Origin of the sequence: Neisseria sp. P0024.S006, assembly GCF_051956595.1 — a bacterium.
Taxonomy (GTDB): domain Bacteria; phylum Pseudomonadota; class Gammaproteobacteria; order Burkholderiales; family Neisseriaceae; genus Neisseria.
The window spans coordinates 172,710-230,380 of record NZ_JBQCXH010000004.1 but is presented as its reverse complement, the minus strand read 5'-3'; the positions used below and the strand labels follow the sequence as shown (position 1 = coordinate 230,380).

Here is a 57,671-nt window from a genome sequence, read left to right as displayed (position 1 = left end):
AGCCTTAAAATTCGAAACCAAAACTTCCTTCTGACATAAAACTACATTCTAAAATCATAACCCAAATGAATACAATTCTGATAACAAATTTTCATTCACCTATTACACCAAACCCTCTTTAAAAATCCTTCCTTCCAAATTTTCTCCTTATCCGTATTCAAACAAAATACGCATACAAAATAAAACATATAAAAAACAAAAAAATAAAATCACAAAATATTAAACTCACCGATTAATCCATAAAAATACCGCCCATCTAAATAAATTAACATATTATTAAACAAAGCTTAATTTCTGACAAAAAACGTCACATAACCAAACTCGCACACATCCCCTGTCACAAAAAACACAAAACTGACAAAAAACGTCAACCCCCTAATTTCCCTAAAATCCTGAAACTTTCAAACAAAACCTCACAAATTTTAAAAATTAAAAAATAATCTCAATAAAAACAACAAACAAAAAATAAAAAATAAATTTTTTAATCAGTTTTGCGTACTTGGCACACCGACTGCTTGAAACAACACGTCCGATAAGGCCCAAGCCTCAAAGCAGCAAGCCCGACGGAAGCTGTATATTCCTTCTTACTTTATGGTTTACTCATAATACATAGTGCCAAGCACATTACGGACTTTTTACTTAAACACAATTATTCACACTTTCAAACTGGAGTTTTAAACAATGAAAGCAATCCAAAAAGGTTTTACCTTGATCGAATTGATGATCGTCATCGCGATTATCGGCATCTTGGCAGTTATCGCCCTGCCTGCATACCAAGACTACACTGCACGTGCCCAAGTTTCTGAAGCTATCTCTTTGATGGAAGGTCAAAAGTCCGCTGTTGTTGAATACTATGCAGATAAAGGTACATGGCCTAAAAATAATACAGAGGCTGGTATCGCAGCACCTACCGATATTAAAGGTAAATACGTTGCTCAAGTTTCTGTAGGCGCAAATGGTGTTCTGACTGCAACAATGAAAAATAAAGACGTTAATAATGACATTAAAGGTAAAACAGTTATGTTATCGCCTGATGTAACTGGTAATGCTGCCTCTTCTAAAGGTTCTTTCACTTGGACCTGTAAGAAAGGTACTGTTGATAGCAAATTCTTGCCTTCTTCTTGCCGTTAATAATTTGTTACCAACAAATTTAAAAGCTTAAAGAGTAAATCCCATAATATGATTATGGGATTTACTTTATAAAATAAAAATAAGAAAACGACATACTCAAAAATGAAAAAACTACGCAAAACCCAAACCGGCTTTAGCCTGATTGAGTTGATGATTGTTATCGGTATTATCGGCATCTTGGCAGTAGCAGCTCTTCCTGCATACCAAAACTATGTTGCCAGAGCACAAGTAGCAGAAGGCATTATGCTTGCTGGCAGTATGAAAAGCTACGTTGAAGAAGCCTATGCGGATAAAGGCAGCTTGCCGCTTGACCTCAATATCAAACAACTCGCATCAGACGACAATAAAGTCGGTAACTATGTAAAGATTGTCCGTATTGAGGATAACGGCACCATTGTTGCCGCCATCGGTAATCAAGCCGCTGTACCTGTGAAGAATACCGAAATCCACCTGACACCAAGTTTTGCACAAACAGGTAGTACTAAAGGTATAACAATTTGGTCTTGCGGTGGCACCATGGATACACACTTCCTTCCAGTATCCTGCAAACAGAGCCTGTAAGCTTATTTCCCAAAATATAAAAATACATTGCGAAGAAAACACCCCAAACAAAGCCAAATACAAACGCGGAAAACGAATCAAAGCAAAAGAACAAAACTCTCCAAAACAAGGTCATTAAGAGCCTGAATCATCACATTACGAAAATAAATGCCGTCTGAAATCATTTTCAGACGGCCTCTTTATATCCAATCCTAATATGACATAAAACTTTAATCTTGATTAGTTTCAGATGGTCTTCATCTTTTCACCACTACATAAAACAAATTCGCAACACTCCTTATAAGACAATTTGTCGCCTATCTGAACTCAATATATAATTTAACCATACAAGTCTTTATTTTTAAGCATTTTTCATTTTTAAAACATACATTGTCTACATTGGGAGAACCATCATGCCTCATCTAAACTTGGATAAAACGGATTTAAAGATTCTGCAGGTTTTGCAGGAAAACGGGCGGTTGAGCAATGTTGAGCTTTCTGAAAAAGTGGCGCTCTCCCCTTCTCCCTGCCTGCGCCGTCTCAAACAGCTTGAAGATGCGGGCATTATTCAAAAATACGCGGCCCAGCTTTCTCCCGTATCTTTGGGCTTGGGCTTGCAGGCTTTTATCCGTGTATCGATTAGCAAAGCAAAAGATGCGCGTGAGGATTTTTCCGAATCTGTCCGCGCTTGGCCTGAAGTATTGAGCTGCTTTGCGTTAACGGGTGAAACCGACTACCTGCTCCATGCCTTTTTTACCGATATGAACGCGTTTTCCCATTTTGTTTTGGACACGCTGCTTTCACACCACGGCGTGCAAGATGCGCAATCGAGTTTTGTGTTGAAAGAAATTAAAAACACGACCGCTCTGCCTTTGGTTCATTTGGTTCAGGATTAATGATTTGAAACTGATAAAGGCCGTCTGTTGTTCAGACGGCCTTTTAAATTCCAATGGTTTGCTTTCACGCCCATACACTTGTATACTTTTTAAGAATAATTCACATAAGCTTTTACTATGACAGACACCACCCATCTCGATACCAATACTGTTTCAGAACATACCAAACAATGGCTGGAAAAAGCCGTTATCGGGCTGAATCTTTGCCCGTTTGCCAAAGCGCCGCACGTTAAAAACCTGGTTCGCATCGTTGTCAGCGAAGCCCGTCATTTGGACGGTTTTCTTGAAGACTTGGATCGTGAATTGCAGCTTCTGGGCAATACACCCGCTTCGGAATTGGAAACCACTTTACTGGTTCATCCGACGCTGTTCCCTGATTTTGAAACCTTCAACCAAATGCTGGAAATTGCCGACGATGCCGTTGTAGAAAACAAATTGGAAGGGATTATCCAAATTGCGCCGTTCCATCCCGATTTTCAATTTGAAGGCACGGAAGCCGACGACATCAGCAACTACACCAACCGCTCACCCTACCCGACCTTGCATCTGATTCGTGAAGACAGTATTGCCAAAGCGGCTGAAGCATTTCCCGACGCCTCGGCAATTTTTGACCGCAATATCGCGCTGTTGGAAAAAATGGGGCATGATGACTGGGATAAGTTGGACATTCCGCGTTGTCCATTTCCGCATCACAAGCCGTCTGAAAACAAATAATTGGTGATGGGAAGATGGTTCGCTATTTGTTGATTTTTTGCGGCGCATTGTCGCTCGTCTTGGGCATTATCGGCATTTTCCTGCCATTACTGCCGACTACGCCTTTCATTTTATTGACCGCCGCCTGCTGGGCAAAGGCTTCGCCGCACTTTCACAATTGGCTCTATCATCACCGCTATTTCGGCCCGATCATACAAAACTGGGAAAACAACGGCGCCGTGCCGCGCAAGGCAAAGTTCTTCGCTATCGGCATGATGGCCCTTTCTTGCCTGTTTATGTTTTGGCAATTTCCGGAACGCTGGTGGATTGGTGCCGTATCATCAGTCTTCTGTAGTTGCGTGGCAGTGTGGATGTGGTTACGGCCGGAGGCATAAAATAAAACAGGTGGGCATTTTCGCTTACCTGTTTTTTATTTTCACACCCAATTTATCCATTAAAACAATCAGTAAGAACTAAAACACCCTATTTCATCCTCATTTTTCAGACGGCCTCCATTTATTCAATCAAATGTAAATTTTAGCTAAAATTAATTCAAAGTATTTTTTCGATAGCATTATTTTCAATATTTCAAACTCCTGTTTCAAAACCATTTTTTTACTACTTTCGACTACTTCCCTCCCTTTTATTTCTTTATTTGTATCAACATTTCTTTTGATTCCAACACCCTAAACCGTCCCTTAACACTTGCTTTGCGTTATACTTTCCCCTGACACAACCGCGCAGTTCGTCTGGATATTTTCAGACGGCCTGAATATTTCACCGCCGTGCTTTCTCAATGAAGTTCCTAACGGCGCAACAGAATAAAAAGGAAATACTATGCGCTCTCTCTCATTTTTACTGCTTCTTGCCGCCTTTCCTGCTGCGGCATCCGATTTTGACGGCTCATCCGCAAGCCTGCTTTGGGGTCTGCCGTTTGCCCTGATTCTCTTGTCTATCGCACTCGGACCTCTGCTTTTCTCCCGTATTTGGCACCACCATTTCGGCAAAATTACCGCGTTTTGGACGCTGCTGTTTTTAACGCCGTTTATCGTAACCTTTGGTTTCAGCGCCGGCGTACATACCGTTGCCCATGCGTTGGTCGAAGAATACATTCCGTTTATCCTGCTGCTTTTGGCACTCTATACCATTTCGGGCGGTATTTTTGTCAGCGGCGACTTGCATGGCTCGCCGAAATTAAACACCACCCTGTTGGCAGTCGGTACAGCTTTATCATCCGTCATGGGCACGACAGGCGCGGCGATGTTGATGATTCGCCCGCTTTTAAAAGCCAACCATAATCGCTACTATCGTGTTCACATCGTGATTTTCTTCATTTTCTTGGTAGCGAATATCGGCGGCGGCTTGACGCCGTTGGGCGATCCTCCATTGTTTTTGGGTTTCCTGAAAGGCGTAGATTTCATGTGGACCGTCAAACACATGCTGATGCCTGTGTTGATCAGTTCCGTGGTTTTGCTGACTGTTTTCTACATCATCGACAGCAGACATTTTCATCGTGAACAACGCGAACACCTTGTCCCTGCTTCTACCAAAACCGAAGAGAAAGTCAAAATTTACGGCAAATGGAATTTCCTGTTGCTGGCAGGCGTGGTCGGCGCAGTTTTGCTCTCCGGCTTGTGGCAGCCGAATCATCCGGGTTTCGAGATTTTGGGCAGCCACTATGCACTGCAAAACTTGGCACGCGATGGCATTTTGCTGGCTCTGACCGCCGTATCTTGGATTATTACGCCCAAACAAGTACGCGCAGGCAATGAGTTCAACTTCGAGCCGATTGCCGAAGTGGGCAAACTGTTTTTGGGTATCTTCATTACCATTTCGCCCGTCTTGGCGATTTTGAAAGCCGGTGAAACAGGCGCACTGGGCGCTGTCGTGTCTCTGGTTCACGACGCGGCAGGCAATCCGATTAATGTGATGTATTTCTGGATGAGCGGTTTGTTGTCGGCATTCTTGGATAACGCGCCGACTTATTTGGTGTTCTTCAATATGGCAGGGGGCGATGCCCAAGCTTTGATGACAGGCCATCTGTTCCATTCGCTGCTGGCCGTATCCATGGGCTCCGTATTCATGGGCGCGCTCACTTATATCGGTAATGCGCCGAACTTCATGGTCAAAGCCATTGCCGAGCAGCGCGGCGTACCGATGCCCTCTTTCTTCGGCTATATGGCATGGTCGGTGATTGTATTGATACCGCTGTTTGCCCTGCATACGATGATTTTCTTCGTTTGGCAGCTCTTTTAAACTTAAGGCCGTCTGAAATTCAGACGGCCTTTTATTTTCTAACAAACCAACAAACATAATTCTTAAATATCAATCAGTTAAAATTTTTTCGCTTTAACATTTCATTACATATCCCTACTTTTTTCCCACTTTTCCCGTAAAAATAAGCGTAAAACTGACATAAAACGGCCCATACCTGATAGAATCTAAAGCTTTGCTGTTTGCGTTTATTCGTTGTTTTTATAGCAAACCTCTGCTTTTTTCAGACGGCCCGTCCTTTGTTTCAAAGCATTACATGCCGTCTGAAAAAATAATCCGACATCCGAATATCAACCCACCAAAAAGTAACGCATCCTTATGATTAAGATAAAAAAAGGCTTAGACCTGCCCATCGCAGGCAGACCGGAGCAAGTCATTTATGACGGCCCGGCCATCACCGAAGTCGCGTTGCTTGGCGAAGAATATGTCGGCATGCGCCCCTCGATGAAAATCAAGGAAGGCGAAGCCGTCAAAAAAGGCCAAGTGCTGTTTGAAGACAAAAAGAATCCGGGCGTAGTATTTACCGCGCCGGCTTCAGGCAAAATCGCCGTGATTCACCGTGGCGAAAAGCGCGTACTTCAGTCAGTCGTGATTGCCGTCGAAGGCAACGACGAAATCGAGTTCGAACGCTACGCACCTGAAGCGTTGGCAAAATTGAGCAACGAAGAAGTGCGCCGCAACCTGATTCAATCCGGTTTGTGGACTGCGCTGCGTACCCGTCCGTTCAGCAAAATCCCTGCTGTCGATGCCGAGCCGTTCGCCATCTTCGTCAATGCGATGGACACCAATCCCCTGGCTGCCGATCCTACGGTCATCATCAAAGAAGCCGCCGAAGACTTCAAACACGGCCTGTTGGTATTGAGCCGCCTGACCGAGCGTAAAATCCATGTGTGCAAAGCAGCCGGTGCGGATATGCCGTCTGCAAACGCTGCCAACATCGAAACACATGAATTCGGCGGCCCTCATCCTGCCGGTTTGAGCGGTACGCACATTCATTTCATCGAGCCAGTCGGCGCGAATAAAACCGTTTGGACCATCAATTATCAAGATGTGATTGCCATCGGACGTTTGTTTACTACAGGCCGTCTGAACACCGATCGTGTGATTGCCTTGGGTGGCTCTCAAGTCAACAAACCGCGCCTTTTGCGTACCGTTTTGGGTGCAAAAGTATCGCAAATTACCGCCGGCGAATTGGTTGACGCAGACAACCGCGTGATTTCCGGCTCGGTATTGAACGGCGCGATTGCACAAGGCGCGCACGATTACCTCGGCCGCTACCACAATCAGATTTCCGTTATCGAAGAAGGCCGCAACAAAGAGCTGTTCGGCTGGGTTGCGCCGCAGCCGAACAAATACTCCATCACGCGCACAACCCTCGGTCATTTCCTGAAAAACAAACTCTTCAAGTTCAACACAGCCGTCAACGGCGGCGACCGCGCCATGGTTCCTATCGGTACTTACGAGCGCGTGATGCCGCTGGACATCCTGCCTACCCTGCTCTTGCGCGATTTAATCGTCGGCGATACCGACAGCGCGCAGGCATTGGGTTGCTTGGAATTGGACGAAGAAGACCTCGCTTTGTGCAGCTTCGTCTGCCCGGGCAAATACGAATACGGCCCGCTGTTGCGCAAGGTGCTGGAAACCATTGAGAAGGAAGGCTGATTATGGGCTTGAAACATTTTCTTGAAAAAATCGAACCGCACTTCCTGCCGGGCGGCAAACATGAAAAATGGTATGCCCTCTACGAAGCTGCGGCGACGATTTTCTATACATCCGGCGCAGTAACGCGCAAAGCGGCCCACGTCCGCGACGCGCTCGACTCCAAGCGCATGATGATTTTGGTGTGGCTGGCTTTGTTCCCTGCCATGTTCTACGGTATGTACAACGTCGGCGTACAGGCATTCGGTGCGTTAACGCCTGATTTGTTACAACAAAATATCGCCAACGACTGGCATTACGCCCTTGCTAACGCTTTGGGCATCAATATGTCGTCTGAAGCGGACGTATTGGGCAAAATGCTGTTCGGCGCAATTTACTTCCTGCCGATTTACGCGACCGTATTTATTGTCGGCGGTTTCTGGGAAGTCTTGTTCGCCACCGTGCGTAAACACGAAATCAACGAAGGTTTCTTCGTGACTTCGATTCTGTTTGCCTTAATCGTTCCGCCTACGCTGCCGCTGTGGCAGGCCGCCTTGGGTATTACCTTCGGCGTGGTGGTTGCGAAAGAGGTATTCGGCGGTACGGGTAAAAACTTTATGAACCCTGCGCTGGCAGGCCGTGCCTTCTTGTTCTTCGCCTACCCTGCCAATATTACCGGCGACACCGTTTGGACGGCGGTTGACGGCTATTCCGGCGCAACCGCGCTGGCTCAATGGGCGGCACACGGTGCAGACGGCCTGCAAAATGCCGTTACCGGTAAATCCATCACTTGGATGGATGCGTTTATTGGTAATCTGCCCGGCTCTATCGGCGAAGTATCCACTTTAGCGCTTTTAATCGGCGGCGCGTTTATCGTTTTTGCCCGCATCGCTTCTTGGCGCATTATTGCCGGCGTGATGATCGGTATGATTGCCATGTCTTCGCTGTTTAACTTCATCGGTTCGGACACCAATCCGATGTTCAGCATGCCTTGGTATTGGCATCTGGTTGTCGGCGGCTTTGCCATCGGTATGCTGTTTATGGCGACCGACCCTGTTTCCGCTTCCTTTACCAATGTCGGCAAATGGTGGTACGGCGCGCTGATTGGTGTGATGTGCGTATTGATCCGCGTGGTCAACCCTGCTTACCCCGAAGGCATGATGTTGGCGATTCTGTTTGCCAACCTGTTTGCCCCGATTTTCGACTATTTCGTCGCACAAGCGAACATCAAACGCAGAAAGGCGCGCAGCAATGGCTAAGAAATTCGATAAAGACAGCTTCAGCGGCACGCTGATTGTGGTATTGGTTGTCAGCCTGATTTGTTCCATCATCGTTGCCGGTGCGGTCGTCGGCTTGAAACCCATCCAAGAGAAACAAAAACTCCAAGACAAACAAGGCTATATCTTGAGCGTAGCCGGTTTGATGGATAAAAACACCGACATCAGCAAAACCTTTGCCGAGCGTATCGAGCAACGCGTTGTCGATTTGGCAACCGGCGAATACGTGAAAGATGCGCCGAAAGACTTCAGCGCGCGCATCGCAGGCAAAGACCCTGCCCAAAGCATCCAAATCAAACCCGAAGACGATTTGGCCGGCATCAAAAGCCGTGCCAAATACACCGAGGTTTACTTGGTAAAAGGCGATGACGGCAAAGTCAGCCAAATTATCCTGCCTATGCACGGTAACGGTTTGTGGTCTGTTATGTACGGCTTTGTCGCCATCCAACCCGACGGCAACACCATCAACGGCATCACCTACTACGACCAAGGCGAAACCCCGGGCTTGGGCGGCGAAATCGGCAATCCGTTGTGGCAACAAAAATTCGTCGGCAAAAAACTGTTTGACGAACAAGGCAAACTCGCCCTGCATGTCGGCAAAGGCGCAAGTTCGGACAAAGAACACGGCGTAGATGCCCTTTCCGGCGCATCGCTGACATCTAAAGGCGTGCAAGGTTCGTTCGCCTACTGGTTCGGCGAAAACGGCTATATCCCCTACCTGAACAAATTGAAATCAGCAGGAGCACAATAATGGCTGACATGAAACGCTTGAAATATTTGATGTTTTCACCCTTTATCGACAACAACCCGATTGCCTTGCAGGTTTTGGGTATTTGTTCGGCTTTGGCGGTTACCACCAAGCTTCAGACGGCCATCGTGATGGGTATTTCCGTGAGTTTGGTAACCGGTTTTTCCAGCTTTTTCATCTCATTGGTACGCAACTACATCCCCAACAGCATCCGTATTATTGTGCAAATGGCGATTGTTGCCTCTTTGGTAACGCTGGTTGACCAACTGCTTCAGGCCTTTGCTTATGAGCTGTCCAAACAGCTCTCCGTATTTGTCGGCCTGATTATTACCAACTGTATCGTGATGGGCCGCGCCGAAGCATTCGCCATGAAAGAGCCGCCACTGGAAAGCTTGGTTGACGGTATCGGCAACGGCGCAGGTTACGGCATGATGTTGATCATCATCGCAACCATCCGCGAACTGATCGGCTCAGGCAAGCTCTTTGGCTACACCATTTTCCAAACCGTACAAGATGGCGGCTGGTATCAAACCAACGGCTTGTTCCTGCTCGCTCCCAGCGCGTTCTTCATCATCGGCTTCTTGGTATGGGGGCTGCGCACTTGGAAACCTGAACAGGCGGAGAAATAACACATGGAACATTACTTAAGCCTCTTTGTAAAATCCGTCTTTCTGGAAAACATGGCACTGTCCTTCTTCTTGGGGATGTGTACGTTTTTGGCGGTATCTAAAAAAGTATCCACCGCATTCGGTTTGGGCGTTGCCGTTACTTTCGTACTCGGCCTGTCCGTCCCAGCCAACCAACTTGTTTACTCGCTGTTGAAAGACGGCGCGCTGGTTGAAGGCGTGGACCTGACCTTCCTGAAATTCATCACCTTCATCGGCGTGATTGCCGCTTTGGTGCAGATTCTGGAAATGTTCTTGGACAAATTCGTCCCTGCCCTCTACAACGCATTGGGTATCTACCTGCCTCTGATTACCGTAAACTGCGCGATTTTCGGTGCCGTATCGTTTATGGCGCAACGCGAATACAACTTCGGCGAGTCCGTTGTATACGGTTTCGGCGCAGGTTTGGGCTGGCTTTTGGCTATTGTCGCTTTGGCGGGCATCACCGAAAAAATGAAATATTCGGATGTCCCTAAAGGCCTCAAAGGCTTGGGCATTACCTTTATCGCCGCCGGCCTGATGGCAATGGCGTTTATGTCGTTCTCCGGCATCCAGTTATAAGAAAGGAATCGGCATGGAGATTATTTTAGGTATCGTGATGTTTACCGTCATCGTCTTGGTTTTGGCACTGATGATTCTGTTTGCCAAATCCAAGTTGGTGAGCGAAGGCGACATCACCATCAAAGTCAATAACGAAAAAGAGCTGACGATGCCTGCCGGCGGCAAACTGCTGGGTGCGCTTGCCAGCCAAGGTATTTTCGTTCCCTCCGCCTGCGGTGGCGGCGGCTCATGCGGTCAATGCCGCGTTGTCGTGAAAAGCGGCGGCGGCGACATTCTGCCGACCGAGTTGTCCCACATCAGCAAACGCGAAGCGCGCGAAGGCTGCCGTCTGTCTTGTCAGGTCAACGTCAAAACCGACATGGACATCGAAGTACCGGAAGAAGTGTTCGGTGTGAAAAAATGGGAATGTACTGTCATCTCCAATGACAACAAAGCCACGTTCATTAAAGAACTCAAGCTTGCCATTCCTGAAGGCGAAGAAGTTCCTTTCCGTGCCGGCGGCTACATTCAAATTGAAGCTCCGCCGCACACCGTTGCCTACAAAGACTTCGATATTCCTAAGGAATACCACGAAGACTGGGACAAATACAATCTGTGGCAATACGTTTCCAAAGTGGACGAGCCGATTTTGCGCGCTTACTCTATGGCTTCATATCCAGAAGAGAAAGGCATCATCATGCTGAACGTGCGTATCGCTACGCCGCCTCCGCGCGTACCTGATGCGCCTCCGGGACAAATGTCGTCCTACATCTGGTCGCTCAAACCCGGCGACAAAGTAACCATCTCCGGTCCGTTCGGCGAATTCTTCGCCAAAGATACCGATGCTGAAATGGTATTCATCGGCGGCGGTGCAGGTATGGCGCCGATGCGTTCCCACATTTTTGACCAGCTGAAACGTTTGAACTCCAAACGTAAGATTACCTTCTGGTATGGTGCCCGTTCTAAACGCGAGATGTTCTATGTCGAAGACTTCGACCAACTCGCGGCAGAGTACCCGAACTTCACATGGCACGTCGCCCTGTCCGACCCATTGCCTGAAGACAACTGGGACGGCTACACAGGCTTCATCCACAACGTGGTTTACGAAAACCACCTAAAAAACCATGAAGCACCGGAAGACTGCGAATTCTACATGTGCGGCCCTCCAATCATGAACCAGTCCGTGATCAAAATGCTCAAAGACTTGGGCGTGGAAGACGAAAACATCCTCTTGGACGATTTCGGCGGCTAACCAACAAAAAGGAAGAAACTTCGGTTTCTTCCTTTTTTATTGCCAGGCCGTCTGAAAATCATACTTTCAGACGGCCTGAACCTTTCTTTTACGATACAATAAAGGCTTCAAAAAATAATCCGCAAATCCCTTATGCCGTTTCTTTCCAATTCGTTTTACCGTCCGATAATCGGTTGTACCGTTGCCATCTTTTCCGCATTCACACTCTCTGCCTGTCAACCTGAAAAACAACAACAAACCATCACCCTGCAAGGCGAGACCATGGGCACGACCTATACCGTCAAATACCTTTCAGACGGCCAAGACAAACTCCCCTCCCCTGCCGAAATACAAAAACGCATTGATGACGCGCTTAAAGAAGTCAATCGGCAAATGTCTACCTACCAGACCGATTCCGAAATCAGCCAATTCAACCAGCTGCGCACCGTCAATCAGGCCATGCCCATTTCCCAAGACTTTGCCTATGTAACCGGCGAAGCTTTACGTTTAAACAAACTGACGCACGGCGCACTCGACGTAACCGTCGGCCCTTTGGTCAACCTTTGGGGATTCGGCCCGCAAAAAGAAATCACGCACGAACCGACTGCACAAGAAATCCAACATGCTTCAGAAATGGTCGGTACGGACAAACTCAAACTTTCCCAAGACGGACAACAGCCTACACTTGCCAAAACCCACCCCGAAGTCTATTTAGACCTATCCTCCATCGCCAAAGGATTCGGCGTGGATAAAACCGCCGCCGAACTTGAAAAACTCAATATCGGTAATTATTTGGTAGAAATCGGCGGCGAGTTGCATGGCAAAGGCCGCAATGCGCAAGGCAATCCTTGGCGTATCGGCATCGAGCAACCCAATATCGTTCAAGGCGGCGCAACCCAAATCACCATTCCATTGGATAATAAATCACTGGCCACATCCGGCGACTACCGCATTTTCCATGTCGATAAGTCAGGCCGTCGCCTTTCCCATATTATCAACCCTAAAACCAAACAACCCATCAGCCACAACCTTGCTTCCATCAGCGTAGTAGCAGAAAACGCCACACTTGCAGACGGCCTTTCCACTGGATTGTTCGTTCTCGGAGAAACCGAAGCGCTTAAACTTGCCGAGCAAGAAAATCTCGCCGTTTTCCTTATCATCCGAACCCCGCAAGGCGGCTACCATACTAAAATGTCCAGCGCATTCAAGAAATTATTAAATTAACCTTCAGGAATACACACATGAAAACCCTCCTTCTGACTTTCGGCATCTTTATCATCGTCATCCTCGGCATGGCAGTCGGCTATATCTTCTCCAAACGCACCATCAAAGGCAGCTGCGGCGGCATTTCCTCTCTCGGCATGAAGAAAATGTGCGATTGCGACACGCCATGCGATACTTTGCAAAAAGAGCTGGATAAAAAACAACATTCCGACAATCAAGGCATCAAAGTCGATCATTAAGTCTTTGTTGAATGTTTATTCATAACTCAAGGCTGTTTATCCCCCCATCAGGCCGTCTGAAAAACAAAAGAGCGTGAACCCTATGGATACACGCTCTTTTGTTTTGCCTCTTCCAAAGCAATCCAAAAATATCTTGCACACCCGTTTAAATTAAGACCACTCCAAACCAATCATGAAACAAAAAGAAAAGCTCCTGCAAAACAGGAGCTTTTTCTTGGAAGAAACCGGATTATTTCAATTTAGTTTCTTTGTAAATAACGTGTTTACGGGCTACTGGGTCAAATTTTTTGATTTCCAGTTTGCCAGGCATAGTACGTTTGTTTTTAGTAGTTGTGTAGAAGTGACCAGTACCAGCGCTGGACTCCAGTTTGATTTTATCGCGCATTGCAGTAATCCTTAATTAATGGTGTTTAAATTAAGCTTCGCCGCGAGCACGCAAATCAGCCAATACGACATCAATGCCTACTTTATCGATGGTGCGCAATGCAGCGTTAGAAACGCGCAGGCGAACCCAGCGGTTTTCACTTTCTACCCAGAAACGACGTGATTGCAAGTTAGGCAAAAAACGACGTTTGGTTTTGTTGTTGGCGTGTGATACGTTATTGCCAGACATCGGGCGCTTACCGGTCACTTTGCAAACTCGTGCCATGGTTAGTCTCCAAACTTCTAAAATAGTAAAACGCGATTTATACCACGAAATCCGCCTTCAGTTCAAGTCGTTTACTGAAAAAACGGGATTTGTGGAAATAAACCTTCTCAATATGTTGCATCTGCGAAACGGTATCTCGCAAAGCCTTAACTTTTCAATTATAACGGATTTCTTCAAAAAAATCATCTGTCGTTTGCGCGGTCGGCGAAATAAACAGGCCGTCTGAACATTTCAGACGGCCTGTTTGTCATCATGCTTTTTTCTTCACGGCCGCATTCAAAATGCAGCCGAGTATAAAGCAGGCTAAAGAAGGAACAACCCACCCCAAACCGATATTGTAAAACGGCAATGCGCGCTCGATGGCGGCGGCGGTATCGGCATCCAATCCAAACGCAGCTTTATAGGCATCGAGCAGACCGACTACAAGTGCCGCCATCATGGTGCAGAAATAGACAATACGGCTGCCGCCAAACAGTTTATCCGTCAAAGCCAGCAGAATGATGACGATGGTCAGCGGATACAACAGCATCAACATAGGAATGGAAAACTGCAAAATCGCTGAAAGGCCTTTATTGGCCAACAGGATAGACACCACCGTATTCAGTATCACAAAGACTTTATAAGAAATACCCGGGCAAAGACGGTTGAAATATTCGGCGCATGAAGTAATCAAGCCAACCGCCGTACTCAGACAGGCAAGCAGCACCATGACGCCAAGCAACACAATACCGGCCGTACCGAAATAATGCTGTGCGGTTTTAGACAAAACCGACGCGCCGTTTTCCTGCAAGCCGATACCGGCTACACCTGTCGCGCCCATATAGCCGATAAACAGGTAAACCACTGCCAAACAAGAAGCCGCCAACACACCGGAAATCGTCGTGGTCTTCAGCAAATCAGCGCGGTTGTCCACGCCCATGGCGCGAACGGCATCAATGACGATAATGGCAAACACCAGCGAAGCCAGCGCATCCATGGTGCCATAACCTTCCAAAATACCTTTAACCAACGGATGAGTGGCAAAATCGCCTTGTGCCGCCTGTGGCACGCCCATCGGGTTAATAGCGGCATAGCCGACCAATATTGCAATTGCCAGCAACAAAACGGGCGTAAGGATTTTACCGATACGGTCAACCAGTTTCCCCGGAGAAATCGACAGCCAATAAGTCATGCCGAAAAACACCAGGCTGAATACGGCCAATGCGATGCTTTTCCAAGATTCATCAATGAAAGGAGAGATGGCGGTTTCAAAAGATACCGTTGCCGTACGCGGCATGGCAAACAAGGGGCCAATTGCCAAATAAAGCGCGGCGGCAAAAGTCACGCCGTACCAAGGCGCAACACGGGAAGCCAGCGCTTCCACATCGCGCGAACCGGAATAGCCGACGGCAATCACGCCCAGCAATGGCAACCCCGCCCCGGTCAACAAAAAGCCGAACATTGCCGAAAGCCAGTTTTCGCCTGCCTGCTGCCCCAAATAAGCCGGGTAAATTAAGTTACCTGCGCCGAAAAACAGCGCAAACAGCATCAAGCCCACCGCCCATAAAGAGGCCTTGCTGCGACTTGTCGTCGAATTCATCTTAAATTCTCTTTTTCCAAATAACCGTTATCGGCTTCATCGGTTTCATCGATTTCAAGGCCGTCTGAAAGCATTTCGGCTTCGTTTGTTTCCAAACCGTCTTTCAGGCTGATTTCGATTTCGCCATAATTTTCAGGCTGTACGATACGCACCAAGCCTTCTTTGGCCAATTCCAGCAATGCAATAAAATTGACCACCACATATGTCGCGCCCTGCTCCGGCTTAAACAAATCACTAAACTTACTGATACCGCTTTCGTTCAAACGACGCAAAATCGCCGTCATCTGCGCGCGCACGGAAATGGTTTCCCGCACCACTTCATGACTGCGCGTATGCTTGGCGCGCGACAAAATACCCAACCAAGCCTGTGTTAAATCGGCAACGTACACTTCCGGCAACTTCGCTTCGACCGCAATTTCCAGCGGCAAATACGCCCAAGCAAAATCACGTCCGGCGCGCGGCAATGCGTCCAAACCCTGAGCCGCCAGTTTCATCTGTTCGTAAGCCAACAGACGGCGCACCAACTCGGCACGCGGGTCCGCCTCTTCATCCTCAACTTCTTCAGGACGCGGCAACAACAGGCGCGATTTAATTTCAATCAACATCGCCGCCATCAACAGGTATTCCGCCGCCAAATCAAACTGATACGCTTCCATTTGGGCAATATAGTGCAGATACTGCTCGGTAATCTTCACCATCGGAATATCGAGGACATCGATATTTTGCTTACGGATAAGGTAAAGCAGCAAATCCAACGGCCCTTGGAAGCTGCTCAATACCACCTTCAACGCATCGGGCGGAATAAACAAATCCTGCGGCACATCAGTAACAGGCTGACCAAACACCCACGCAACGGTATGTTCAGACGACGTTGCAGCAGTGGAAGAAATAAGGTGTTCTGAAGGCATGGTTAAAGGGTCTTTTTCTTTTTAAGTTTAGTAAGAAGTTTCATCAACAAAAGGCCGTCTGAAACGAGGACGATCCGTTTTTAATATAAAAATCAGCGGTTTTTACGATTGATTTGCAAAGAAACGATGGCGACGGCAAAGGTCTGCGCCAAGGCCATGCCCAACAACGGCAGGCTGGCGAAAACCGTACCCGTCAGTACCGAGCCGATATCTCGGGACAACACAAAACCATCCCTCGCCAGCATCGCCACCATCAAAGCCGACAACAGCAAACTTTCGCAGCCGACCAAAAACCAAATCATTTTAACCGAACGGCGTTTGCGCCATTTCATGATACCGGCGTGCACAAGGCTGAAGATCACGATGGACAGAAACGGATAAAGAAAAGTGGTGAACGGGCGGGTATAACCGCTTTGCACACACAAATAATCGCCGGGCAGCGTATTGCATTCCATCACATCGAGAAACATCGGATCGACAGCATACATCAACACGCCGAACCATACCGTATAAATCAGACTGGCGATAAAGTAGGCTTTAAAAAATCGGCTCTTACCCATTTCCTACCCCTCACTTCCGCCCTGCGATATGCTCCACCGCAGCCTGCGCACAATACAGCCCAAACGAAGCCGTCACCAGCATACTCGCGCCGTAGCCCGCGCAGGACAAACCTTGCGGCGCGGCATCGGTCGAACACGCTTCGCCGGATTGCGGCGGCGTAATATTCTCGGTTGAATAAACGCAAGGCACGCGCATTTTTTCTTTGGTATCGCGGCTGAAGCCGTAGCGTTTGCGCAAGGTGTAGCGCAAGTTGGAAAGCAGCGGATCGTGGGTAACGCGGCTCAAATCGGCGGTTTGGATTAAAGCCGGATTTTTCTGTCCGCCCGCGCCGCCGCTGATAATAAACGGTTGTTTATGTTGCACGAAATACGCCGCCATCGCCGCTTTGACACGGATTTGGTCGATGGCGTCGATGACGAAGTCGAAAGGCCGTCTGAAAAGCTCGTCCAGATTGTCTTCGGTCACAAAATCTTCAATTTCCGTCACTTCGCATTGCGGATTGATTTGGGCGATGCGTTCGCGCAAAGCGGTAACCTTTGCCTTACCGAAATCATCGGTCAAGGCGTGCAACTGGCGGTTGACATTAGACTCGGCAACATTGTCCAAATCAATCAGCGTTAAACGACCGATACCGCTCCTCGCCAATGCCTCCACCGCCCACGAGCCGACGCCGCCGACACCGACCACGCACACATGCGCGCGCGAAAAGCGCACCAGCGCTTCGTCTCCGTAAAGTCTGGCAATGCCGCCAAAGCGGCGCGAAGAAAGAAAAGCGGCGTCCTGCATAAGTAACCTTGTGATATATCAATAAATTAATGAAAAACGCGACAGGTGATTCGGACAGACATTATACTTGAAAGCAGATGGGCTGTTGTACCTGCCCGAAAGAGTTTATAATCGTTTCACATTCAGACAAGTTCTGATTTCATATTAAACGAAAGTGCCGCTACTCGGCGCAAAAGGAGAATGAATATGTACAAACATCTGGTTGTAGCCGTTGACGGTAGCGAGACCTCCCTCAATGCATTGAAACACGCCGCCGAACTGGCAAGCCTCAACAAAGCCCAACTGACTTTGGTTCACGTTGCCAACCCTGCCGAATACATGGCTTTGGCGCCTGAATTCCTGCAACACGAAAGCTACGAAGCCGCCGCCGTTGCCCAAGGCAACGAAGTTTTGGATTTCGCAGAAAAAACAGCGCGTGAAAACGGCGTTGAAAACATCGTGAAACACCTGTTGGTGGCCAACAAAGGTGCGCGCGAAATGGCGCAAGACTTGGTTGACTACGCCGACGAAAACGGCGCTGACCTGCTGGTACTCGGCACACACGGCCGCACCGGCCTGATGCACCTGCTGATGGGCAGCTTCGCCGAGACCGTTATGCGCCAAAGCCACCTGCCTCTGCTGATTATCCGCAGCAAAGCCGAAGAAGCATAATCAAGCATTGATTTAAAATAGCGAAAGGCCGTCTGAATATTTTTCAGACGGCCTTTTTTCACATGACAGCTTCAGCTTTTATTTCGCCATTTCTTTGAACACTTCGTGTGCCGCAGCAATGGTTTCGTCAATCAGCTCGGGCGTATGCGCGGCGGAAACAAAGCCGGCTTCATAAGCGGACGGACCGAATGCAACATTGCGGTCGAGCATACCGTGGAAGAAATGTTTAAAACCTTCAATATTGGAATGCGCCATATCGGCGTAGTTTTGCGGTGCATGGTTGGCAAAATACAAGCCGAACATGCCGCCCACGCTGTCGGCCGTAAATTCAACGCCGTGCGCTTTGGCCGCGTCGGCCATACCGTTGGCGAGGCGTTGGGTCAGGGCAGTCAGGTTTTCATAGAAGCCTTCGCGCTGAATGATTTCCAGCGTTTTCAAACCAGCTGCAACCGCAATCGGATTGCCGGACAATGTACCTGCCTGATACACGCCGCCTAAGGGGGAAATGCATTCCATGATGTCTTTACGGCCGCCGAACGCCGCCAAAGGCATACCGCCGCCGATTACTTTGCCCATGGTGGTCAAATCAGGTTTGATGCCGTGCAAAGATTGCGCGCCGCCCAGCGCCACGCGGAAACCGGTCATCACTTCGTCGTAAATCAACACGGCACCGTGTTTTTCAGTCAATTCGCGCAAGGCTTTGACAAAGGCTTCAGACGGCCTAACTAGATTCATATTGCCGACAAAAGGCTCTAAAATCACACAGGCGATGTCATTGCCGCTTTGGGCAAAGGCTTCTTCCAGTTGGGCGATATTGTTGTATTCGAGTACCAAAGTGTGTTTGGTAAAGTCGGCAGGCACACCGGCGGAAGAAGGATTGCCAAACGTCAGCAGACCGCTGCCTGCTTTAACCAACAAACTGTCGGAATGACCGTGGTAGCAGCCTTCGAACTTGATGATTTTGTCGCGGCCGGTAAAACCGCGTGCCAAACGGATAGCGGTCATCGTTGCTTCCGTACCGGAGCTAACAAGGCGCAGCTGCTCGACGGACGGCATGATTTTGGCGATTTCTTCGGCAATGACAATTTCGCCTTCAGTCGGCGCACCAAACGACAAACCGCCCAATGCCGCTTCGCGCACAGCTTCAATGACTTCAGGGTGGGCATGGCCGACAATCGCAGGGCCCCAAGAGCCGACATAGTCGGTATAACGCGTGCCGTTTTCGTCCCAAACATATGCACCTTCTGCCTTTTTGATAAAGCGCGGTACGCCGCCGACGCTGCCGAATGCGCGCACAGGAGAGTTCACGCCGCCGGGAATAATGGCTTTGGCGCGGTTGAACAAGCTTTCATTACGGTTCATGGTCAATTCTTTCGTAAGAGGTCGTCTGAAAATCAAATTGATGTCATTTTAACACCAAATCCTTTTCAGACGGCCCAAGCTTCAAAATAAGAATCGGGCGCAAAATCAAAATTATTCTTTAAAAACAAACACTCTATCCACATTTTTCCTGCTTGTGCTATAATCCGCGACCTATTGAAACAACAAAAGAAAAGCATCATGTTACGCGGATTCATACTCAGCCTCGCCCTTTGGGCGTCCTCCCTCGTCCATGCACAACGCAGCCTGCCCGACGATATGGACGTGGCCGTTTTAAAAACTGTCGATTTACCTTATCTGAAAGTCAGCAAAGGCGGTTTTTCTTGGACGCGCCTACTGACCTTGGGCATTGTGGACGGCAATGCGGCCAAACTGCAAATCACGCGCTTCACCAAAATCCACGATGAAAACGACCGTTTCATCCCCATGGGCCGCCTGCTGAATCAAACCGGCAAAGCCGTCGCGTTCAAATACAACGAAGAAAGCCGCCTCGTCCGCGAAATCTGGATTCTGACCGACGCCGAGGCCGACAGGTTTACCGCTCACGCCAAAGCGCAAAAACAGGCGGAAGAATAACTTTCAGACGGCCCGGGTATTCACAGGCCGTCTGAACCCTTTTACAACAAGCAAGTCAATCAAAACAAACCATGAAAAAAGTATTTATCCGCACCTTCGGGTGCCAAATGAACGAGTATGACAGCGAAAAAATGCTGTCCGTCCTCGCCGAAGAACACGGCGGCATCGAACAGGTTACCCAACCTGACGACGCCGACATCATCTTGTTCAACACCTGCTCCGTGCGTGAAAAAGCACAAGAGAAAGTCTTCTCCGACTTAGGTCGCGTCCGCCCGCTCAAAGAGAAAAACCCAAACGTAATCATCGGCGTTGCCGGCTGCGTTGCCTCGCAAGAAGGCGAAAACATCGTCAAACGCGCTCCGTATGTGGACGTGGTTTTCGGCCCGCAAACACTGCACCGCCTGCCCAAACTCATCGTCGATAAAGAAACCACCGGCCTGTCTCAAATCGACATTTCCTTCCCCGAAATCGAGAAATTCGACCACCTGCCGCCTGCGCGCGTAGAAGGCGGCTCAGCATTCATTTCCATTATGGAAGGCTGTTCCAAATACTGCTCTTACTGCGTCGTCCCTTATACCCGCGGCGAAGAATTCTCCCGTCCGCTCAACGACGTATTGACCGAGATTGCCGGTTTGGCACAACAAGGCGTTAAAGAAATCAACCTCTTAGGCCAAAACGTCAATGCCTATCGCGGCGAAATGGAAAACGGCGAAATCTGCGACTTTGCCACCTTGTTGCGCATCGTCCACGAAATCCCGGGCATCGAACGCCTGCGCTTTACCACCAGCCATCCGCGCGAATTCACCGACGCGATTATCGAGTGCTACCGCGACCTGCCCAAGCTGGTTTCCCACCTGCACCTGCCGATTCAAAGCGGTTCCGACCGCGTATTGAGCGCGATGAAACGCGGTTACACCGCCTTGGAATACAAATCCATCATCCGCAAGCTGCGCGCCATCCGTCCTGATTTGTGCCTCAGCTCCGACTTTATCGTCGGCTTCCCGGGCGAGACCGAACGCGAGTTCGAGCAAACCTTGAAACTGGTCAAAGACATCGCCTTTGACTTGAGCTTCGTCTTTATTTACAGTCCGCGCCCCGGTACGCCTGCCGCCAACCTGCACGACGACACGCCGCACGAAGAAAAAGTACGCCGCCTCGAAGCTTTGAACGAAGTCATCGAAGCCGAAACCGCGCGCATCAACCAAACCATGATCGGAACGATTCAACGCTGCTTGGTTGAAGGTATCTCCAAAAAAGACCCTGACCAACTGCAAGCCCGTACCGCCAACAACCGCGTGGTCAACTTTACCGGCACACCCGACATGATCAACCAAATGATCGATTTGGAAATTACCGAAGCCTACACCTTCTCCCTGAAAGGCAAACCGGTATAAGCACACACAAACAAAGGCCGTCTGAAACTGTTCAGACGGCCTTTATCTTGGTTCGGCACGGCATTATCTGATTCATGTATTTTTATTACCCGAACAAAAGGCTTTTCAGTATAATACCGCCCGAAAATTCCCTTATCTGTTGAGAAGTTAAGGCCAAAAACCAAACTTTTTGCAGACCAATCCGACGATGCCGTCCCGCAAGCGGCTTTCCCAAAAGGAATATTTTTAAATGAGTTCTTCAAATCAAAGCGTTTTGGAACGATTGTTCAACCTAAGTGCCAATCAGACCAACGTCCGCACTGAAATCATGGCCGGTTTGACCACCTTCCTCGCCATGTGTTACATCATCATCGTCAACCCCCTGATTTTGGGCGAAACCGGCATGGATATGGGCGCAGTATTTGTGGCCACCTGTATCGCTTCCGCCATCGGCTGTTTCGTGATGGGTTTTGTCGGCAACTACCCGATCGCTCTCGCACCGGGCATGGGCTTGAACGCCTACTTTACCTTTGCCGTAGTCAAAGGCATGGGCGTGGACTGGCGTGTGGCTTTGGGTGCCGTTTTCATTTCCGGCATCATTTTCATCCTGTTCAGCTTCTTTAAAGTGCGTGAAATGCTGGTCAATGCGCTGCCTATGGGCTTGAAAATGTCGATTGCCGCAGGTATCGGCCTCTTCTTGGCATTGATTGCGCTCAAAGGCGCGGGCGTGATTGTTGCCAATCCTGCCACATTGGTCGGCTTGGGCGACATCCACCAGCCTACCGCCCTGCTGGCGATGGCAGGCTTTGTCATGGTGGTTGCACTCGGCCACTTCCGCGTCAAAGGCTCCATCATCATTACCATTCTGACGCTGACCGCCATCTCCACCGTCTTGGGCTTGAGCGAGTTCAAAGGCGTGGTCGGCGAAGTCCCAAGCATTGCGCCGACTTTCATGCAGATGGACTTCAAAGGCTTGTTCACCGTCAGCATGGTCAGCGTGATTTTTGTATTCTTCCTGGTTGACCTGTTTGACTCTACCGGCACCTTGGTCGGCGTTTCCCACCGCGCAGGCCTGTTGCAAGACGGCAAACTGCCGCGTTTGAAACGCGCCCTGCTTGCCGACTCAACCGCCATTGTTGCAGGCGCCGCCTTGGGTACATCTTCTACCACCCCTTACGTTGAAAGCGCGGCAGGTGTTTCTGCCGGCGGCCGCACCGGCCTGACTGCCGTTACCGTCGGCGTACTGATGCTGGCCTGCCTGATTTTCTCGCCGCTGGTTCAAAGCATTCCTGCATTCGCTACCGCTCCCGCCCTGCTCTATGTTGGCGCGCAAATGTTGCGCAGCGCGCGCGAAATCGATTGGGACGACATGACCGAAGCCGCACCGGCATTCCTGACCATCGTCTTCATGCCGTTTACCTACTCGATTGCCGACGGTATTGCGTTTGGCTTTATCAGCTACGCACTCATCAAACTCTTGTGCAACCGCACCCAAGACGTACCGCCTATGGTATGGATTGTCGCCGTGTTGTGGGCATTGAAATTCTGGTTCTTGGGTTAAACCACTCAAAAAAATAGGCCGTCTGAAAAGTTTTCAGACGGCCTGTTTTATTTTACCCAGCGTTTAAAGCTGTCGATAAAAAATTATTTTTTCGCTTTTTTAGCAGCTGGTTTAGCGGCAGCTTTCGCGCCTTTGTCCAATACGCAGAAACGGGTAGCGATTTGGTCAACCACTTCTTGTTTGCCGTTTACTTCGGTAGTACCGCGGATAGTCAACATGTTGCCGTCAACTTTGTCCACGTTGGCTGCAGTAGCTGCTTCAGCAATCCAAGCAACGTTGCCACCCCAGAATGCATTTACATCTTTGCTGCTGTCGGTGATACGGAACAGGTTTTCAGTGACTTGGCCTTTGTATTTTACTTGAGCGGCAACAACTTCGTTACCTTTGAAGCCGTACATGACGCTCAGAGGCTCTTTGCCGTCTTTACCGCATTTGTAGTGAACTTCTTTAGTACCGTCGATAGAGTCTACTTTCAAAGTATTAGGTACTGGAGCTTGAGCTTGTTGAGCCTGAGCTTGAGTTTGTTGTTGCGCAGTAGGCGCAGCTTTGGCTTCAGGTTTGGCTTTAGAACCGCTGCTACATGCAGTCAGGGCAACAGCCGCCAAAACGGCAGGAACGATTAATTTAACATTCATATTCATAATTGACTCCCAAATGGTTTCAATAAAAAACCGGCAAACGCCGGCTGACATTTACACATTAACAGAGATATTCCGTCTTGTCTTTATCTCAGACGGCATTTTTTAGGAAAAGTTCAAATAAATATTTTTATTTTATAAAATCAAGGAATTATAAATATGAAATCATGTAAATTCAGGTTTGGGAATTTTTAAGATGAATACTATTGTCAATAAATCGGGTTTTGACAATAGTAAAATAAGATTGAAAAACGCATAAAGATGACAAAATTCAGGGCAATGGATTTTACACACTTCTGTCTCTTGAGTTGCTAAGCGTTTCAGACGGCCTTAGAACACAAACAGTAAATGCAATAAAAAACGCAATCTGAAACAGATTGCGTTTTTTTGGAAACTGGCACGCCCACGGGGAATCGAACCCCGGTTACCGCCGTGAAAGGGCGATGTCCTAACCGCTAGACGATGGGCGCGGATAAATCTTGTGGCGCACCCGGAGCGATTCGAACGCCCGACCCTCTGGTTCGTAGCCAGATACTCTATCCAACTGAGCTACGGGTGCATCCTCATCACTTCGCTAGTGCGTTGTGAATCAAGAAGACCGAATAATATAGGCTTTACTAAAGCCTGTCTACTCTTTTCACAGATATTTTTTATATTTTTATTTAACCAATTGAAGTTAAACAATATAAAATTAACGCAAAATCCCTACTCCTGACAAATCCTGCGCCATTTTGGCGGCGGAATTATCGGTCATGCCGCCGACAAAATCCAAAATTTTCATATAGGCCTGATACAGACTGTCTTCAGGAAGAATCGGATTGTGCTTTTTCAATAATTCCAATGCCAAAGACTGACGCGTTGCCAGCTGTTTTTCAGCAATCAGGGCATAAGCGGCAGGGACAAGCAAATCCAAGATAGAGCCTAAGCATGGGAACGTGGCAATCTCGGTCAAGAGCTTGGTGTGATGGCGGAAAATCCGTGTTTGCGCCAATTCTTTCGCTTTTGCCAAAGTGTTTTGCACTTGCGGGCTGCACAAAGCCAGCAGGTCTTTGCCTTTGAATGTTCCGTCCAACAAATCGGACTGATGCAGCATAAAGGTTTGCGCGACATCATCAATCGCCTTGCCGATCGCAATGCCGCGCAACATGGCGCAACGCTGACGGCTGGAGCTGGCGTGCCATGCGCTTTCGGCAAAGGTCAGCTCGGACAAGATACTCTCCACTTCCGTATCCGTGAGCAAATCCAATTCGACGGCATCTTCCAAGTCCAGCAAGGCATAGCAAATATCGTCGGCAGCCTCCATCAAATAAGACAAAGGATGGCGCGCCCAGCTGTCTGCTCCTGCGGACACCAGCCCCAATTCGTCGGCAACTTGACGGATAAACGGCAACTCGGTTTGATAAATATTGAATTTTTTTCTGCCGTTCGGATGTTGCGTTGTCCACGGATACTTCAACAATGCGCCGATGGCTGCCGCAGTCAGGCGCATTCCGCCCGCCTCCGGATACATTTCAAGGCTGGCGACGATACGCAGGCTGTGCGCATTGCCTTCATAGGTTTGAATGTCGTTGCGTTCCGCTTCGTTTAATGTGTTCAGATAAATTTGATGTTCAGGCCGTCTGAACCAATCACGCAAAGCATCTTCGCCGGTATGGCCAAACGGCGGATTGCCCAAATCATGTGCCAAACAGGCAACCTGCACCACAGCACCAATATCGCTGGGCGTATTTCCCTGCGGCAGAAAACCGCCGTTGTGCAACATCACGCCCACGCGGTTGCCCAAGCTCCTGCCCACGCTGGCAACTTCAACGCTGTGCGTCAGGCGGTTGTGCGTCAAGTCATGTTGCGCCAGCGGATGCACCTGCGTTTTACGGCCAAGGCGGCGGAAGGCTCCGGAAAAAACGACCCGGTCGTAGTCGATGTGAAAATCCGTACGCAAGGCATCGGCACCCTCCTGAGTCGAAGGGGTAACGGTCGGCACGATTTCGCCGTTTTTGGTACGGAAGCGTTGGGTGGACAATAAGTTTTGCCAATTCATTCGGGTATTCATAAGCGTTTCCTAAAATGAAGCAAAGGCCGTCTGAAACATATTCAGACGGCCTTATGCTTATTTACCACGCATCAATTCAAAGAAATCGTCATTGTTTTTGGAGTCTTTGAGTTTGCCCACCAAAAACTCGGTCGCTTCGATTTCGTCCATAGGATGCAGGAATTTGCGCAAGAGCCACATACGCTGCAACTGATCGTTCGGCACCAGCAATTCTTCGCGGCGCGTACCGGATTTATTGATGCTGATGGCCGGGAACAGGCGTTTTTCTGCCATGCGGCGGTCAAGGTGCAATTCCATATTGCCCGTACCTTTGAACTCTTCGTAAATCACGTCGTCCATGCGGCTGCCGGTTTCGACAAGCGCTGTCGCAATAATGGTAAGCGAACCGCCCTCTTCCACATTACGCGCTGCACCGAAGAAGCGTTTCGGACGGTGCAAAGCGTTGGCATCAACACCGCCGGTCAGAATTTTGCCCGAAGTCGGCACGACGGTATTGTAGGCGCGCGCTAAACGGGTAATCGAATCCAGCAGGATGACCACGTCTTTCTTGTGTTCGACCATGCGTTTGGCTTTTTCAATCACCATCTCGGCCACTTGTACATGGCGTTGCGCAGGCTCGTCAAACGTAGAGGAAACCACTTCGCCGCGTACAGAACGGCTCATTTCGGTTACTTCTTCCGGACGCTCGTCAATCAACAGGACAATCAGCTCGACATCGGGATAATTGGCGGTAATGGCGTGGGCAATGTTTTGCAACATCACGGTTTTACCGGTTTTAGGCGGCGCCACCAACAATGCACGTTGGCCTTTACCGATCGGGGAAACCAAGTCGATGGCGCGGCCGGTCAGATTCTCTTCGGCTTTAATGTCGCGCTCGAGTTTGAATTGTTCGGTTGGGAATAAAGGCGTGAGGTTTTCAAAAAGAATTTTGTGTTTGCAGACTTCGGGTGGATCGCCGTTGATGGTATCGAGGCGGACAAGCGCGAAATAGCGCTCGTTGTCTTTCGGCACGCGCACGCTGCCTTCGATGGTGTCGCCGGTGTGCAGATTGAAGCGGCGGATTTGCGTGGGCGAAACATAAATATCGTCAGGGCCGGCAAGATAAGAAGTATCTGCGCTGCGCAGGAAACCGAAGCCGTCGGGCAGGATTTCGAGTGTGCCGGAACAGGTAAAGCTGACATTTTGCTTCATCATCTGGCGGACGATGGCAAAAACGAGGTCTTGTTTGCGGAAACGGTTGGCGTTTTCAATGCCATGTTCTTCTGCCATTTCCAAGAGTTTGGAAATGTGGAGGGTTTGGAGTTCTGAAACGTGCATAGTATTGATATATTTTGGATGGTATCAGAGAGATGGCACACAGGCCGTCTGAAAGTATGAAATCGTGCCGCAGGATACGGTAGATTTTTGAGAAAGTTGAATTTTAGGCAGTTGGAGGCAGGGTGTCAAATTTTTAAATTGAACACTGAGCCGAGACCATAATCTTACCCTGCAATAAGATTATGGCCGGCAACAGCTTGGCAATCGCAACCCTATCGCCCAAAATCCGAGTATTTACCCAACTTCAGACGGCCCTCTGCCCGTAACGCATCAGCGTCATGCCGCCGACCGCCGCCGCGCAGCCTGCGACCAGCGAAATATGCAGCGGTTCGCCCAAAAACCACGCCGAAGACAGCACACCGAAAATCGGCACAAGCGTAATATACGCCGCCGCGCTGCCTGCGCCCAAAGTCTTTACGCCTTCAAAATACCACGCATAGGCCAATACCGTCGCACCGATGACCAGCCACGCCAAGGCTGTCCAACCGCGCCCATCCATTGCCGCTATCGCCTCAAAAGGCAATCCGTCCGTCCACAATGCCACCACCGACAACATCAACGCACCAATGAACGACGTTGCCGTCGTTACCGTCAGCGCATCTATCCCGCGCAAAACCGCGCGACCGATTAAGGTATAAGCCGCCCAACAGACCACGCAGCCGAAAATCAGCCACTCCCCTGCCTTGATGCCGCCCGACAATACCGTCAACGGCTGCCCTTGCGTTACCACCATAATGGCACCGCCGACCGCCAGCAGCATACCCGCCAAAATCTTCGCATTTAAACGCTCGCCGAAAAACCAAGTTGCCAACAGCAGCGTCAATACCGGATTCACCGCCACGACCACCGCCGCCTTGCCTGCCGGCATAGTCTGCAAACCCAGCATAAAAAACACCGCATAGCCGCACACGCCGACAGAAGCAGCCGCCGTCAAACCCAGCCATTGCCGTGCCGACAAAGCCACTAAAGTCGTGAACCTGCTGCGCGCAAACAACCAGCCCAACAACAAAACCGAAGCCAAGACAAACCGAACCGCCCCGCCCGTCAGCGGCGGCAGCGACTGCCCCAGCATCCGCCCCATCGGCCAAGACGCGCCCCACAACACCGCCATTCCCAGCAGTTTCAAATGTACAGAATAACGTTCCATCTCATCCCTTTTATCGACAAAGGCCGTCTGAAAACCGGATTTCACGTTTTCAGACGGCCTTCAATATAGCGACTGCAAACAGATTACTTAGGCTGCCAAGAATCTTTCAGCGTTACCGTACGGTTAAACACCGGCGTGTCTTTGCTGTGGTCTTTGCGGTCGGTGACGAAATAGCCGATGCGCTCGAACTGCCAACGGCTCTCCGCCGGCAAATCTTTTGCGACAGGCTCGGCGTAGGCGGTGATTTCCTTAATGGATTCAGGGTTGAGGAAATCGGTAAACGGCAGGTAGTTGCCGTCTTCGCCGCGCACGGCATCGGGACGCTCGACGGTAAAGAGGCGGTCGTAGAGGCGGACTTTGATTTCTGCTGCGTGTTCGGCGGAAACCCAGTGAATCACGCCTTTGACTTTTCGGCCTTCGGGATTTTTGCCCAAGGTATCGTGGTCGATGCTGCATTTGAGTTCGACCACATTGCCCGCCGAGTCTTTCACTACTTCGTCGCACTTGATGACATAGCCGTGGCGCAAACGCACTTCGCCGCCGGGAATCAGGCGTTTGAAGCCTTTGGGCGGATTTTCGGCAAAGTCATCGGCTTCGATGTAGATGGTTTGTGAAACAGGTACTTCGCGATCGCCCATTTCTTCGTGGTTCGGATGGAACGCGGCACGGCGGCTTTGGGTTTTGCCGGCTTCAAAGTTGGTCAGGGTGACTTTGAGCGGATTCAAAACCGCCATCAGGCGTGGCGCAGAGTTTTCCAGCTCTTCGCGAATCGCGCCTTCCAACACGCTCATATCGACCACGTTTTCAGATTTGGAAATACCGGCGCGTTTGGCAAACAGGCGCAGGCCTTCGGGCGTGTAACCGCGGCGGCGCATACCGGAAATGGTCGGCATACGCGGGTCATCCCAGCCGGAAACGTGGCCGTCTGAAACCAGTTGGTTCAGCTTGCGTTTGGACGTGATGGAATACAAAAGCTCCAAACGGGAAAACTCGTATTGGCGCGGACGTGTGGCGTGCGGTGCAGGAATGTTGTCCAACACCCAGTCGTACAGCGGACGGTGGGCTTCAAACTCGAGTGTACACAAGGAATGCGTGATGCCTTCGATGGCATCGGAAATGCAGTGCGTGTAGTCGTACATCGGGTAGATGCACCATTTGTCGCCGGTGTTGTGGTGATGGGCGCGGCGGATGCGGTAGATGACGGGGTCGCGCATATTGATGTTGCCTGATGCCATATCGATTTTCAGGCGCAGGGTTTTGCTGCCGTCGGGGAACTCGCCGTTTTTCATGCGTGTGAACAGGTCGAGGTTTTCTTCGACGCTGCGGTCGCGGTAAGGGCTGTTTTTACCCGCTTCGGTCAGCGTGCCGCGGTATTCGCGCATTTCTTCGGGCGTTAAATCATCGACATAGGCTTTACCGTCTTTGATTAAGCCGACGGCGTAATCGTAAAGCTGGTCAAAATAATTGGAAGCGAAACGAGGCTCGCCCGCCCAATGGAAACCGAGCCACTCGACGTCTTCTTTGATGGCATTAACGTATTCGTCGTTTTCTTTTTCGGGGTTGGTATCGTCGAAACGCAGGTTGCACAGGCCGTCGTAAATATAAGCCAAACCGAAGTTCAGGCAGATGGATTTGGCGTGGCCGATGTGCAGGTAGCCGTTCGGCTCGGGCGGGAAACGGGTTTGGATGGCTGTATGCTTACCGCTTTTGAGGTCTTCTTCGATGATGGTGCGGATAAAGTGGTTGTCCGCGAATTGGTCTTTATTCAACATAATATTTCTTTGATGGAAAGATGATTTTCTGTTTTCAGACGGCCTGGGCATTCAATCAGGCCGTCTGAAAGGAATGGAATGATGGCTCAATTGTACCCGACTTGGCTACTTTGATACAGGGTCGGCAACCTGCCACGCCACGCCGCGCTCATTTAGGGTTTTCTGCATGGCGGCGGATGGTGTGCGGTCGGTAAACAGCTTATCGAATGCGCCGATATCGCCCAGTCTGACCAAGGCATTACTGTTGAATTTACTGTGGTCGACGCCGAGATAGCGCACGCGGGCATTGTTCACCATCGCCTGCATGACGCTGACTTCCTTGTAATCGTCATCCAAAAGCGAGCCGTCGTTTTCTATGCCGTGGGTACTCATGATGGCATAGTCGACTTTGAATTGGTTGATGAAATCGACGGTCGCCACACCCGTAATGCCGCCATCCAAGGGGCGGACCACGCCGGAAGCGATGATAACCGTGTAGTCGGTACGCGCCGCAGTGATGGAAGCGGCGTAGATATTGTTGGTGATAATCCGCAGGTTTTTACGCTGTCTGACCAACTCGGCGGCGACGGCTTCCATGGTGGTGCCGATGCTGATAAAGAGCGAGGCATTGTCGGGAATGGTGGAAGCAATCAGCCGGGCAATGGCGTTTTTTTCCTGCTGCTGATGGTTGCGCCGCTCCTGCCCTGCCGTTACGACTGAAACATCGCCCAAAGACGCGCCGCCGTGATAGCGTTTGAGCTGTCCGGTTTCGCTCAATTCCTGCACATCGCGGCGTATGGTTTGCGGCGTAACATCCAAATTCGCCGCCAGCTCTTCCACCGTCATGAAGTTATGTTCGCGGATAAGGGTGAGGATATGTTCGTGTCTTTGGATTTTGGGTTTCATGGCGTTTTGCTTTGCAGGGATAAACCAATGGCCGTCTGAATATTTCAGACGGCCTTTTTATTGTCAAACCGATTACATTTCGAGTTTCTGTTCCAAGCGTTCGATGCACGCGCTCAAGTGGCGGCGCATGACTTTGGTCACACGGTTGCGCTTGCCGGCCACCAACAAATCGAGGATTTCGCGGTGTTCATGGTGCGAATTGGAATTGATGGTGCGCTTTTCTTTGCGAAGCGGATCGGAAACGGCCACAATCAGTGAGGAACGCGCGCACAAGGTATTCATGATTTCAAACAGGACATCGTTGTCCAACAGCCGCGCCAATTCGACATGGAAGGCATTGGACAGGCGGTTCCAACCCACGCGGTCGCCGCTTTCGGAGGCCGCAGCCTCTTGCTCAATCATGGCGTAAAGCGGTTGCAGACGCGTTTCCAAATCAGGCATATCGATGAGGACGCTCAAAATCATGCTTTCCATTTCGATACGCGTGTTGAACACGTCTTTCATTTCTTTCAAGTCCGGCACATGGACAAATGCGCCACGGTTGGGCTGCAAATCGACGATTTTATCGTGCGCCAAAAGCGATAATGCGCCACGCACGGTATTGCGCGAGCAAACCATTTGCCGGCAAAGCTCGGACTCGGTCAATTTTTTGCCCGGCAGCAGCAGATGGTCGGTAATCCCGTCCAAAATCAACGCGTACACGCGGAAGAGTTCCGAATCGTGACGCTCTTCCAAAATAAGCGATGAAGTTGCAGGCGCAACGTTGGTATTATTTTCGTAATCCATAATGTTTCCCCAGTATTTGTGTTGAGGCGCAATGACTTGCAGACCTGCATATTTCAGGGTTGGTTAAAATATAATTAAAAATTGTTGACAATGTTAAACGAAACTTGCACAATGAGGTCAACAAGCCAAGTTATAAAGGCTGATAGAGAGAGAGAAAAAGGAATAAAAAGCAAGCAGATATATTCATGTTAATGCGTGAATATATCTGCTTTTTTGTGGGCAGCCGTTTCACGCTCCGGCTTTTTCCTTGAAAACCGCCCTATTCTGCTTCGACGATTTCGAAGCTGTGGCTCATTTTTGCCGCTTTGCCCAGCATAATCGATGCGGAGCAATATTTTTCGGCAGACATCTGTACGGCGCGCTCAATCGCGCTTTCTTGCAAACCCCGGCCATACACTTTGAAGTGGATATGGATTTCGGTAAACACGCGCGGCGCGGTGTCGGCGCGTTTGGCAGTCACTTCGGCACGGCAGTCGGTGATTTTTTGGCGTTGTTTCTCGGCAATCATCACCACATCGATGCTGGAACAGCCTGCCACGCCCAACAGCAGCATTTCCATCGGGCTGGGGCCGCGCTTGACTTCGCCTTCAGCCGCCGCGCCTTCCATTACGACGCTGTGTCCGTTTGCCGTTGTGCCGACGAAGCACATTCCGTCTATCCATTTTGAAGTCACTTGCATGGTGTGTTTTTTATCCGTAAAAGCATTAATCTGATATTGTAAACAATTCCTAGTAATAAACCTAGTCAGGCCGTCTGAAAAATACAATCAATTACAATTGGCCTAAACGCATTATTCGTCCCGATACGCCCAATGATTGACCGGCCCGTGCCCTGCCCCGATGCCCAAAGGGTGGGAAATGGCGGCGGCGATATAGTTTTTTGCCGTCTGAACCGCTTCGGGCACGCTAAACCCTTTTGCCAGCTCGGCAGTGATGCAGGCCGAAAACGTGCAGCCCGTGCCATGCGTATGCGGCGTTGGGAAACGTTTGCTGTTCAGCTCGATGGTTTCGTTTGGCGTAAACAGCCAGTCGGTGCAATATTCGCTTTGGCTGTCGGCAAGATGGCCGCCTTTAATCACCACATTTTTCACGCCCCAATCCTGAAGAATTTTGGCGGCGCGTTCCGCATCTTGGCGGTTTTCAATATTGATGCCCGTCAAGGCCTGCGCTTCGGGTAGATTGGGGGTCAATACGTCCGTATGCGGCAGCAGCAGGCGTTTCATGGCTTCGACGGCTGAGTTTTCCAACAACGGTGCGCCGCCTTTGGCAATCATGACCGGGTCCAACACGCGTTTGCCGAAGTCGCATTCGGCGGTTTGTTCCGCCACGCATTCGATGATTTCCGCCGTACCCAGCATGCCGATTTTATAAGCGCGGATGTGGAAATCCTCCTGAATCGCGGCAATCTGCGCGGCAATCATGTCGGTCGGTATCGGATGCACTGCCGATACGCCCAAAGTATTTTGTGCGGTAACCGCTGTCAGTACGCTGGTACCAAACACGCCGCGCATCTGAAATGTCTTCAAATCCGCCTGTATGCCTGCGCCGCCGCCGGAATCGGAGCCGGCAATCGTCAGCGTTTGAATAAAAAGTTCATCCATCGTGTCCTCCTGTTTTTCAGACGGCCTTTTGCTTATCGTTATGGGAAACCGTTTGGTTTTATCCGCAAACAAGTCATGCGCCGTCTATCTTTCCGAAAGCCTTATTTGTTGTTTTACCTAAAACAAACGTACGTTCTCGGGCGGAATATCTTAACAAACAAAAGGCCGTCTGAAAACTATTTTCATTTTCAGACGGCCTGTTCAATGTTAAACCTATTCAGGCTTAATCTTCGTATGCGTCAATCGGCAAGCAGGAGCAAACCAGATTGCGGTCGCCATAGACCTCATCCAAACGTTTCACGCTCGGCCAGAATTTGTTTTCACGCACAAACGGCAACGGGAAGACGGCTTCTTCGCGGGAATACGGGTGCGCCCATTCGCCGGTTACGTCGGCGGCGGTGTGCGGGGCGTTGACCAGCGGATTGTCGTCTTTCGGCCATTCGCCGCGTTCGACTTTCAGCACTTCCTGTTTGATTTGTTTCAGGGCGGCGATGAAGCGGTCAAGTTCGGCTTTGCTTTCGCTCTCTGTCGGCTCAATCATCAGCGTACCGGCAACAGGGAAAGAAACCGTCGGTGCGTGGAAGCCATAGTCCATCAGGCGTTTGGCGATGTCGGTTTCAGTGATGCCGCTTTCGGCTTTAAGCGGACGCAAATCGACGATACATTCGTGCGCAACGCGGCCGTTTTTGCCTGTATACAGAATCGGATAGTCTTCGCTCAGACGTTTGGCAACGTAGTTGGCGTTGAGCAATGCCCAGCGCGTCGCCTGTTCCATACCTTGTTTGCCCATCATGGTCAGGTACATCCAAGTAATCGGCAGGATGGACGCAGAACCGAAGGCCGCAGCAGCAACGGCGGTTTGGTCGGTACTGGCGCTGTGGGTGTCGGTCAAAGCGTGTCCCGGTGCAAACGGAGCGAGGTGGGCTTTCAAACCGATAGGGCCGACGCCCGGGCCGCCGCCGCCGTGAGGGATGCAGAAGGTTTTGTGCAGGTTCATGTGCAACACGTCCGCGCCGACTTCGGCAGGCTGCATGATGCCGATTTGGGCGTTGAGGTTGGCGCCGTCCATGTAAACCTGTCCGCCGTTTTCATGGATGATGCGGCAGATGTCGCGGATGCCTTCTTCGTACACGCCGTGGGTGGACGGGTAGGTAATCATGATGGCGGACAAAGCGTCGCGGTGTTGCTCGGCTTTAGCTTTCAAATCGTCGATGTTGACGTTGCCGTGTTCGTCGGTATCGACAACGACGACTTTCAAACCGAGCATGGCGGCGGTGGCGGGGTTGGTGCCGTGGGCGGATTTGGGAATCAGGCAGATGTTGCGGTGTCCCTCGCCGTTGGCTTCTTGATAGCGGCGGATGGACAGCATGCCGCTGTATTCGCCCTGCGCGCCGGAGTTGGGCTGGAAGGAAATCGCGTCAAAGCCGGTGATGGCTTTCAGGCTGTTTTCCATGTCGGTCAAAAGCGCGCGGTAGCCTGCGGCTTGGTCTTTGGGGGCGTAGGGGTGGATGTCGGTGAACTCTGCCCAAGTAATCGGCAACATTTCCGCAGTCGCATTGAGCTTCATGGTGCAGCTACCGAGCGAAATCATGCTGCGGTTCATCGCCAAATCGCGGTCTTCGAGTTTTTTCAGATAGCGTAACATTTCGTGTTCGGTGTGGTAACGGTTGAACACGGGATGTTGCAGAATATCGTCTTGACGCAGCAACTCGGCGTTCAGACGGCCTTTGACGTCATCGGCAAATGTAGCCGTATCCTTGCCGGTAAACGCGCGGTACAAATCGGTTAAATCTTCGCGTGTCGAAGTTTCATGGAATGCAGCCGCAACTTGAGTATCGTTGACACGGCGCAGGTTGTAACCCAACTCCAAAGCAGCGGCAAACACTTGGTCTGCTTTCTCTTTGCTACCGAAATCGACGGTAACGGTATCGAAGAAGACTTTGTGAACCACATTCAGGCCGTCTGAAACCAGCGCATCGGCAAAGGCGGAAGCCAGCGCATGAATGCGGTTGGCAATGCGTTTCACGCCTTCAGGGCCGTGGTAAACGGCATACATACCGGCCAAGTTCGCCAGCAATGCTTGTGCCGTACAAATATTGGATGTCGCTTTTTCGCGGCGGATGTGTTGCTCACGGGTGGACAAAGCCATACGCAAGGCAGGTTTACCCGATGCGTCTTTGGATACGCCGATAATACGGCCCGGGGCAGAACGTTTGAACTCGTCTTTAAACGCGAAATAAGCAGCGTGCGGACCACCGAAGCCCATCGGTACGCCGAAGCGCTGGGTGTTGCCCAAAGCAATATCTGCGCCCAATTCGGTAGGCGATTTCAGCAAAACCAAACTCATGATGTCGGCGGCAACGGCCACGATTGTGCCTTTTGCTTTCAGACGGCCGATAACGTCCTGCAAGTCTTGCACGTCGCCGTCTTTGCCGACGTATTGGAACAGCGCGCCAAAGTATTCGCCTTCATCCGCTTGGGCAAAATCGCCGACCACCAATTCAAAGCCGAAATATTTGGCGCGGGTTTTCATCACGTCCAAAGTCTGCGGATACACGCGCGCATCCACAAAGAAACGCTCGGATTTCACTTTGCCCACGCGGTGCGCCATCGCCATCGCTTCGGCGGCGGCGGTCGCTTCGTCCAGCAAAGACGCGCCTGCAACAGGAAAACCGGTCAAATCGATGCATACCTGCTGGAAGTTCAACAACGCTTCCAAACGCCCCTGCGCGATTTCCGCCTGATACGGGGTGTAGGCGGTGTACCAGCCCGGATTTTCCAACACGTTGCGCAAAATCACGTTCGGCACGCGGGTCGGGTAATAACCCAAGCCGATATAGGACTTGTTGATCACGTTCTTCGACGCAATGCCTTTCAATTTCGCCAACGCGTCCGCCTCGGTCAATGCTTCGGGCAGGTCGAGTTCGGACGGCATACGGATGCTTTGCGGCACGGTGTTGCCGACAAAATCGTCCATGCTCTTCTCTCCGAGCGCTTCCAAAAGCGCAGCCTCGTCGCCAAAGCTTAAATGACGCGCGGCAAATTCGTTCGGGTTGAATAATTCAGATAGTTTCATTTCTACTCCTTTTTTGTTATCGGTATCAAAACCGCTTTTTCTTTCAGATGTTGTTTCAGACGGCCTCCGCCCACTTCGGACGACATGCCAATATTTCCCTATAAACCGGACAGCTTTCCACATGCGCGCCGGGCAGGTAGCCGGTACTCATCAGAAATTCGCCGACGATTTCGCCGCCGACAAATTTGAAATGTTTTTTAAACAGCTTCACCCATTCAGCCTTGTCGAGCGGATGGTGTGCATCCAGCCAGTTTTTGAATGAGCCGTATTCTTGCTGTATTTGTTTGATTTGTCGCGCGTTATAAATGGCTGCATTAATTTTCAGGCGGTTGCGGACGATGCCTGCATCGGCAAGCAGCCGCTCAATATCGGCTTCGTCAAATGCGGCGACCGTATCGATATCGAAACCTTTAAATGCCGTCTGAAATGCCTGCTGCTTCTTCAGCATCAGTGTCCAGCTCAAACCCGCCTGATTGATTTCCAACACCAGCCGCTCAAACAATTCATTGTCGTCCTCAATCGGAAAACCGTATTGCGTGTCGTGATAATGTTGGTTGGGGTTGTCCGTATCGTCGGGTAGCGTGGCGACAAATTCGCAGTAATTCATGTTTATTGAGGAAAATTGAAACAAAGGCCGTCTGAAAGTATTTTCAGACGACCTAAGACCTGCACCATCAAACAGGCGCAAAACCTGTTTGGATGTTTGCAAAAATTAAGCTACTTCGCCTGCGTATTGTTCGGCAGTCAGCAGACCGTCGTAATCGGCAGGGTTGGCAGGTTTGATTTTGAAGAACCAGCCTGCGCCGTAAGGGTCGCTGTTGGCAGTTTCCGGCGCGCTGGGCAAATCTTCGTTGACGGCAACGACTTCGCCTGCAATCGGCGCGTACACGTCGGACGCGGCTTTCACAGACTCAACCACACCGGCTTGCTCTTCGGCAGCCAGGTTTGCACCGACTTCGGGCAGCTCGACGAACACGATGTCGCCCAACAGCTCTTGCGCGTGATGGGTAATGCCGACAGTGATGGTACCGTCTTCTTCAAGGCGCAGCCATTCGTGGCTGGCAACGTATTTCAGTTCGGCTGGGATGTTGCTCATGGTTTGATTCTCCATTGATAGGGGTTATTTTCAGACGGCCTCTGCGTGAATCAATATCCACAGATGCCTTGTTCAATGCTTTCTACAAACGTCCGTATCGGACGACAATTAAAACCTGCTTTCAGACGGCCCTTCACAAAAAAGGCCGTCTGAATCGATATTAATCAAACTGTTTTTGACCGTTGCGCACAAACGGCAGCTTCAATACGCGCACATCGACTTCCTTGCCGCGAATCAGGACTTTGGCGGTATCGCCGTCAAAATCTTTCGGCACGCGGGCGATGGCGATGGATTGTTTCAGGCTGGGCGAGAATACGCCGCTGGTAGTTTCGCCTTTGCCTTTGTCGGTCAACACTTCCATATGCGCGCGCAGGATGCCGCCTTTGTCGAGCAGCAAACCGACCTGTTTGACGGCAACGCCTTTTTCTTTCAATGCCAGCAAGGCGGCTTTACCGACGAAATCACGGTTTTCGTCTTTCAAATCAACCGTCCAACCCATACCTGCTTCGAGCGGGCTGGTGTCGTCGTCCATATCGTTGCCGTAGAGGTTCATGCCGGCTTCCATGCGCAGGGTGTCGCGTGCGCCGAGGCCGCAGGGCTGCACGCCGGCTTGTTGCAGGGCTTTGAAGAATGCGACGGCTTCGGTGCCGGGCAGGATGACTTCGACGCCGTCTTCGCCGGTGTAGCCGGTGCGGGCGACAAACCAGTCGTTGCCCAAGTCTGCACCTTGGAATGGTTTGAGGTTGTGGACGACATCCGCCCATTCGGGTTTGACGGTCAGGAGTTTTTCAATGGCTTTAGGACCCTGTACGGCAAGCATGCCGAGGTCGTAGCGCGGATTGAAGGCAACGCCGAATTCTTGTCCGACTTTGTGGAATTGGGCCGTGTCTTTCTCGCGGGTCGCGCCGTTAGAGACGATGCGGTATTGGGTTTCGGCTTCGTTGGTGCGGTAAACGATCAAGTCGTCGATCACGCCGCCGTTGTCGTTGAGCAGCGCTGAATAAAGGGCTTTGCCGACGAAGGCGAGTTTGGCGACATCGTTGGCAATCAGTTTGCGGAAAAAGGCTTTGGCATTTGCGCCTGCTACGTCGGTAACAAGCATGTGTGATACATCGAACATACCGGCGTCGGTGCGCACGGCTTCGTGTTCGGCAATTTGCGAACCATAATGGATGGGCAGCTCCCAGCCGGCAAAATCGACCAGCTTCGCGCCTGCATCTTGATGGGCTTGATAAAACGGGGTGGTTTTCAGGGCAGTCATTCTCAAGTTTCTCCGGATTTATTGTTCAGATGCCGCCCGCGCACCTGTGCGCGGATGACCCTATCTGTCCTTGAACCTGAGATTTTCGGCCGTATCCGCTGGATGGCAAACCAGTCTGCTCACTGCTTTGCGCGGTTGTCTGAATGGTGGTTCAGACGGCCTTCTCCCCTTCGGTGGACGTTATTCAAACGCCGCTCTCCAGATTGTTTGTTTCAATGTGCAGTCCCTGATACCTGAGCGATTTAAGGGTGTCTGCGCCTTCGGTGGCCACATGTAGTTGGATGTAGCTCTCTCCTGCACATTTCCCGATTATGTCTTGAATCGGCGGTTTGGGCAAGTGGCCGACGAATATTTATGATGTGAATATTCATCTTTTTATCAAAACGGCCGACCGCAAACCTTTGCGAAATTGCCGGATATGCGGCAAACATTTTTGCAAAAGTCTCAGGCCGTCTGAAGCCCTTACCCGTTTTTCCTATATAATTCTGTTTTTTCGATTTATCTGCGTCCATCATGAACCGCCTCAAACGCATCAAAACCATCCTCTGCACGCTCTACCGCTACCGCCTTGCCGAGCTGATTGCTTCGCTGGTCCGTCCGGGTTGGGCGCGGACTTTCCTCAATATGCTGCCGCAGTCGTCCAAGTTCAAACACGAGACGCCTGCCGTGCGCCTGCGTTTGGCTTTGGAAAGCCTGGGGCCGATTTTCATCAAATTTGGGCAGGTATTGTCCACGCGCCCCGATTTGATTCCGCATGATTACGCGGTCGAACTGGCCAGGCTGCAAGACAAAGTGCCGCCGTTTGACGCGCAGCTTTCACGCTCGCAAATCGAAAAATCTTTGGGCCAATCCATCGACACTTTATACGCGGAATTTGAAACCGAACCTGTCGCCAGCGCATCCATCGCCCAAGTACACAAAGCCCGCCTGCATTCGGGCGAACAGGTCGCAGTGAAAGTCTTGCGCCCCAACCTTTTGCCCGTTATCGAACAGGATTTGTTGCTGATGCGCTTTGGCGCAGGCTGGGTGGAGCGTTTGTTTTCAGACGGCAAGCGTTTGAAGCCGCGCGAAGTGGTGGCCGAATTTGACAAATACCTGCACGACGAATTGGACTTGATGCGCGAAGCCGCCAATGCCAGCCAGCTCGGCCGCAACTTTCAAAACAGCGATATGCTGATTGTGCCGAAGGTGTTTTACGACTACTGCACTAGCGACGTACTGACCATCGAATGGATGGACGGCACGCCGGTATCCGATATTGCCAGACTCAAAGCCGACGGCATCGATTTGCACAAACTTGCCGATTACGGCGTGGAAATCTTCTTCACGCAAGTTTTCCGCGACGGCTTTTTCCATGCGGATATGCATCCCGGCAACATTCTGGTCGCCGCCGACAACCGCTACATCGCCCTCGATTTCGGCATCGTCGGCACGCTGACCGATTACGACAAACGCTATCTCGCCATCAACTTCCTTGCCTTTTTCAACCGCGATTACCACCGCGTCGCCACCGCCCACATCGAATCGGGCTGGGTGCCTGCCGACACGCGCGCGGAAGAATTGGAAGCGGCTGTCCGCGCCGTGTGCGAGCCTGTGTTCAACAAACCGATTTCGCAGATTTCCTTCGGCTTGGTGCTGATGCGCCTGTTTGAAGTCAGCCGCCGCTTTAATGTCGAAATCCAACCGCAGCTTGTATTGCTGCAAAAAACGCTGCTCAACATCGAAGGCTTGGGCCGCCAGCTTGATCCCGATTTGGACTTATGGAAAACTGCCAAACCGTTTTTGGTGCGCTGGATGAACGAACAGGTCGGCCCCAAAGCCCTTTGGCGCAACCTCAAAAACGAAGCCCCCGACTGGGCGCAAATCATCCCTTCCCTGCCGCGCAAAATCAATGCGCTGGTTGATGAAAACCGCCAGCAGGAAATGCGCGATGCCTATGTGCATTTGGTCAAAGTGCAGCAACGCCAAAGCCTGTGGCTGGGTATGATTGCGGTTGTTTTGTTGCTGATTTTACTGTTTAAATAAACCGCAATACAGATTTAAACGACATATAAAAGGCCGTCTGAAATTTAGTTTTCAGACGGCCTTTTATATGCCTATCTATTCTTTCTTCTCATGCGGAACATGTCCGCTTTCGGCTTCGATATGCCGTCTGAAGCGCAAACCTGCGGCGTGGTAAAACGGATGCGGCGAGAATTGGCGCGAGACTTGCGAAGCGAAGATGCACGTCAGCAGCATCCAAAACAGCAAATTCTGTCCGCCCGTCATTTCCATTACCACCACGGCGGCGGTCAACGGCGATTGAGTTGCGGCGGCAAGGAATGCGGCCATGCAGAGCAAAACTGCGACATTGGACGCGTCGCCCAGTTGCGCGAAAGAAGCCATGTGTTCGCCTATCATCGCACCGATGGTTAACGACGGCGTGAAGATGCCGCCGGGAATGCCTGCCCAATAGCTGAACACGGTTGCCGCCCATTTTGCGGCAGCCAAGCCGAACGGCGCTTCATACGCGCCTTTGAGTGCGGCGGCGGCTTCGTGATAGCCCGTGCCATAGGTTTTGCCTTGATAAAACGTACCGAGCAGCGCCAGCAAAATGCCCATTATAAAGGCGACCACCAACAAATGACGGCGGATGAAACTGCGCCAGCGCACCGGTGCGAATGCCGCCGCGCCGCGATACAAAAAGCTGCCGAACAATCCGCCTGCCACGCCGCAAACGATGCCCGACACTGCGGCCCACATCAGCATATTTGGCAGCTCGTGTCCTTGAAACCCTGAAAAATACGGGTTGTTGCCCTGTATCGCCACTTGAATGAAACCGGCCGCCAACACGCCCATCAAGATTTGGCGTTCCCAACGCAAAATCACGCCGCGCCCCAATTCTTCGATGGCAAACACCACGCCGGCCAAAGGCGCGTTAAACGCCGCCGCCAAACCGCCGGCCGCGCCTGCGGCAATCAAATCGTTTTCCTGCATGCCCCTAAACGCCAGCCCGTGCTTTTTACACCACGCGCCCCAAGCGTTCATGACCGCCGCGCCCACTTGTACAGACGGCCCTTCCCTGCCGATCGACGCCCCCAAAATCATGCCCAAAAACGTCAGCGGAATCTTAAAAAAGGTTTCGCCCAGACGAATCAGACGGGTTTTCTGCGCGCCATACGGCAAAGACAACGAAGCGATGACCTGCGGAATACCGCTGCCGGAAGTGTACGGCGCAAATTTGCGCGTAAACCACGCCAAAAGCGGCAAACCCAGCGGCAAAGCCACCCACGCAAACCACGGATATTTCCCCACCAGCAAAGCGTTCCATTCCAAAGCCAAATCCGCCAAGTACGCAAACATCAAAGCCGTCAGGGCAACCAGTGCCGAGCCTGCCAGCAAAAACAAAAAGGCAATGCTCTTTTTCGACAGGCGTTTGGTTTGGCGGATTTTGTGGGCGAGGCGCGCCGCCCAAGTCTGGGGAAATTTCATCATAAACACGCAGTCAATGTGTTCAGACGGCCTTGATACTTTTCTCAAAGGCCGTCTGAAAACAAGGATAAAAGTTTTTAAGAACGGTAATCCGCGTTAATCGACACATATTCGTGCGACAAATCGCAGGTATAAACAGCCGCCTCCGTATCGCCGCGTTGCAAATCGATGCGGACCGTGATTTCCGGACGGTTCATCACGGCTTGTCCGGCCTCTTCGGTATAGCTTTCCGCGCGGCCGCCGTTTTCGGCCACCAACACGTCATCCAGCCACATTTTCAAAGCATCGACATCCAAGTCTTCAATACCGGCATAGCCGACGGCGGCCAACAGACGGCCCAAGTTCGGGTCGGAGGCAAAGAACGCGGTTTTCACCAAAGGCGAATGGGCGACGGCATAAGCCACCTTGCGCGCCTCTTCGCGGGTTTTCGCGTTTTGCACTTCAATCGTGATGAACTTGGTTGCGCCCTCGCCATCACGGACAATCGCCTGCGCCAGTTCCAGAGCCAGCGAACCGAGCAAGGCTTTGAGCTGGGCATAGCGCGGATCGGCGGTATTGTCGATTTCGCTCTGACCGCAACGGCCTGTCGCCATAATGACAAAGCTGTCGTTGGTGCTGGTATCGCCGTCCACGGTAATCGTATTGAAACTCTCATCTGCGATTTCTTGCGTCATCAGTTGCAAAATCGGTTGGGACACTTTGGCATCGGTGGCAATAAACGACAACATGGTCGCCATGTTCGGATGAATCATGCCCGAGCCTTTGGCGATGCCGGTGGCGCGGACTGTGTGTTTTTCGCCGACCAAGCCTGTGCGTGAAGCGGCTTTCGGTACAGTATCCGTCGTCATGATGGCACGCGCCGCGTCCGACCAGAATGCAGGGCGTACTTGCGGCAAAGCGGCCACGATTTTATCCACAGGCAATGGCTCCAAAATCACGCCGGTCGAAAACGGCATAATCTGATTGGATTGGCAGCCGACCTGTTCCGCCGCCGCCGCGCACACTTTAATCGCGTCCAGACGGCCTTGTGCGCCGGTACCCGCATTGGCATTGCCCGTATTGATGACTAAGGCACACACGCCGTCTTGGTCAAACAAATGCGACTTGGCGATATGCACCGGCGCAGCGCAGAAACGGTTTTGCGTAAACACCGCGCCTACTGTATGTCCGCCACCCAACACCATCAGTGTCAAATCGTCGCGGTCTTGTTGCTTGATGCCGGCACGACCTGTAAACAGACGGATGCCGTCGATTTCCAACAATTCGTCTGCACGTTTTTCAGTCAAATTTACAGCCATATCATTTTCTCCTGTTTACACTATTTTCAGACGGCCCAAACGCTATACGCCCAATAAGGGAATCAAGATAGGCACCAATATCGCCGTCAACACGCCGTTGAGCGTCAAGCCCAAGCCGGCATATGCGGCCATACGGCGGCCATATTCCAATGATGCCGCAATACCCATCGCATGTGAGGCCGTACCCAAAGACATTCCCACTGAAGAAGGCATATACAATGCCCCTTTCAACACTTTATATCCGGCCATCTGGCCAAAAAGTCCGGCAATAATCACCGTTGCCGCCGTAATCGCCGGAATACCGCCGATAGACGCCGTGATTTCAATCGCAATCGGGTTGGTAACGGATTTGGAAGCCAGCGACAAAATCACTTCGCGCGAAGCACCCAGCCATTTGGCAAAATACACGCCCGTGACAATGCCTGTCACGCTGCCCGCCAACTGCGACAACACCACCGGCAACCACTGGCTGCGGATACGGTCCCAATTTCGATAAAGCGGCACCGCCAGCAAAACGACTGCCGGTTTCAACCAAAAATCAATAAAGCGCGAAGCAGAATGATACAGCTCATAATCGATGGCAAATACCTTCAAATAACCCATCAACACCAGCGTACTGATCAATACCGGATTACACAGCACATTCCCCGTGCGCGTCCGAATCTGCACCGCCAAAGCATATACGGCCAAAGTCAGGAACAGCATGACCGAGGGCATGCGCAACAGCCCGTCTATATTCATCACATCCGCCTCCTGACCCACTCATGCACTTTGCCGGTCACCAACAATACGCAGATCGTACTGCCGATTGTGGCCGTTAAAATCGAAAACCAGTCGTTTGCAATCACATCCAAATAGCTGATGACGGCCACGCAAGGCGGCACCAAAAACAAAGTCAGGTTTGCCATCAAAATATCTGCCAGTTCGCCCACCCAAGACAATTTGACCCAGCCGGCCTGAAGCGTGGCAAACAGCAAAGCCATGCCGACAATACTGCCCGGCAGCTTCAACCCCAAAATCCAAACGGCCGCCTCGCCCAAAGTCAGGCAACCCAATACCACCAATAAGGCACGAATAATATTCATTAAGCCGGTTTCTCCCTATCTTTTTCAGACGGCCTCAAAAAATTTATTAATCATTGAATCATATCGTGTCACAGGCCGTCTGAAAAGGGAAGAAACGCCTTCTTTCAAGTTTAATGAAAGATAAGCATGATTGCTCCGGCGGATTGACTTCGGAGTAGTGAAACCCTTGCCCTGCTTTTGTCTTTAACGGCCGCCGCAAACCGGACATTCGGGATTGCGTCTCACCCCGTATTGCCGCCATTGTCCGCTCAATGCGTTGTAGGTGGAAAGTTTGCCGTGCGACGGCGTGCCGATACCGAGCAGCACTTTGAGCGCTTCGGCGGCTTGGGCCGTTCCGATAACGCCGACCAAGGGCGAAAAAACGCCGAACAATGCACAAGCGCCGTCGTCGGCTTGTTCGCCGTCAAACAGGCAGGCATAACAAGGCGTATCGGGAAGGTCGGGGCGGTACACGGCGATTTGTCCGTCAAAGCGGACGGCCGCGGCGGAAACCAAAGGCGTGCGCGCGGCAACGGCGGCGCGGTTGACCGCCTGGCGCGTGGGATAGTTGTCGGAACAATCGAGGATGATGTCGGCGGCGTTTGCCAATTCGATAAGCCTGGCCTCATCGAGAAATTCGGCAATGGCTGTAATGTGTGTTTGGCTGTTGATTTGTTTCAGACGGCCCTGCATGACCAAAGCCTTGTTTTTGCCGATGTCGGCTTCGGTAAACGTGATTTGGCGTTGAAGGTTGGTCTCGTCGATGGTATCGGCATCGGCAATCGTCAGGCGGCCGATACCGGCGGCGGCAAGATACGGCAAGGCCGCCGCACCCAGCCCGCCGCAACCGACAACGAGCGCATGGGCGGCCAAAAGTTTTTCTTGGCCTTCGATACCGATTTCATCCAGCAGGATATGGCGGCTGAACCGCAAAAGTTGTTGATCGTTCATCATAACAATAAGGCCGTCTGAAACCGAATATTCAGACAGCCTGAGTGGTTTAGAAATTGATATTTTCGTAGGCGTTGTCAAACAGGAAAGGACGGCCTTCGCTGCTGGTTTCGGATTCGAGGCGGATGCCGCTGAGCATCATATTGCGGTCAACGTCTTTCATCATGTCGTAAACGCTCAAAAGTGCCAGATTGAGGCCAGTCAGGGCTTCGGTGGCAATGCTGCCGTTGCTGTGCGCTTGGACGGTCAATGTGGCTTTCAGGCAGGCCAGCTCAACGTTAATATCGAAATCAACCTGCACGCCGATGATGCGTCCGGGCAGGTGCAGCGGAATCAGGTTGCCGCTTTGTTTGATGTTTTGAATGGCGGCAACGCGTGCGATGGTCAGGATGCTTGCCTTTTCGGTTGCATTCTCTATCAACACCCGTACCGCCTGCTGGCTCATGTTGATGGTGCCGACGGCGACGGCGGTGTGTTGCTCAGGAAAATCGGGCTGGTTGGGGAATTCGATCATGGGGTTCTCGCCTCTGTTTTGACAGTCAATATTTTACGGCATTTTACAGACACCGGCCACGCGGCGGATACGGACGGCTGTTTTCCGGTTTGAAATGTATCGGACGGCAGCATTGGCAGTTTACAAAAATTTGCTATACAATGGATTCGGGACAAACCCAAATTAACATTTAAATAAGAGAAAAATCATGCAACTGCATATCTTAAACAATCCCAAAGATGCCGCTTTGGCAGCGGATGCGGAATTTTTAAAACAGTCTCTGTTCAATCTGCTGCATGAGGAAGCATCGCCTTTGGTGGTCGAAACCGTTAAGTTGTTATCGACTTCAGACGACAGCGCCGCCTTGATTGAGAAGGTGTTGCCGCAACTGGACGAACAGCAAACCCACGATTTAACCCTGGCCTGCGGCCTGTTCGCACAAATTCTGAACATCGCCGAAGACGTGCACCACGAACGCCGCCGCCAAATCCACGAAGAGGCAGGACACAACAGCGCCGAAGGCAGCCTGACGGAAACCGTGCGCAAGCTCAAAGCCGGAAAAGTCAACGGCAAAGCGGTGCAGAAACAACTGGACAATACCGTTGTTACCGCCGTTTTGACCGCGCACCCGACCGAGGTACAACGCCAAACCGTCTTGAGCTTCAACCGCCGCATCCGCGCGCTACTGCCGCAACGCGAACGCTGCACTAATCCTGATGCGCTGGCTCAGTTGCGCCGCGAAATCGACACAGTCCTTTTGGGCTTGTGGCAGACCAGCGAAACGCGCCACCACAAACTCAGCGTCAACGACGAGATCAACAACGGTGTATCCATCTTCCCGATGAGCTTCTTTGAAGCTCTGCCTAAACTCTACCGCACAATGGAACGCGATTTTCAGACGGCCTATCCCGGTGTCCGCGTTCCGAATATTCTCAAAATCGGCGGCTGGATCGGCGGCGACCGCGACGGCAATCCGTTTGTCTCTGCCGAAACCCTGCGCTTTGCCTTCCGCCGTCATGCCGATGCCGTATTCCGTTTTTACCGCAGCGAACTCGACAAACTTTACCGCGAGCTGCCGCTCTCCATCCGCCGCGTCAAAGTCAACGACGATGTAATGGCACTTTCCGCCCAGTCTCCCGATGAAGAAATCGCCCGCACCGAAGAACCCTACCGCCGCGCCATCGCCTACATCATGGCCCGCGCCATGGGCAAAGCGCGCTCACTCGGTTTGGGCATGGGCTGCAAATTCGGCTTCCTCAAGCCTTATGCCACGGTCGAAGAGTTCCTCAACGACCTGAAAAAACTGCAACGCTCACTCCACGAAAACGGCAGCCAACTGCTGGCAGAAGGCCGTCTGGCCGACATTATCCGCAGCGTGTCCGTGTTCGGCTTCCACATGATGCCGCTCGACCTGCGCCAACACGCAGGCAAACACGCCGATGTAGTTGCCGAGCTTTTCCAACACGCAGGCTTGGAAGACTACAACAGCCTGAACGAAGAGCAAAAACAAGCCGCCCTGTTGCGCGAATTGAGCCATCAACGCCCGTTGTACAGCCCGTTCATCACATACAGCGACCATACCCGCCACGAACTGGCGATTTTCAACGAAGCGCGCAAAATCAAAGACGAATTCGGCGAAGATGCCGTGACGCAAAGCATTATTTCCAACTGCGAACAACCCAGCGACCTGCTCGCCTTGGCATTGCTGCTGAAAGAAAGCGGCCTGTTGACAGTGGAAAACGGCAAACCGCGCAGCCGCATCAACATCGTGCCTCTGTTTGAAACCATCGAAGCGCTCGAAAACGCCTGTCCGGTCATGGAAACCATGTTCCGCCTCGACTGGTATGACGCCCTGCTCGAAAGCCGCGGCAACATCCAAGAAATCATGCTCGGCTACTCCGACTCCAACAAAGACGGCGGCTACGTTACCAGCTCATGGTGTCTGTATCAGGCCGAATTGGGCTTGGTCGAACTCTTCAAAAAATACAATGTCCGCATGCGCCTGTTCCACGGCCGCGGCGGCAGCGTAGGCCGCGGCGGTGGCCCGTCTTACCAAGCCATTTTGGCGCAACCTGCAGGCAGTGTTGCCGGACAAATCCGCATTACCGAGCAAGGCGAAGTCATTACCGCCAAATACGCCGACCCGGGTAATGCACAACGCAACTTGGAAACCTTGGTCGCCGCGACTTTGGAAGCCAGCATCCTGCCGGACAAAAAAGACCCTGATGCCAAACTGATGCAGGATTTGTCGGACGTATCGTTCAAATACTACCGAGAACTGATTACCCACCCTGATTTCATCGACTACTTCCTGCAAACCAGTCCGATTCAGGAAATTGCCACCCTCAACCTCGGCAGCCGTCCCGCCAGCCGCAAAACCCTGGCGCGGATTCAGGACTTGCGCGCGATTCCGTGGGTATTCTCCTGGATGCAAAACCGCCTCATGCTGCCGGCTTGGTACGGTTTCGGCAGTGCAGTGGAAACCTTGTGCGAAGGCAAACCCGAAACCCTCGCCGCCCTGCGCGAACACGCCCAAAACAACCCGTTCTTCCAAGCCATGCTCTCCAATATGGAACAAGTGATGGCGAAAACCGACATCACTTTGGCGGAAAACTATGCCGGCTTGAGCGAATCGCCTGATAAAGCAAAAGTCATCTTCGGCATGATCAAGGAAGAATACCAACGCAGCCGCAAAGCACTGCTCGACCTGCTGCAAACCGAAGAGCTTCTGCGCGACAACCGCAGCCTCGCCCGTTCGCTTGCCTTGAGGATTCCATACCTGAACGCCCTCAACGGCCTGCAAGTCGCCATGCTCAAACGCCTGCGCAAAGAGCCCGACAATCCGCACGCCCTGCTGATGGTTCACCTGACCATCAACGGCGTGGCGCAAGGTTTGCGTAATACCGGTTAAGGCAGCACGGAAAAAAGGCCGTCTGAAACAGTTTTCAGACGGCCTTTCAACCAACTGCGAACCATAGCAAAGGCTTTATCCATAAGCCTCATAATGTTTCTCAACCTGCTTGCCACTCTTACCCTATTCATTAAGCTTATCCTGTATTTCAGACTATTTTGGGAAACAGAAGATAATCCGCGCAAAATCAAAGTGTTCACTTAAGCATGGCAACCGCTTCAGCACGATGATAGTCAACTTACTGACATACCTTAATGCGGCACTGCCCCATATCGCAGCACAATAAGCTTTCAGACCACCCAGAGGCCGTCTGAAAAATAAAAACATCTTACGCAAAGGCAGCTATCATTATGTTTGACATTGTATTTATCTTGTTATTCGGCAGGCTTCAGCCCCACAAAACAGCCGATTCATCCGACACGCCTGTCACTTTTGGGAGTTCGGCGGCAGGCTCGGCTTTAATTTATTTATGCATACGCATAGGGACAATCATCCTTTATGGGTCGATTTCCGAAGCCATTAACAGCCTCCCCCTCATTCTGTTTCAAACAATCTGCATGTTCGGCTGTCTGGTTTTGTATTTCAAAATGTTGCGTACCGCATCCGACCCGAAATACCGTCAGATGATTTATTGGGTACTGGGCATTCTTTTGGGTTTAATCTTAAGCCTCCTGTCCGTAAAATTGTTTTATTTAATGGCTTTATTCATTTACTCATTCTTCGGAAGAACAATAGGCTGAATGCCTGCCCCTCTTTTTCAGACGGCCTTTTATCATAAAAACACACCAGCATTGCGGCTGTTTTGAGTGCCTCCACAATATGCTATAATCTGCCGTTAAACTTTTATCTTTTCAGGAAAAACCATGAGCTTGAAATGCGGCATCGTCGGTTTGCCCAACGTCGGCAAATCCACCCTCTTTAACGCGCTGACCCAATCGGGTATCGAAGCGGCAAACTATCCTTTCTGTACCATCGAACCCAACGTCGGCATCGTTGAAGTCCCTGATCCGCGTATGGCCGAATTGGCAAAAATCGTCAATCCGCAAAAAATGCAGCCTGCCATCGTCGAATTCGTCGATATCGCCGGTTTGGTTGCAGGCGCGAGCAAAGGCGAAGGCTTGGGCAACCAGTTCCTCGCCAACATCCGCGAGACTGACGCGATTGTTAACGTCGTACGTTGCTTTGACGACGACAACATCGTCCATGTCGCAGGCAAAGTCGATCCGATTGCCGACATCGAAACCATCGGCACCGAGTTGGCACTGGCCGACTTGGCCAGCGTCGAAAAAGCCATCGTCCGCGAAGAAAAACGCGCCCGCTCAGGCGACAAAGACGCGCAAAAACTGGTCGAACTGTGCAAAAAACTGCTGCCGCATCTGGACGAAGGCAAACCCGTCCGTTCCTTCGGTTTGGACGCGGAAGAACTCGCCATGCTCAAGCCGCTATTCCTGCTGACCGCCAAACCTGCCATGTACGTCGGCAACGTTGCCGAAGACGGTTTTGAAAACAATCCGCACCTCGACCGCCTGAAAGAATTGGCTGAAAAAGAAAACGCGCCTGTCGTCGCCGTTTGCGCCGCGATGGAGAGCGAAATCGCCGAATTGGAAGACGATGAAAAAGCCGAATTCCTCGCCGAAATGGGCTTGGAAGAACCGGGCTTGAACCGCCTGATTCGTGCCGGCTACGACCTCTTGGGCCTGCAAACCTACTTTACCGCCGGCGTCAAAGAAGTCCGCGCCTGGACTATCCACAAAGGCGACACTGCGCCGCAAGCCGCCGGCGTGATTCACACCGACTTTGAACGCGGCTTCATCCGCGCCCAAGTTATCGCCTACGAAGACTTCATTGCTTTAGGCGGCGAAGCCAAAGCCAAAGAAGCAGGCAAAATGCGTGTGGAAGGCAAAGAATACGTCGTACAAGACGGCGATGTGATGCACTTCCTGTTTAACGTATAAATCCGGTAAAACGCTTTTTCAGACGGCCTTTTCTAAGATTAAGGCCGTCTGAATTTATTTTCAGACGGCCTCACGTCTTGAAATATCAACAAAACAAGACATTATCTCCATAATAAATACGGGCATAGCCCGTAATTTTTCTTTCTTAAAATCTCCCATTTCTTGCCAACACCTTACCTAAAAATAGCGCAAGGTTACATCATCAATAACAATATCATTGATATGACAATGAAAAATCAAACTATACCATATCGTATTGATTCATTATAAAAACAACATATTAAATATTATGTTGAAACTATCAACTTTATTCCTACTCTAATCCATTACTATTCAAACGCATATCATCAGCAATCATTCTAAGAAGGCAAACAAACTGCCCTGTTCCGACAAACGATGGCCGACCTCCGAAATACTGCCATTCTCGGCAGGAATCACTTTTCAGACGACGCCATTAATATAAACTAATTAAAATCAAAATATTATGAGCAAAGTTTTATCTTACCGCCCAGATATTGATACATTGCGTGCCGTTGCTGTTCTATCCGTTATCGCTTTCCATATTGAAAAAAACTGGCTGCCTGGCGGCTTTCTTGGTGTTGATATCTTTTTTGTCATTTCCGGCTTTCTGATCACGATGATTATCCATCGTGAAATGAGCAGCGGGATTTTCTCGTTCAAAAAGTTTTACATCCGCCGTATCAAGCGGATACTGCCCGCATTTTTTACCGTATTGACGGTAACGCTGATATGCGGCTTTCTTTTATTCACCAAAGATGATTTTTCCCTTTTATGGAGGACGGCACTGTCCACCTTGGGGTTCATCTCCAATATCTTTTTTGCAAAGGGTCAGGGCTATTTCGATCCCATACAAGAAGAAAAACCTTTACTTCACATTTGGTCTTTATCGGTCGAAGAACAATATTATTTCGTCTTTCCGATATTGCTGTTACTGGTGGTCCGCAAAAGCTGGCGCACCCAGTTTGCCTTCCTCATCACGCTATGCGTATTCAGCATTTTGGCTTCTTTTATGCCGACTTCGCTGGATAAATATTACCTGCCCCATCTGCGCGCCTGCGAAATGCTGATCGGCTCGTTGACGGCCGTGTGGATGCAATACCGGCAACAACAAGGGCTGGATACCGGCAAACCATATGCGGCGGCAGGCGCATTACTTTCCGTATGCGTACTGTTTACCTGCCTGTTTGCCTATACGGAAAAAACCGCCTATTTCCCAGGGCCTGCCGCCATCATTCCTTGTTTGGCCGCCGCCGCATTCATTTATTTCAATCAATTTGAACACCAGCTGAAAAAATTTTTCCAATGGAAGATTACAGTCGGCATAGGCTTGATTTCCTATTCGCTGTATCTGTGGCATTGGCCTGTATTGGCTTTTATGAGATACATCGGTTCAAACAATCTGCCTTCGTATTCGACTGCGGCCGCGATTGTCTTAATGTTTGCACTCTCTCTGCTTTCTTATTATTTTGTCGAGAAGCCGTTTAAAAAGTGGAAAGGCTCTTTTGCCCAATCTGTGGCATGGGTTTATGCCGTCCCCATGCTTGTTTTGGCCATGACGCCTTTTCTTGCCATGAAGCTTCCATTTATGGAGCAATACGACCATATGGGATTGGCGCGTTCCTACACTTCTTGCCACAACAATACCGACAAACAATGTATTTGGGGCGATACCGACAAACAGCCGGAATTACTGATTTTGGGCGATTCGCATGCCGACCAATATAAAACGTTTTTTGATACCGTCGGCAAAAAAGAAAAATGGTCGGCAACGATGGTCACGGCGGACAGTTGTGCCTATGTAGAAGGTTATGCCGCCCCCGTATTCAAGCAAAACGCCTCCTGCCGTGCCGTTTATGAGTATGCCAAAGAGCATCTGCCCCAATACTCAAAAGTGCTTTTGGCCATGCGCTGGGGCAGCCAAATGCCTGAAAACAGTCACTCCCTTGCTTACGATGCCGATTTTTTCAAAAAATTCGACCTCATGTTGCAAAAACTTTCTTCGGAAAAACAAGCCGTTTACCTGATGCTGGACAACCCTAATCTGTCCTACAACGGCTTGCGCGCCTATATCCTGTCTTACCGCATACCGGGATTTAATCAAAATCTTGTTATTGATGAACAAAACACTTTTAAAGGAAACGAACGCATCAAAGAATTGGCGGAAAAATATGCCAATGTGCACATTATCGATGCCACCGCCTATATTCCGCAGAATTTTAAAATCAACGGATTGCCGGTTTATTCCGATAGAGACCACATCAACCCTTACGGCGGCAGAGAACTGGCCAAGCGTTTTTCTGAAAAACACACGCTTCTTCAGTAAGCCATAGCCATTCATCCGATGAAATTTGCTACAATTAGCAGTTTGTAAAACTGCTAATTTTTTTGGAAGACATCAATGAGCGTCATCAAAGACCTACAATCGCGTGGCTTAATCGCGCAAACTACCGACATCGAAGCCTTAGACGCTTTGCTAAACGAACAAAAAACTTCCCTCTATTGCGGTTTTGACCCGACAGCCGACAGCCTGCACATCGGCCACTTGCTGCCTGTATTGGCATTGCGCCGTTTCCAACAAGCCGGCCATACGCCGATTGCTTTGGTGGGCGGCGCGACCGGTATGATCGGCGACCCAAGCTTTAAAGCGACAGAACGCAGCTTGAATTCCGCCGAAACCGTTGCCGGCTGGGTAGAAAGCATCCGCAACCAACTGACCCCTTTCTTAAGCTTTGAAGGCGATAACGCCGCCATTATGGCAAACAACGCCGACTGGTTCGGCAGCATGAACTGCCTCGACTTCCTGCGCGACATCGGCAAGCATTTCTCCGTCAACGCCATGCTGAACAAGGAATCCGTCAAACAACGTATCGAACGCGACGACGTGGGCATTTCCTTTACCGAGTTCGCCTACTCCCTGCTGCAAGGCTACGACTTTGCCGAGTTGAACAAACGTCATGGCGCGGTTTTGGAAATCGGCGGCTCCGACCAATGGGGCAACATCACTGCCGGTATCGACCTGACCCGCCGTCTGCACCAAAAACAAGTATTCGGCCTGACCCTGCCTCTAGTAACCAAATCAGACGGCACCAAATTCGGCAAAACCGAAGGTGGCGCGGTATGGCTGAACGCGAAGAAAACCTCGCCGTATCAGTTCTACCAATTCTGGCTGAAAGTGGCCGACGCCGATGTGTATAAATTCCTGAAATACTTTACCTTCCTGTCTATCGAAGAAATCGATGCCATCGAAGCGAAAGACAAAGCCAGCGGCACCAAGCCAGAAGCGCAACGCATTCTTGCAGAGGAAATGACCCGCCTGATTCACGGCGAAGAGGCCCTTGCCGCCGCCCAACGCATTTCAGAAAGCCTGTTTGCCGAAGACCAAAGCCATCTTACCGAAAGCGACTTCGAGCAGCTGGCACTCGACGGCCTGCCGACTTTTGAAGTTTCCGAGAGCCTCAACGTGGTTGAGACTTTGGTGAAAACCGGTTTGGCGTCTTCCAACAAAGAAGCGCGCGGCTTTGTCAACAGCAAAGCGGTTTTGCTCAACGGCAAACCTGCTGAAGCCAACAATCCGAACCATGCCGCTGAAAAACCTGACGATGCCTATATGCTGACCGACGAACACAAACGTTTCGGCAAATACACCATCGTCCGCCGCGGCAAACGCAACCATGCTTTGTTGGTTTGGAAATAATCTTTAAACATTAAACGCATCGTTTAAAACAATCATGCCGTCTGAAATCAGCCCACGCTTTTTTCAGACGGCATTTTCTATTGATGATATTCAGTTTTCCCAAAAAGAAAGGACAGGTTTTACACCTGCCCTTCTATTAAGCCAATTTCTTTAAGAAACTTTTATCCCGTGCTTACTGCAAACGCTCATTTTCTTGACGGACGGCATTCACCACGTCCGCACCAAACAGAGCGTTGACATCGGTTTCATCAAACACATATTTGCTATGGCAGAAATCGCAGTCAATTTGAATGCTGCCTTGTTCCGCCACCACGCCTCCGACTTCCTGACCGCCAAGCATCAACAGCATATCGCTGACTTTGCCGCGGGAGCAGGTGCAGGCAAATTCGATGGCTTCCGGTTCAAAAACGCGTGGCGGGGTTTCATGGTAAAGGCGGTAAAGGGCGTGATGAGCGTCCAAACCGGTCAATTCTTGCGGAGTAAGCGTTTGCGCAAGCGTGGTCACATGTTCCCACGCGGCATCATCCAATTCTTCTTCCGGCAGACGTTGCAGCAATAATGCGCCTGCGGCATGGTCGTCGGCGGCAAGCGTAATATAGGTATCGAGCTGCTCGGAACGTTTCATATAGTTGACCAGCATTTGCGCAATGCTGTCGCCTTCCAGCGGGACAACACCTTGCCAAGGGTCGGCATCTTTAGGCTGATGGGTCAAAACGAACACGCTGTTTTCGCCCAACAGCGCAGTCAGGCTTTCGTCATCACGGATTTCAGCAGTTTCGTCCCAACGGGCGGTAGCGCGGACAGTATTTTCAGAAGTCGCTTCCACCACCAACATTTTCAGACGGCCCTGACCTTGAACCTGAACAATCAGCGTGCCTTCGTTTTTAAGGTTGGCAGACAATAAAGAGCCGGCGGCCAGCAACTCGCCCAAAGCGCGGCGGATGGCGACAGGATAATGTTTTTGGTTGACGATGTGTTGCCAAACCTTTTCAAGGCGGATGTGCATACCGCGGATAGGCATATCGTCAAAGATAAAGCGTGTGCGGATATCGCTGTGATTTTGTGTCATGTCAGTCTCTGAAAATAAATCAATGAATGCCGCTTATATGGTTGCAGCGGCGGATAAATCAAGCGAAACCGCGCCTGATGTTTTTCTAGTTCTTTTGGAAACAAGGGTTTAACGCAAAATAACAGCAGTTTTTTTGCCAAAAAGACAGTTTTTTAATACAATCAAGCAGATAACAAGAGAATGATACGGGATAACATCTCAGAAACCGGCAATGTGCCTGCAATCGGCAGGGAATGCCTTCTGAAACGGAAGTTTGTACAATGAATTTTTTACTCCGGCTCGCAGCAGTTTGGACTTCGGTCGCCATGCTCGCGAGCGTCAATTTTTCTTACGCCGATGATTTGGAAAACCTGATTACCACCCGTCAGCGTGTTTTAAACCAATTCAACGACAATGCCAATGTTTACGGCAATACGCGTCAGGCAACCCCTGTCCATCCCACCAATACCTATCCTGCCGCAAGCAACAATACGCGCGCACCTTCGGGCAATGCAGATGAGTTAATCGGCAGCGCCATGGGCTTGCTCGGCGTGGCCTACCGCTACGGCGGCACATCAGCCTCTACCGGCTTTGACTGCAGCGGCTTTATGCAACACATCTTTAAACGCGCCATGGGCCTGAACCTGCCGCGCACTTCTGCCGAACAAGCGCAAATGGGCGTTGCCGTGAGCCGTTCCGAATTGCAGCCGGGCGACATGGTCTTTTTCCGCACCATGGGTCGCGGCCGTATTTCCCACGTCGGCCTCTACATCGGCAACAACAATTTCATTCACGCACCGAGGACGGGCAAACGCATCGAAATTACCAGCCTCGGCCACAAATATTGGAGCGCGAAATACGCCTTCGGCCGCCGTGTGAAGAAAAACGATCCTTCCCGTTTCTTAAACTGAGGTGAGCTATGGCAATGCCGCAAATGCCCAAATGGTATGACGACGACGGTCAGATCGTTTCCTGTACCGAAAAAGTCAAAGTCATGACCGAAAACTTGAACGAACTGTACCAAATGGCGCAGGACGCTTTTGAAGACGCCCTGCTGATGGGTTGCTCCGAAAAACAGTTGCGCGAATACTTCCGCGACTTAATGGCCGGGCTGGAAAACCCTTATCAAAAAAACAGTTAGTTCTTCAATCCATACAAAAAAGGCCGTCTGAAAGTTTTTCAGACGGCCTTTTTTATCGGGCAATTGCCCTATTCTATTTCTAACATTCCACCACGCGCACGGATACGGGGACGGCTTTTTTCTGCAAGGTAACGGCCAGGCCGGCGAGTGAGGTTTCTTTGTAGGTTGCCTTCATATCGCGGCCGGTTTGCAGCATGGTTTGAATCACTTCATCAAGTGAAACTTTTTTGTCTGTGCCGTCTTCCAAAAGCGCGAGGGTGGCGAGCTTGAGGGCTTTTTCGGCGGCGATGCCGTTGCGTTCGATGCAGGGGATTTGTACCAAGCCGCCGACAGGGTCGCAGGTCAGACCCAAGTGGTGTTCCATGGCCATTTCGGCGGCGTTTTCAACTTGTTTCGGTGTTCCGCCGATAACTTCGGCGTATGCCCCAGCCGCCATGGAACACGCTACGCCGACTTCGCCTTGGCAGCCGACGTCCGCGCCGGAAATCGATGCGTTGGTTTTGTACAAAATGCCGATGGCGCCGGCAGTCAGCAGGAAGTCTTCGACACGCGATTGGTTGGCGTGCGGATTAAATTTGCGGAAATAGTGCAAGACGGCAGGAATAATGCCTGCCGCGCCGTTGGTCGGTGCGGTTACGACGCGGCCGCCGGCGGCATTTTCTTCGTTGACCGCCATGGCGTACACCATCGGCCAAAGTTGGGTATTGACGATTTCGCTCTCGCGCAGGACTTTGAGTTTGGCCGCCAACTGCGGCGCGCGGCGGCGGACGTTCAAGCCGCCCGGCAATTGCCCTTCCGCACCCAAGCCGCGCTTGATGCAGTTTTCCATCACATCGGCTACGGCGGCCACCCGGCGGCGCACTTCCGCTTCGTCGC

General features: G+C 50.9%; 54 protein-coding genes, 2 tRNA genes and 1 riboswitch (1 of these 57 only partly in view). Of the genes, 26 read left to right on the top strand and 30 right to left on the bottom strand.

Annotation, left to right across the window (positions count from 1 at the left end; translation table 11 throughout):
- The first annotated feature begins 681 nt into the window (after positions 1-681).
- The 14 genes from ACTHUF_RS08905 to nqrM all read left to right on the top strand — a co-directional run bounded on the left by ACTHUF_RS08905 (position 682) and on the right by nqrM (position 13,096).
- Complete coding sequence (locus ACTHUF_RS08905; RefSeq protein WP_070824326.1) at positions 682-1,131, top strand: pilin; 450 nt, start codon at positions 682-684, stop codon at positions 1,129-1,131.
- Positions 1,132-1,233: 102 nt separating this feature from the next.
- Positions 1,234-1,692, top strand: coding sequence for a pilin (locus ACTHUF_RS08900; RefSeq protein WP_070824327.1), 459 nt, complete (start codon positions 1,234-1,236; stop codon positions 1,690-1,692).
- Positions 1,693-2,084: 392 nt separating this feature from the next.
- Complete coding sequence (locus ACTHUF_RS08895; RefSeq protein ID WP_003684427.1) at positions 2,085-2,567, top strand: Lrp/AsnC family transcriptional regulator; 483 nt, start codon at positions 2,085-2,087, stop codon at positions 2,565-2,567.
- Between the two features lie 117 nt (positions 2,568-2,684).
- On the top strand, positions 2,685-3,281 hold the full coding sequence (locus ACTHUF_RS08890) for a DUF1415 domain-containing protein (RefSeq protein ID WP_440407497.1): 597 nt from the start codon (positions 2,685-2,687) through the stop codon (positions 3,279-3,281).
- 14 nt (positions 3,282-3,295) lie between these two features.
- Positions 3,296-3,655: a YbaN family protein gene (locus ACTHUF_RS08885; RefSeq protein ID WP_440369725.1), complete on the top strand. Its 360-nt coding sequence runs from the start codon at positions 3,296-3,298 to the stop codon at positions 3,653-3,655.
- A gap of 442 nt (positions 3,656-4,097) precedes the next feature.
- Positions 4,098-5,516 carry a sodium:proton antiporter gene (locus ACTHUF_RS08880; protein WP_440407496.1) on the top strand — a complete coding sequence of 473 codons (1,419 nt, stop codon included), beginning with the start codon at positions 4,098-4,100 and terminating at the stop codon, positions 5,514-5,516.
- Between the two features lie 336 nt (positions 5,517-5,852).
- Positions 5,853-7,196, top strand: a complete 1,344-nt coding sequence (locus tag ACTHUF_RS08875; RefSeq protein ID WP_440407495.1) for a Na(+)-translocating NADH-quinone reductase subunit A — start codon at positions 5,853-5,855, stop codon at positions 7,194-7,196.
- Positions 7,197-7,198: 2 nt separating this feature from the next.
- A complete protein-coding gene (locus tag ACTHUF_RS08870) occupies positions 7,199-8,431 on the top strand; it encodes an NADH:ubiquinone reductase (Na(+)-transporting) subunit B (RefSeq protein ID WP_315092946.1) in 1,233 nt (410 codons plus the stop codon).
- Positions 8,424-9,200 carry a Na(+)-translocating NADH-quinone reductase subunit C gene (locus ACTHUF_RS08865; RefSeq protein WP_003748805.1) on the top strand — a complete coding sequence of 259 codons (777 nt, stop codon included), beginning with the start codon at positions 8,424-8,426 and terminating at the stop codon, positions 9,198-9,200. Before ACTHUF_RS08870 ends, ACTHUF_RS08865 begins: the two co-directional genes overlap by 8 nt.
- The gene (locus tag ACTHUF_RS08860; RefSeq protein WP_036493003.1) at positions 9,200-9,826 is read left to right on the top strand and encodes an NADH:ubiquinone reductase (Na(+)-transporting) subunit D; all 627 of its coding nucleotides are present in this window, start codon (positions 9,200-9,202) and stop codon (positions 9,824-9,826) included. The genes ACTHUF_RS08865 and ACTHUF_RS08860 overlap by 1 nt, the downstream gene beginning before the upstream one ends.
- A 3-nt stretch (positions 9,827-9,829) precedes the next feature.
- Positions 9,830-10,423, top strand: a complete 594-nt coding sequence (gene nqrE / locus ACTHUF_RS08855) for an NADH:ubiquinone reductase (Na(+)-transporting) subunit E (RefSeq protein ID WP_003684365.1) — start codon at positions 9,830-9,832, stop codon at positions 10,421-10,423.
- Between the two features lie 13 nt (positions 10,424-10,436).
- A complete protein-coding gene (gene nqrF, locus ACTHUF_RS08850) occupies positions 10,437-11,654 on the top strand; it encodes an NADH:ubiquinone reductase (Na(+)-transporting) subunit F (RefSeq protein WP_003748808.1) in 1,218 nt (405 codons plus the stop codon).
- A gap of 132 nt (positions 11,655-11,786) precedes the next feature.
- Positions 11,787-12,857, top strand: coding sequence for an FAD:protein FMN transferase (locus ACTHUF_RS08845; RefSeq protein ID WP_070836830.1), 1,071 nt, complete (start codon positions 11,787-11,789; stop codon positions 12,855-12,857).
- A gap of 17 nt (positions 12,858-12,874) precedes the next feature.
- Positions 12,875-13,096 carry a (Na+)-NQR maturation NqrM gene (nqrM, locus tag ACTHUF_RS08840; RefSeq protein WP_003680888.1) on the top strand — a complete coding sequence of 74 codons (222 nt, stop codon included), beginning with the start codon at positions 12,875-12,877 and terminating at the stop codon, positions 13,094-13,096.
- 229 nt (positions 13,097-13,325) lie between these two features.
- Here nqrM and rpmG read toward each other — a convergent pair whose 3' ends face one another.
- From rpmG to ACTHUF_RS08810, 6 genes are all read right to left on the bottom strand, one after another.
- Complete coding sequence (gene rpmG / locus ACTHUF_RS08835; protein WP_003684373.1) at positions 13,326-13,481, bottom strand: 50S ribosomal protein L33; 156 nt, start codon at positions 13,479-13,481, stop codon at positions 13,326-13,328.
- Between the two features lie 30 nt (positions 13,482-13,511).
- Complete coding sequence (rpmB, locus tag ACTHUF_RS08830) at positions 13,512-13,745, bottom strand: 50S ribosomal protein L28 (RefSeq protein ID WP_002216391.1); 234 nt, start codon at positions 13,743-13,745, stop codon at positions 13,512-13,514.
- Between the two features lie 250 nt (positions 13,746-13,995).
- Positions 13,996-15,324 (bottom strand): branched-chain amino acid transport system II carrier protein, encoded by a 1,329-nt coding sequence (brnQ, locus tag ACTHUF_RS08825; protein ID WP_315092942.1) that lies wholly within the window; start codon positions 15,322-15,324, stop codon positions 13,996-13,998.
- Positions 15,321-16,232 carry a ScpA family protein gene (locus ACTHUF_RS08820; RefSeq protein ID WP_315092940.1) on the bottom strand — a complete coding sequence of 304 codons (912 nt, stop codon included), beginning with the start codon at positions 16,230-16,232 and terminating at the stop codon, positions 15,321-15,323. The genes brnQ and ACTHUF_RS08820 overlap by 4 nt, the downstream gene beginning before the upstream one ends.
- A 92-nt stretch (positions 16,233-16,324) precedes the next feature.
- Positions 16,325-16,792: a hypothetical protein gene (locus ACTHUF_RS08815; RefSeq protein ID WP_315092938.1), complete on the bottom strand. Its 468-nt coding sequence runs from the start codon at positions 16,790-16,792 to the stop codon at positions 16,325-16,327.
- Between the two features lie 10 nt (positions 16,793-16,802).
- Positions 16,803-17,579 carry a tRNA threonylcarbamoyladenosine dehydratase gene (locus tag ACTHUF_RS08810; RefSeq protein WP_315092936.1) on the bottom strand — a complete coding sequence of 259 codons (777 nt, stop codon included), beginning with the start codon at positions 17,577-17,579 and terminating at the stop codon, positions 16,803-16,805.
- Positions 17,580-17,765: 186 nt separating this feature from the next.
- On the opposite strand from ACTHUF_RS08810, the gene ACTHUF_RS08805 reads away from it, so the two are divergent.
- Positions 17,766-18,230 (top strand): universal stress protein, encoded by a 465-nt coding sequence (locus ACTHUF_RS08805; RefSeq protein ID WP_003748822.1) that lies wholly within the window; start codon positions 17,766-17,768, stop codon positions 18,228-18,230.
- 78 nt (positions 18,231-18,308) lie between these two features.
- Here ACTHUF_RS08805 and hemL read toward each other — a convergent pair whose 3' ends face one another.
- Positions 18,309-19,592 (bottom strand): glutamate-1-semialdehyde 2,1-aminomutase, encoded by a 1,284-nt coding sequence (hemL, locus tag ACTHUF_RS08800; RefSeq protein ID WP_315092933.1) that lies wholly within the window; start codon positions 19,590-19,592, stop codon positions 18,309-18,311.
- Positions 19,593-19,790: 198 nt separating this feature from the next.
- Between hemL and ACTHUF_RS08795 the strand changes: the two genes are divergently transcribed.
- The 3 genes from ACTHUF_RS08795 (at position 19,791) to ACTHUF_RS08785 (ending at position 23,120) form a co-directional block, all read left to right on the top strand.
- Positions 19,791-20,186 (top strand): hypothetical protein, encoded by a 396-nt coding sequence (locus ACTHUF_RS08795; protein ID WP_440407494.1) that lies wholly within the window; start codon positions 19,791-19,793, stop codon positions 20,184-20,186.
- A 71-nt stretch (positions 20,187-20,257) separates the two neighbouring features.
- Positions 20,258-21,580, top strand: a complete 1,323-nt coding sequence (gene miaB, locus ACTHUF_RS08790) for a tRNA (N6-isopentenyl adenosine(37)-C2)-methylthiotransferase MiaB (protein WP_440407493.1) — start codon at positions 20,258-20,260, stop codon at positions 21,578-21,580.
- A 229-nt stretch (positions 21,581-21,809) separates the two neighbouring features.
- The gene (locus ACTHUF_RS08785) at positions 21,810-23,120 is read left to right on the top strand and encodes an NCS2 family permease (RefSeq protein ID WP_107848901.1); all 1,311 of its coding nucleotides are present in this window, start codon (positions 21,810-21,812) and stop codon (positions 23,118-23,120) included.
- A gap of 83 nt (positions 23,121-23,203) precedes the next feature.
- On the opposite strand, the gene ACTHUF_RS08780 is transcribed toward ACTHUF_RS08785, so the two are convergent.
- From ACTHUF_RS08780 to gcvT, 15 genes are all read right to left on the bottom strand, one after another.
- Positions 23,204-23,761: a hypothetical protein gene (locus ACTHUF_RS08780; RefSeq protein ID WP_188213487.1), complete on the bottom strand. Its 558-nt coding sequence runs from the start codon at positions 23,759-23,761 to the stop codon at positions 23,204-23,206.
- Between the two features lie 392 nt (positions 23,762-24,153).
- Positions 24,154-24,228: transfer RNA gene (locus tag ACTHUF_RS08775), tRNA-Glu, on the bottom strand.
- Between the two features lie 12 nt (positions 24,229-24,240).
- Positions 24,241-24,317, bottom strand: a tRNA-Arg gene (locus tag ACTHUF_RS08770).
- A 132-nt stretch (positions 24,318-24,449) separates the two neighbouring features.
- Positions 24,450-25,808 (bottom strand): deoxyguanosinetriphosphate triphosphohydrolase, encoded by a 1,359-nt coding sequence (locus ACTHUF_RS08765; protein ID WP_315092925.1) that lies wholly within the window; start codon positions 25,806-25,808, stop codon positions 24,450-24,452.
- Between the two features lie 57 nt (positions 25,809-25,865).
- Positions 25,866-27,125: a transcription termination factor Rho gene (gene rho / locus ACTHUF_RS08760; protein ID WP_003748836.1), complete on the bottom strand. Its 1,260-nt coding sequence runs from the start codon at positions 27,123-27,125 to the stop codon at positions 25,866-25,868.
- A gap of 244 nt (positions 27,126-27,369) precedes the next feature.
- Positions 27,370-28,272, bottom strand: a complete 903-nt coding sequence (locus ACTHUF_RS08755; protein WP_315092923.1) for a DMT family transporter — start codon at positions 28,270-28,272, stop codon at positions 27,370-27,372.
- A gap of 83 nt (positions 28,273-28,355) precedes the next feature.
- On the bottom strand, positions 28,356-30,044 hold the full coding sequence (locus ACTHUF_RS08750) for a glutamine--tRNA ligase/YqeY domain fusion protein (RefSeq protein ID WP_315092920.1): 1,689 nt from the start codon (positions 30,042-30,044) through the stop codon (positions 28,356-28,358).
- Positions 30,045-30,149: 105 nt separating this feature from the next.
- A complete protein-coding gene (locus ACTHUF_RS08745) occupies positions 30,150-30,929 on the bottom strand; it encodes a DeoR/GlpR family DNA-binding transcription regulator (RefSeq protein ID WP_070836822.1) in 780 nt (259 codons plus the stop codon).
- Positions 30,930-31,001: 72 nt separating this feature from the next.
- Positions 31,002-31,715 (bottom strand): GntR family transcriptional regulator, encoded by a 714-nt coding sequence (locus ACTHUF_RS08740; RefSeq protein ID WP_049348122.1) that lies wholly within the window; start codon positions 31,713-31,715, stop codon positions 31,002-31,004.
- 259 nt (positions 31,716-31,974) lie between these two features.
- Positions 31,975-32,394, bottom strand: coding sequence for an OsmC family protein (locus ACTHUF_RS08735; protein WP_003748849.1), 420 nt, complete (start codon positions 32,392-32,394; stop codon positions 31,975-31,977).
- A 111-nt stretch (positions 32,395-32,505) separates the two neighbouring features.
- Positions 32,506-33,315: a bifunctional hydroxymethylpyrimidine kinase/phosphomethylpyrimidine kinase gene (gene thiD / locus ACTHUF_RS08730; RefSeq protein ID WP_070814927.1), complete on the bottom strand. Its 810-nt coding sequence runs from the start codon at positions 33,313-33,315 to the stop codon at positions 32,506-32,508.
- A 223-nt stretch (positions 33,316-33,538) separates the two neighbouring features.
- A complete protein-coding gene (gene gcvP / locus ACTHUF_RS08725) occupies positions 33,539-36,391 on the bottom strand; it encodes an aminomethyl-transferring glycine dehydrogenase (RefSeq protein WP_440407492.1) in 2,853 nt (950 codons plus the stop codon).
- A gap of 55 nt (positions 36,392-36,446) precedes the next feature.
- Entirely contained in the window at positions 36,447-36,998 is a 552-nt protein-coding gene (locus tag ACTHUF_RS08720) for a DNA-3-methyladenine glycosylase I (protein WP_049348118.1), read from the bottom strand.
- Between the two features lie 105 nt (positions 36,999-37,103).
- Positions 37,104-37,502 carry a glycine cleavage system protein GcvH gene (gene gcvH, locus ACTHUF_RS08715; protein ID WP_036494010.1) on the bottom strand — a complete coding sequence of 133 codons (399 nt, stop codon included), beginning with the start codon at positions 37,500-37,502 and terminating at the stop codon, positions 37,104-37,106.
- Positions 37,503-37,647: 145 nt separating this feature from the next.
- Complete coding sequence (gene gcvT / locus ACTHUF_RS08710; protein WP_311476804.1) at positions 37,648-38,748, bottom strand: glycine cleavage system aminomethyltransferase GcvT; 1,101 nt, start codon at positions 38,746-38,748, stop codon at positions 37,648-37,650.
- A 210-nt stretch (positions 38,749-38,958) separates the two neighbouring features.
- Positions 38,959-39,055, bottom strand: a riboswitch (glycine riboswitch).
- Between the two features lie 206 nt (positions 39,056-39,261).
- Here gcvT and ubiB point away from each other — a divergent pair.
- Positions 39,262-40,773 carry a ubiquinone biosynthesis regulatory protein kinase UbiB gene (ubiB, locus tag ACTHUF_RS08705; RefSeq protein ID WP_440407491.1) on the top strand — a complete coding sequence of 504 codons (1,512 nt, stop codon included), beginning with the start codon at positions 39,262-39,264 and terminating at the stop codon, positions 40,771-40,773.
- Positions 40,774-40,848: 75 nt separating this feature from the next.
- Here ubiB and ACTHUF_RS08700 read toward each other — a convergent pair whose 3' ends face one another.
- The 6 genes from ACTHUF_RS08700 to ACTHUF_RS08675 all read right to left on the bottom strand — a co-directional run bounded on the left by ACTHUF_RS08700 (position 40,849) and on the right by ACTHUF_RS08675 (position 46,046).
- Positions 40,849-42,219 carry a chloride channel protein gene (locus ACTHUF_RS08700; RefSeq protein ID WP_315093109.1) on the bottom strand — a complete coding sequence of 457 codons (1,371 nt, stop codon included), beginning with the start codon at positions 42,217-42,219 and terminating at the stop codon, positions 40,849-40,851.
- A 77-nt stretch (positions 42,220-42,296) separates the two neighbouring features.
- Positions 42,297-43,517: a bifunctional glutamate N-acetyltransferase/amino-acid acetyltransferase ArgJ gene (argJ, locus tag ACTHUF_RS08695; RefSeq protein WP_315092904.1), complete on the bottom strand. Its 1,221-nt coding sequence runs from the start codon at positions 43,515-43,517 to the stop codon at positions 42,297-42,299.
- 42 nt (positions 43,518-43,559) lie between these two features.
- Positions 43,560-44,258, bottom strand: coding sequence for an LrgB family protein (locus ACTHUF_RS08690; protein ID WP_372340840.1), 699 nt, complete (start codon positions 44,256-44,258; stop codon positions 43,560-43,562).
- Positions 44,258-44,602, bottom strand: a complete 345-nt coding sequence (locus tag ACTHUF_RS08685; protein ID WP_315092902.1) for a CidA/LrgA family protein — start codon at positions 44,600-44,602, stop codon at positions 44,258-44,260. The genes ACTHUF_RS08690 and ACTHUF_RS08685 overlap by 1 nt, the downstream gene beginning before the upstream one ends.
- Positions 44,603-44,785: 183 nt before the next feature.
- Complete coding sequence (locus ACTHUF_RS08680; RefSeq protein WP_315093106.1) at positions 44,786-45,532, bottom strand: HesA/MoeB/ThiF family protein; 747 nt, start codon at positions 45,530-45,532, stop codon at positions 44,786-44,788.
- Between the two features lie 49 nt (positions 45,533-45,581).
- The gene (locus tag ACTHUF_RS08675; RefSeq protein ID WP_070646624.1) at positions 45,582-46,046 is read right to left on the bottom strand and encodes a cyclic pyranopterin monophosphate synthase MoaC; all 465 of its coding nucleotides are present in this window, start codon (positions 46,044-46,046) and stop codon (positions 45,582-45,584) included.
- A 187-nt stretch (positions 46,047-46,233) separates the two neighbouring features.
- On the opposite strand from ACTHUF_RS08675, the gene ppc reads away from it, so the two are divergent.
- The 5 genes from ppc (at position 46,234) to tyrS (ending at position 54,606) form a co-directional block, all read left to right on the top strand.
- Positions 46,234-48,936 carry a phosphoenolpyruvate carboxylase gene (ppc, locus tag ACTHUF_RS08670; protein ID WP_315092900.1) on the top strand — a complete coding sequence of 901 codons (2,703 nt, stop codon included), beginning with the start codon at positions 46,234-46,236 and terminating at the stop codon, positions 48,934-48,936.
- Positions 48,937-49,286: 350 nt separating this feature from the next.
- A complete protein-coding gene (locus ACTHUF_RS08665) occupies positions 49,287-49,676 on the top strand; it encodes a hypothetical protein (RefSeq protein WP_107769154.1) in 390 nt (129 codons plus the stop codon).
- A gap of 123 nt (positions 49,677-49,799) precedes the next feature.
- A complete protein-coding gene (gene ychF / locus ACTHUF_RS08660; RefSeq protein ID WP_293212108.1) occupies positions 49,800-50,891 on the top strand; it encodes a redox-regulated ATPase YchF in 1,092 nt (363 codons plus the stop codon).
- Between the two features lie 484 nt (positions 50,892-51,375).
- On the top strand, positions 51,376-53,235 hold the full coding sequence (locus ACTHUF_RS08655; protein WP_315092897.1) for an acyltransferase family protein: 1,860 nt from the start codon (positions 51,376-51,378) through the stop codon (positions 53,233-53,235).
- A 75-nt stretch (positions 53,236-53,310) separates the two neighbouring features.
- The gene (tyrS, locus tag ACTHUF_RS08650; RefSeq protein ID WP_440407490.1) at positions 53,311-54,606 is read left to right on the top strand and encodes a tyrosine--tRNA ligase; all 1,296 of its coding nucleotides are present in this window, start codon (positions 53,311-53,313) and stop codon (positions 54,604-54,606) included.
- 172 nt (positions 54,607-54,778) lie between these two features.
- Here tyrS and hslO read toward each other — a convergent pair whose 3' ends face one another.
- Positions 54,779-55,675 (bottom strand): Hsp33 family molecular chaperone HslO, encoded by an 897-nt coding sequence (gene hslO, locus ACTHUF_RS08645; RefSeq protein WP_049336392.1) that lies wholly within the window; start codon positions 55,673-55,675, stop codon positions 54,779-54,781.
- Between the two features lie 260 nt (positions 55,676-55,935).
- On the opposite strand from hslO, the gene ACTHUF_RS08640 reads away from it, so the two are divergent.
- Both ACTHUF_RS08640 and ACTHUF_RS08635 read left to right on the top strand, forming a co-directional pair.
- On the top strand, positions 55,936-56,565 hold the full coding sequence (locus ACTHUF_RS08640; protein WP_036492914.1) for a C40 family peptidase: 630 nt from the start codon (positions 55,936-55,938) through the stop codon (positions 56,563-56,565).
- A gap of 8 nt (positions 56,566-56,573) precedes the next feature.
- Positions 56,574-56,795 carry a hypothetical protein gene (locus ACTHUF_RS08635; RefSeq protein WP_070460385.1) on the top strand — a complete coding sequence of 74 codons (222 nt, stop codon included), beginning with the start codon at positions 56,574-56,576 and terminating at the stop codon, positions 56,793-56,795.
- A gap of 79 nt (positions 56,796-56,874) precedes the next feature.
- On the opposite strand, the gene ACTHUF_RS08630 is transcribed toward ACTHUF_RS08635, so the two are convergent.
- Positions 56,875-57,671: the 3' portion of an L-serine ammonia-lyase gene (locus ACTHUF_RS08630; protein ID WP_315092889.1), read on the bottom strand. 604 nt of this gene lie beyond the right edge of the window; the window shows 797 of its 1,401 coding nt (coding positions 605-1,401); the start codon falls outside the window, past its right edge; its stop codon occupies positions 56,875-56,877.

Coding starts and splice junctions, on each gene's coding strand:
- ACTHUF_RS08905 (WP_070824326.1), top strand. CDS start 682: ATGAAAGCAATCCAAAAAGGTTTTACCTTGATCGAATTGATGATCGTC.
- ACTHUF_RS08900 (WP_070824327.1), top strand. CDS start 1,234: ATGAAAAAACTACGCAAAACCCAAACCGGCTTTAGCCTGATTGAGTTG.
- ACTHUF_RS08895 (WP_003684427.1), top strand. CDS start 2,085: ATGCCTCATCTAAACTTGGATAAAACGGATTTAAAGATTCTGCAGGTT.
- ACTHUF_RS08890 (WP_440407497.1), top strand. CDS start 2,685: ATGACAGACACCACCCATCTCGATACCAATACTGTTTCAGAACATACC.
- ACTHUF_RS08885 (WP_440369725.1), top strand. CDS start 3,296: ATGGTTCGCTATTTGTTGATTTTTTGCGGCGCATTGTCGCTCGTCTTG.
- ACTHUF_RS08880 (WP_440407496.1), top strand. CDS start 4,098: ATGCGCTCTCTCTCATTTTTACTGCTTCTTGCCGCCTTTCCTGCTGCG.
- ACTHUF_RS08875 (WP_440407495.1), top strand. CDS start 5,853: ATGATTAAGATAAAAAAAGGCTTAGACCTGCCCATCGCAGGCAGACCG.
- ACTHUF_RS08870 (WP_315092946.1), top strand. CDS start 7,199: ATGGGCTTGAAACATTTTCTTGAAAAAATCGAACCGCACTTCCTGCCG.
- ACTHUF_RS08865 (WP_003748805.1), top strand. CDS start 8,424: ATGGCTAAGAAATTCGATAAAGACAGCTTCAGCGGCACGCTGATTGTG.
- ACTHUF_RS08860 (WP_036493003.1), top strand. CDS start 9,200: ATGGCTGACATGAAACGCTTGAAATATTTGATGTTTTCACCCTTTATC.
- nqrE (WP_003684365.1), top strand. CDS start 9,830: ATGGAACATTACTTAAGCCTCTTTGTAAAATCCGTCTTTCTGGAAAAC.
- nqrF (WP_003748808.1), top strand. CDS start 10,437: ATGGAGATTATTTTAGGTATCGTGATGTTTACCGTCATCGTCTTGGTT.
- ACTHUF_RS08845 (WP_070836830.1), top strand. CDS start 11,787: ATGCCGTTTCTTTCCAATTCGTTTTACCGTCCGATAATCGGTTGTACC.
- nqrM (WP_003680888.1), top strand. CDS start 12,875: ATGAAAACCCTCCTTCTGACTTTCGGCATCTTTATCATCGTCATCCTC.
- rpmG (WP_003684373.1), bottom strand. CDS start 13,481: ATGCGCGATAAAATCAAACTGGAGTCCAGCGCTGGTACTGGTCACTTC.
- rpmB (WP_002216391.1), bottom strand. CDS start 13,745: ATGGCACGAGTTTGCAAAGTGACCGGTAAGCGCCCGATGTCTGGCAAT.
- brnQ (WP_315092942.1), bottom strand. CDS start 15,324: ATGAATTCGACGACAAGTCGCAGCAAGGCCTCTTTATGGGCGGTGGGC.
- ACTHUF_RS08820 (WP_315092940.1), bottom strand. CDS start 16,232: ATGCCTTCAGAACACCTTATTTCTTCCACTGCTGCAACGTCGTCTGAA.
- ACTHUF_RS08815 (WP_315092938.1), bottom strand. CDS start 16,792: ATGGGTAAGAGCCGATTTTTTAAAGCCTACTTTATCGCCAGTCTGATT.
- ACTHUF_RS08810 (WP_315092936.1), bottom strand. CDS start 17,579: ATGCAGGACGCCGCTTTTCTTTCTTCGCGCCGCTTTGGCGGCATTGCC.
- ACTHUF_RS08805 (WP_003748822.1), top strand. CDS start 17,766: ATGTACAAACATCTGGTTGTAGCCGTTGACGGTAGCGAGACCTCCCTC.
- hemL (WP_315092933.1), bottom strand. CDS start 19,592: ATGAACCGTAATGAAAGCTTGTTCAACCGCGCCAAAGCCATTATTCCC.
- ACTHUF_RS08795 (WP_440407494.1), top strand. CDS start 19,791: ATGTTACGCGGATTCATACTCAGCCTCGCCCTTTGGGCGTCCTCCCTC.
- miaB (WP_440407493.1), top strand. CDS start 20,258: ATGAAAAAAGTATTTATCCGCACCTTCGGGTGCCAAATGAACGAGTAT.
- ACTHUF_RS08785 (WP_107848901.1), top strand. CDS start 21,810: ATGAGTTCTTCAAATCAAAGCGTTTTGGAACGATTGTTCAACCTAAGT.
- ACTHUF_RS08780 (WP_188213487.1), bottom strand. CDS start 23,761: ATGAATATGAATGTTAAATTAATCGTTCCTGCCGTTTTGGCGGCTGTT.
- ACTHUF_RS08765 (WP_315092925.1), bottom strand. CDS start 25,808: ATGAATACCCGAATGAATTGGCAAAACTTATTGTCCACCCAACGCTTC.
- rho (WP_003748836.1), bottom strand. CDS start 27,125: ATGCACGTTTCAGAACTCCAAACCCTCCACATTTCCAAACTCTTGGAA.
- ACTHUF_RS08755 (WP_315092923.1), bottom strand. CDS start 28,272: ATGGAACGTTATTCTGTACATTTGAAACTGCTGGGAATGGCGGTGTTG.
- ACTHUF_RS08750 (WP_315092920.1), bottom strand. CDS start 30,044: ATGTTGAATAAAGACCAATTCGCGGACAACCACTTTATCCGCACCATC.
- ACTHUF_RS08745 (WP_070836822.1), bottom strand. CDS start 30,929: ATGAAACCCAAAATCCAAAGACACGAACATATCCTCACCCTTATCCGC.
- ACTHUF_RS08740 (WP_049348122.1), bottom strand. CDS start 31,715: ATGGATTACGAAAATAATACCAACGTTGCGCCTGCAACTTCATCGCTT.
- ACTHUF_RS08735 (WP_003748849.1), bottom strand. CDS start 32,394: ATGCAAGTGACTTCAAAATGGATAGACGGAATGTGCTTCGTCGGCACA.
- thiD (WP_070814927.1), bottom strand. CDS start 33,315: ATGGATGAACTTTTTATTCAAACGCTGACGATTGCCGGCTCCGATTCC.
- gcvP (WP_440407492.1), bottom strand. CDS start 36,391: ATGAAACTATCTGAATTATTCAACCCGAACGAATTTGCCGCGCGTCAT.
- ACTHUF_RS08720 (WP_049348118.1), bottom strand. CDS start 36,998: ATGAATTACTGCGAATTTGTCGCCACGCTACCCGACGATACGGACAAC.
- gcvH (WP_036494010.1), bottom strand. CDS start 37,502: ATGGAGAATCAAACCATGAGCAACATCCCAGCCGAACTGAAATACGTT.
- gcvT (WP_311476804.1), bottom strand. CDS start 38,748: ATGACTGCCCTGAAAACCACCCCGTTTTATCAAGCCCATCAAGATGCA.
- ubiB (WP_440407491.1), top strand. CDS start 39,262: ATGAACCGCCTCAAACGCATCAAAACCATCCTCTGCACGCTCTACCGC.
- ACTHUF_RS08700 (WP_315093109.1), bottom strand. CDS start 42,219: ATGAAATTTCCCCAGACTTGGGCGGCGCGCCTCGCCCACAAAATCCGC.
- argJ (WP_315092904.1), bottom strand. CDS start 43,517: ATGGCTGTAAATTTGACTGAAAAACGTGCAGACGAATTGTTGGAAATC.
- ACTHUF_RS08690 (WP_372340840.1), bottom strand. CDS start 44,258: ATGAATATAGACGGGCTGTTGCGCATGCCCTCGGTCATGCTGTTCCTG.
- ACTHUF_RS08685 (WP_315092902.1), bottom strand. CDS start 44,602: ATGAATATTATTCGTGCCTTATTGGTGGTATTGGGTTGCCTGACTTTG.
- ACTHUF_RS08680 (WP_315093106.1), bottom strand. CDS start 45,532: ATGAACGATCAACAACTTTTGCGGTTCAGCCGCCATATCCTGCTGGAT.
- ACTHUF_RS08675 (WP_070646624.1), bottom strand. CDS start 46,046: ATGATCGAATTCCCCAACCAGCCCGATTTTCCTGAGCAACACACCGCC.
- ppc (WP_315092900.1), top strand. CDS start 46,234: ATGCAACTGCATATCTTAAACAATCCCAAAGATGCCGCTTTGGCAGCG.
- ACTHUF_RS08665 (WP_107769154.1), top strand. CDS start 49,287: ATGTTTGACATTGTATTTATCTTGTTATTCGGCAGGCTTCAGCCCCAC.
- ychF (WP_293212108.1), top strand. CDS start 49,800: ATGAGCTTGAAATGCGGCATCGTCGGTTTGCCCAACGTCGGCAAATCC.
- ACTHUF_RS08655 (WP_315092897.1), top strand. CDS start 51,376: ATGAGCAAAGTTTTATCTTACCGCCCAGATATTGATACATTGCGTGCC.
- tyrS (WP_440407490.1), top strand. CDS start 53,311: ATGAGCGTCATCAAAGACCTACAATCGCGTGGCTTAATCGCGCAAACT.
- hslO (WP_049336392.1), bottom strand. CDS start 55,675: ATGACACAAAATCACAGCGATATCCGCACACGCTTTATCTTTGACGAT.
- ACTHUF_RS08640 (WP_036492914.1), top strand. CDS start 55,936: ATGAATTTTTTACTCCGGCTCGCAGCAGTTTGGACTTCGGTCGCCATG.
- ACTHUF_RS08635 (WP_070460385.1), top strand. CDS start 56,574: ATGGCAATGCCGCAAATGCCCAAATGGTATGACGACGACGGTCAGATC.